Origin of the sequence: Yoonia maritima (genome assembly GCF_003003285.1) — a bacterium.
In the GTDB taxonomy this organism is placed as follows: Bacteria; Pseudomonadota; Alphaproteobacteria; order Rhodobacterales; family Rhodobacteraceae; genus Yoonia; species Yoonia maritima.
Genome location: NZ_PVTP01000009.1, coordinates 112479 through 170149 on the forward strand (window position 1 = coordinate 112479; position 57671 = coordinate 170149).

The window sequence follows — 57671 nt, forward strand, 5'->3', positions numbered from 1 at the left end:
ACAGGCGCAGCTTACGATCAATGAATGGTCTATTGCTAAAGGCGGGCATACGCGAACTGGATTGGAAGACAACGTGCGCCTGGATCGCAACACGTTGGCATCGTCCAATGCAGCCTTGGTGCAGCGGGCCGTGGACCTGTGCGAAAAATACGAACGCCCGGTTGCGACCTGGCAGCAAGCCCGCGACATCCTGGGCCTGCGCAAAGTCGAAACAGCCTGAGGACCGAACAAATGCCATTCGCTAATGTAAACGATGTGACGCTACACTACCGGTATCGGGCGGGTTCCGGCACGGCTGTGGTATTTCTGAACTCACTCGGAACGGATTTCCGCATTTGGGACGAAGTCATCGCCGATATGGACCGTGATACGCCGGTGCTTTGTATGGATAAGCGCGGTCATGGCCTTAGCGACGACGCAGAGATCACCATGGACCTTTTGGTCGCTGATGTTGCCGCGTTGATGGACCAGTTGGAGATTAAGAATGCTCTGATTTGTGGGGATTCAGTTGGCGGAATTATCGCGCAGGGATTGGCCGCAACGCGTGCGGATTTGGTTTCGGGGCTGGTTCTATGCTGCACAGGGGCAAAGATTGGCGATGCCGACGGTTGGAACGCCCGGATCAACGCCGTGCAGTCAGATGGCATCGAGCCAATCGCAGATACGATTATGGAACGCTGGTTTTCGCCGGGCTATATTTCGACGCAGCCAGCGGGGCTAGCTGGGTATCGCAACATGTTGGTGCGCACTTCGGCTGTGGGTTACGCAGGTGTGTGTGCTGCAATCCGCGACACGGATTACCGTGAACAAACCGCCCAGCTTACTGTGCCGACCCATTGTGTTGCGGGGACAGCGGATATGTCGACGCCTGTTCCATTGTTGCAAGAGCTTGCCACGATGATCAAAGGTGCGACGCTGGAAGTGATCGAAGGTGTTGGACATCTGCCGTGTATTGAGGTCCCTAAACGGGTGGCGGCAACTGTCACTAACATGCGAGGCGCGCTCAATGACTGACGTTTTTAACCACCCGTGGCTTAGCGGCCTGTTGAGCGATGCAGAGGCAAGTGCGATCTTTGGCCCTGACCGTCAGTTGGCGCATATGATGGCGTTCGAAGTCGCGTTCACGCGCGCGCTGGGTCGTGCTGGGGTCGTGGCCGAAGACGTTGCTACAACGGTCGCGGATCAGCTGGCCGGCTTTACGCCTGACATTGCTGATTTACAGGTCGGATCGGGCCGAGATGGCTTGCCGGTTCCAGCATTGGTCGCGCAACTGAAAGCACTGGCAGGTGATAACGCCAAGGCGGTGCATAGCGGTGCGACATCGCAAGATGTGATCGATACTGCGCTGGCCCTTTCAGTTCAGGAATTCAACGCACTGTTGCGGAAACGTCTGACCGGTTTGGTCGCTGCGCTGCGCAATCTGATTGCCCAGTTTGGCGAAAACCAAATGATGGGCCGGACGCGTATGCAGGCGGCCGTACCGATCACTGTGGCGGACCGTTTGGAAACATGGGTGCAGCCGCTTGAGGCACATCAGGAACGACTTGCACAGATCCAACCGCGTGTTGAATGCCTGCAGCTTGGCGGTGCCGCAGGGAACCGCGCTGCTTTGGGTGAAAATGCAACTGCGATTGCCGCTGATATGGCGCAGCAGTTAGGTCTCCAAAATCCAGAACGGGCATGGCACGCTATGCGTGATGGCATCGCCGAATACGCGGGACTTTTGTCTCTGATCAGCGGTAGCTTGGGCAAGATGGGCCAGGACGTTTGTCTTATGGCCCAGCAAGGCGTCGGTGAGATTGGGATGGATGGCGGCGGCGGTTCATCTGCCATGCCACATAAACAGAACCCTGTTCTGGCCGAATTGCTTGTCACGCTCGCGCGTTTCAATGCGACCCAAGTTGCTGGAATACACAATGCGATGATTCACGAGCAAGAACGGTCCGGCGCTGCTTGGACACTCGAATGGATGATTCTGCCGCAGATGGCGCTGGCAACTGCCCGCAGTTTGTCCGCCGCAAAGACCCTTAGCGACCAGATCACACGGATCGGTACAGCCGCCTAAGCGGAAACGTGCTGATCGATGTTCCAGGCGAACGCGTGCTTTCGATCCACAATTAGGGATTGCATTCGAAGGCGCGCCGACTGTTTCTGCGCCTGCATAACCTTTGCTGCACTGCAAAATTTATAATATTTTTTGTTGACCTATGCTGAGCGTAAGTTCTTTATAGGAATAGTAAAAATGTGTTTTGCGCTTAGGGGTTGTATCGCTCGCGCTGCCGCGGTCTGAGTATCGAGTTCAATTGTTCATTGACATAACAATTCGGATGATGAAGCTTTCCGGCAGGGAGGACGATAATGACACTAGTGGATACTTGCGTTGTGGTGACCGGTGCGGGCAGTGGCCTAGGCGCTGCGACTGCAAAACGTTTCTCACAACTTGGCGCAAAAGTGGCTTGTCTTGATCTTAGCGGCGACGCTGCGAGCGAAATTGCGTCCCAAATTGACGGTATTGGATATGCCGTTGATGTTTCCGATAGCGCTGCAGTAGAGGCCGTTTTTGAAAAAATCGGCGTTGAGATCGGGGTGCCGCGGGTCGTCGTGTCCTGCGCAGGAATTGGCACTGCCAGCCGTATTTTGCCGCGCGACGGTAGCCTGACAATCGATAGTTTCGAAAAGACTTTGCGCGTTAATTTATTGGGGACCTACGCGGTAATGAATATCGCAGCGCGCGCGATGGCCGCCGCTGACCCGATCAACACGGATGGGCAACGGGGCGTGATTATCAATACCGCGTCAGTTGCTTTCGAAGATGGGCAGATCGGCCAAGCCGCCTACTCTGCATCAAAGGGCGGGATCGTTTCCATGACTTTGCCGGCTGCGCGTGAACTTGCGCGGTTTGGCATCCGCGTTATGGCGATTGCCCCGGGTCTTTTTGAAACCTCTATGAGCGCAGGCCTGCCAGACGACGCCCGTTCAGAAATTCTAAAAGCGGTGCCGTTTCCATCACGGATGGGCGACGCCGATGAATATGCCCGACTGGTGCAAAGCATCGTCGAGAACCCCATGCTCAACGGTACGGTGATCCGTCTTGATGCCGCTGCGCGTATGCCGATTAAGTAAGGAAAAATAGTGTCCAACACGCCTACAGAACCTGTTCTATTGATTGACGTTGATGGCCCGATTGCCACTTTGACGATGAACCGTCCGGCCAAGCGGAACGCGATGTGCGATGAACTGCTTGATGACATCGATGCGTTCTTTGCAAAGCCGCCCGAAGGCGTGCGTGTTGTGATTATGGTCGGCACCGCGGGGCACTATTGTTCTGGGTTGGACCTTTCTGAACATGTTGCGCGCGATGCTGAAGGCACGATGCGCCATTCGCGTAACTGGCACCGGGTCATGGATACGATCCAGTTCTCTGGCTTGCCAGTTGTGTCGGCCATGTTTGGTGCTGTGATTGGTGGCGGGCTTGAGATGGCTGCCTCGACGCATGTGCGTATTGCGGAACCGTCTACCATTTTCCAACTGCCCGAAGGGCGGCGTGGAATTTACGTTGGTGGCGGTGCTTCTGTTCGGATTGGCCGCATTCTGGGTGCTGACCGGATGTGTGAAATGATGCTGACTGGGCGCAAATATGACGCCCAAGAAGGCCTGGCGATGGGTCTGACCCATTATGCCGTAGGTGAGGGCGAGGCGCTGCCTTTGGCCCGTGAACTTGCTGGAAAGATCGCGCGCAATGCGCAGCTTTCCAACTATATGATGATTCAGGCGATTAGCCGGATTTCAGATATGTCTCGTAGTGATGGATTGTTTACCGAAAGTCTTGCCGCAGCGGTCTCTCAGACCAGTGCGGATGCCGAAGAAGGGCTCAAGGCATTCTTAGAAAAAAGAAAACCTGTTTTCCGGTAATCCGGGAAACCAAGAAGCTATCTTTTCCAAAACAGGGGAAACTAAATGACAACAATGACACGCCGTACGGCACTTGCTTCGATGGGGGCCGCGCTTGCGACACCCGCGCTTGTTTCTAATCTGAACGCCGCCGAAGTGACGCTGCGCCTGCACCACTTCTTGCCACCTGTCGCACCAATGCAAAAACAGTTCTTTGAGGTGTGGTCCGCCGAGCTGTCCGAAGCTACAAACGGTGCCGTAGAAGTGCAGATCTTCCCAGCAATGCAATTGGGTGGTAAGCCGCCACAGCTTGCTGATCAGGTTCGTCAAGGTATCTGTGATATCGCATGGACACTGCCAGTTTACACACCTGACCGTTTCCCAATCGCTGAAACAATGTCGAACCCATTCATGGTGACCAACGCTGAAAAGTCTTCAGTTGCGATGCACACATTGATGGATGAATTCGGCCAAGGTGAATACCGCGGCATCAAGCCACTGGCGTTCCACACACACGATGGCGGCAAGCTGCACACACGCAACGCGCCTGTGCTTAGCAAAGCGGACCTGCAAGGTCTGAAACTGCGCGCGCCGAACCAGTCTACCGGTGACATGCTGACTGCACTTGGTGCAGAGGTCGTGTTCTTCCCAGTTACTGACATGGTTGTTGGCCTGTCCAACGGCGTGATCGACGGTTGCTGCCTACCATACGAAGTTGTGCCTGCATTCAAACTACAGGAACTGACATCTTACACTGCTGCCCCGGCACCTGCGTCACGCGGTCTGTATTCGAACACCTTCGCGTTCATCATGAACGAAGCAAAATACGAAGGCATGTCTGACGATATCCGTGCTGCGGTTGATGCTGCATCCGGCATGCAGTTGTCACAGCGTTTGGGCGCACAGTTCGACGTATTCGAAGCAGGCGGTAAAGCTGCTGTCGAAGCACAAGGCAACACAATCGTAGAAATTCCAGCCGAAGAAATCGCGTCTTGGCAGGAAGAAGCAGCGCCGGTCCACGAAGCGTGGATCGAAAAGCTGAACGGCATGGGCCACGACGGTGCTGCTGTGATGGCACGCGCAAACGAACTGCTGGACGCAGGCTGATCTGATCATGTCTGAACCGATTGTTCACCAGACAGGAGAGAGTAACTCTCTCCTGTACCGGCTTTTGCATGCCGTCTGCATCTCTAGCGCTGCGATTGGCGGGCTGGTGATTTTCGGAGCGGCATTTGTTGTTACGTATTCGGTGCTATCCAGCACCCTTGGATTCGGCGCTGTGCGCGGCGAATTCGAACTTGTCGAACTGGCCTGCGCCGCGAGCGCCTCGCTGTTTTTGCCGTTGTGCCAACTGACAAAAGGGCACGTCATGGTCGACGTGTTCACAAGCAAACTACCGGGGGCAATCAACACGACCGTTGATGCCGTCTGGACGCTGTTTTTTGCTTTGGGCTGGGCTTATCTTGCTTGGCGGTTAAGCGTCGGGCTCGAAGAAATCCACGGTTACGGTGACAAGACCATGCTTTTGCGTGCACCTGTCTGGTGGGTTTACGTTCCGGCCGTATTTGGCACCGGACTATCCGCAATCGTTGCCGCACTTATGGGCCTATCGGTGTTCATGCCGCGCCTTATCCCGATGGAGGCCAAATAATGGACCCGTTTACACTTGCCCTTCTTCTTGTTGTTGGGTTGTTCATTCTTATCTTCCTGCGGGTTCCAATTGCGCTCGCTATGGCGCTGGTCGGTGTCTTTGGCTATATACAGCTTAGTTCGCTAGCAGGGCTAAAGGCCTATCTCAGCACGGCTTGGGTCGACAAATTCATGTCATATGATCTGTCGGTTGTGCCGCTGTTCATCTTGATGGGTCACTTGGCGACCAACTCTGGAATTTCCGCATCGATCTTTAACGCCGCACGGGCGTGGATCGGCCATCTTCGCGGTGGTTTGGCCATGGCCGCGGTCGCAGGTTGCGCTTTGTTCGGGTCTATTTCGGGATCGTCGCTTGCCACTGCTTCAACGATGACACGCGTTGCGATGCCAGAAATGCGCAAGCACGGGTTTTCCGGCGCGCTTTCATCTGGTTCGCTGGCTGCGGGTGGTACGCTGGGTATTCTGATCCCGCCATCAGTTGTGCTGATTATCTATGCGCTGTTGACCGAACAAAACATCGTCAAACTGTTCCTTGCGGCGACTGTGCCGGGCATTCTGGCCGTTGTCGGCTTTATCATCGCGATTTCTATTTACGTCCGCCTGTTCCCTGAAGAGGGTCCAACAAGCGAACGGTCAAACATGAAAGAACGCCTGCTGGCGCTTGCCGATATCTGGCACGTCATGGTGATCTTCGTTGTGGTTCTGGGCGGTATCTATGGCGGGTTCTTTACGCCTGCGCAGGGCGCTGCGGTTGGCGTTGTTCTGACGCTGGTGCTGGGCACAATCAAAGGCGGCCTGACACCAAAGACCATCCTGAACAGCCTGATCGACACGGCGGGTTCAACCGCAATGATCTTTGCGATCGTGTTTGGTGCGGACCTGTTCAACGTTGCGCTAGCGCTAAGCCGGATGCCGATGGAAGTCGCGCAATACTTTGCGACCTCGGACATCGCGCCAATGGTGGTCTTGTTGGGTATCGTTGCGTTCTATCTGGTGATGGGTTGCCTGATGGACAGCCTTTCGATGATCTTGCTGACTGTGCCGGTGTTCTTTCCGACCGTCATGGCGCTTGATTTCGGGATGACCTTTGAACAGCAGGCGATGTGGTTCGGAATCATCTCGCTTGTTGTGGTGGAAATGGGGCTGATTACGCCGCCGGTGGGGATGAACCTATTCGTCATTTCCGCGATGGCCAAAGATATCCCAATGACGCAAATTTTTCGCGGTACAATTCCGTTCATCATGGCCGAATTTATCCGCATAGCCATCCTTATCGCCTTTCCAGTGCTTAGTTACTGGCTGGTCGATTTGGTCGCCAATTAGGAGGACGAAATGTCCGATACGCCTAAGGATGACGTTTCCGAAGACACTGCTGCAGATCGGTTTCTGCAGCAGTTTACCGGATACCGGATCAAACGCGCGTTGTTGGTTGTACATGAAGACATGACGGAAACCCTTGTTCCGCTTGGGCTTCGGGTGGGTACATTTGCACCGTTGGCTGTTGTGGCTGCTAACCCCGGTATATCGCAAACGAAGTTATCGGATGTGTTGAAAATCAAACGGTCCGGGGTTGTTGCGGTCGTTGATGAACTGGAACGGATCGGTGCGATTGAGCGTAAGCCAGTTGCGGGTGATCGCCGCACCAATGCGCTGTTTATGACGACAGCAGGTGGTCGGCTTTGGCAGCAGGCCGAGGCCGCAATTCAAGCACACGAAGACCGCCTTTTTACTGATTTAACTGACGAAGATAATGATCAAATTCGTGATCTCCTATCTCGGGTCATACTGCGCGCCGAACGGGCCAAGGAGTAAACACCATGACGGACAAGATAACTGGCCTGAATTTACGCGCTCATGCGGTGGAAATGACGCAGGCGGGTGATAACCTAATCTTAACGTCAAAAATTCCGTTGGATCCAGTCGTGGATCGGACAGCCGATTGGCTGCACAAGTGGGCCCGTGAAACCCCCGACACGGTGTTTTTAGCTGAACGTGCGGGCGACGCGTGGCGCGAAGTAACTTATGCGCAGGCACTTACCGCTGTACGTGCGATTGCCACGTCGCTGGCCGGTCGTGGCATGGGGCAGGAAACGCCGATTGTTATTATGTCCGGCAACTCGATTGATCACGCATTGCTGTCGTTCGGGGCCCAATATGCGGGTGTTCCGACCGTACCGCTGGCCGAACAGTACTCGCTCATCCCGGAGGCGCACGGCCGCTTGATCTATGTTTTGGACAAGGTCAAACCGGCGATGGCATTCGTCGATGATGCAGGACGATATGCTGCTGCATTGGCGTTGTCTCAGCTGGACGAGGTTGAGATTGTTGCGTCGAAAACTGACGGGGCGCCGGGCGCAGTAACCAGCTTTGAAGCACTGCTTGCAGGTGATGACAGTCACGACGCCGACGCGCTGTTGGCGACGACTGGTCCTGATACAGTCGCGAAAATTCTGTTTACGTCGGGGTCATCTTCCGACCCCAAGGGAGTTTTGACCACCCAACGTATGATGTGCGCGAACCAATCGCAGATGGCCTCGGTTCTGCCGTTTATCAAAGAACGAGCACCGCGCATCTGTGACTGGCTGCCGTGGAACCATGTGTTCGGCGGATCGCATAACGTAAACATGATGCTGGCCCATGGTGGAACGCTGACCATTGATGCTGGTAAGCCGACCAAGAAACTGTTCGCCGAGACCGCTCGCAGCATCATCGAACGCCCCGGCACGTTGTCGTTCAATGTCCCTGTTGGCTTTGCGATGTTGGTTGCCGAAATGGAAACCAACCACGCCCTGCGCGAGGTATATTTCAAAGACCTCGACATGATTTTCTATGCAGGCGCATCGCTGCCCCAAGACGTCTGGACCCGGCTCGAGGAAATGGCGTTAGAAGTACGTGGCAAGTTGCCACTGATGATTTCTAGCTGGGGTATGACCGAAACCGCGCCTGCTACGATCATGCTTCACGAACCCATCGGGCGCTCGGGTGTTGTTGGTGTTCCGCTGCCGGGCACCGAAGTAAAACTACTGCCCGATGATGAAATGCGCTGCGAAGTGCGCGTCAAAGGGCAGAACATTATGCCCGGGTATTTTGCCGATAGTGTCAAAACAGCAGAGGCATTTGATGAAGATGGTTTCTTGCTGACTGGCGACGCTATGCGCTTTGTCGACAATGACGATCCTGAACGCGGTCTAAAATTTGACGGTCGCGTGTCCGAGGATTTCAAACTGCTGACAGGTACATGGGTGCAGGCGGGTAAGCTGCGGTTGGATGCACTGGATGGGCTTCGCGGTCTTGTCCAAGATGTTGTCATCTGTGGCCATGATCGCGATGCGATTGGGCTGTTCGTTTTTCCGCGTCCCGATCAAGTGCATGGCGACAATACGTCCGATGGTGCGGTCATTGATCCGATCCTTCAAGCGCAGATCGAGGAACGTTTGCGAGACATGGCAAAGGCCGCAACAGGTTCCGCCAAGCGGATCAGCCGCGCGCTAATCTTGGCCGAGCCACCGTCGCTTAAAGATGCCGAAGTTACTGACAAAGGGTCGCTGAATGTCCGCAAAATCATGACGCGGCGTGCCACCCTGCTTGAGCGCCTGTACGACAACGAAGACCCCGCGCTGATCCGCGTTTAAGGAGCAAACAGATGGTCGATTTTTCCAAAGTCCGCGCGATTGATTTTCATACCCACGCAGAAGAATCCTGCGGCTGTCACGATGATGATGGCTATGACGAGCTGCAATCGACGATGGCGAAATACTTTGGTGCGCCTTGGGCACATCCGCCGACGATTGATGAAACCGCGGCGCACTACCGTGAAAAGAATATCGCCGCCGTGATCTTTCCCGTCGATGCAGAACGCGAGACTGGCTACCGCCGTTACGACAACTACGAAGTTGCCGATGCTTGCGCTAAGAATGACGATATCCTGATCCCGTTCGCTTCGATTGACCCAGCGAAGGGTAAGATCGGCGCACGCGAGGCGCGTGATCTGGTTGAAAACCACGGCATTCAGGGGTTCAAATTTCACCCCACCATGCAGGGTTTTTATCCCAATGATCGCAGCGCCTATGTGCTGTACGAGGCGATCGCGGAATCGGGCAAGCCTGCGTTGTTTCATACCGGGCAAACCGGTGTTGGGTCTGGGATGCGCGGCGGCAACGGGATGCGGCTGAAATACTCCAACCCGATGTATATGGATGATATCGCCGTGGATTTCCCGGACATGCCAATCATCCTCGCGCACCCGTCATTCCCGTGGCAGGAAGAGGCGCTTTCGGTCGCAACACACAAACCCAACGTCTACATCGATCTGTCTGGCTGGTCGCCCAAGTACTTTCCACCAATCCTTGTCCGTTATGCCAATACGCTTTTGAAAAAGAAGATGTTGTTCGGGTCGGATTGGCCAATGATTGCCCCGGAAAAATGGCTTGATGCCTTTGATAAGGCAGAGTTCAAAGACGAAGTGCGTCCGTTGATCTTAAAAGAGAACGCCATGCGATTGCTTGGGGTGTCAAAGTGACCCCATTCACTGCGCCAGTTGATGACATCTTGTTTTCGCTGCGCAGTGTTGCTGGCGCTACCAGCGTTGCTGATTGGGATGATGAACTTGCCAAAGGGATCATCACCCATTTTGCGTCTTTCGCCGCAGGTGTGATCGCGCCGCTTGACGAAAGCGGCGACCGTCAGGGCTGTCGGTTTGATAACGGCTGGGTGACGATGCCCGACGGGTTTGTCGCAGCGTTCGCGGAATTGGCCGAGGGCGGTTGGCAGGGGCTAAGCGCCCCGGAAGAATTCGGCGGAATGGCGCAAAATCATCTGATCGCGGCAGCCGTGTCAGAGGTGTTTTCCGGCGCGAACCACGCCATGCAAATGGTCTGTAATCTGGTGCCCGGCGCAATTGCGACATTGATGCGGTTTGGGACGGACGATCAGAAATCAACTTGGGTTCCAAAGCTTGCAAGTGGCGAGGCACTATCGACGATGTGCCTCACGGAACCGGGGGCGGGGTCTGATCTGTCGCGGATCCGGACCAAGTCGACCCGCAACGGTGAAAGCTGGCGTATTGATGGCGAAAAGATATTCATCTCGGGCGGTGATCAGGACATGTCGAATGACATCCTGCATCTGATCCTTGCCCGGACGGGGGATGCCAATTCGGGCGTGAAGGGTTTGTCGCTATTCATCGCCAACAAAGCTGCTGCAGGCGATACGATCAAAGTTACACGGATTGAAGAAAAGCTGGGGCTGCATGCCTCACCCACCTGTCAGATGGTGTTTGACGCTGCGCCCGCCAAATTGGTCGGGCAAGAAGGTGCCGGGCTGGCCGCGATGTTCACCCTGATGAACCACGCACGGATTGATGTGGCGCTTCAGGGTGTAGCCCACGCGAGCCGCGCCCATGCGATTTCCGCTGCATATGCCGCCGAACGCAAACAGGGGCGTCGCGCTGACAAGTCAGATGCCGTTCTGGCCGATCATGCCGACGTGCGGCGCATGCTGGATGACCAACGCGCCCTGACGATGGGCGCACGCGCGATGGCGCATATTGCATTGGTGGAACTTGAAAAGGGTAATCGCCCCGGCCTCGTCGATTTTCTGACGCCGCTGTGCAAAGTGTTTTGCACCGAAGCGGGGATTACGTCCGCTGATCTAGGGATGCAGGTTTTGGGTGGATACGGCTATCTGACTGAATACCGGGTATCCCAAACATGGCGCGATGCGCGGATCACGTCGATCTACGAAGGAGCGAATGGCATTCATTCACTGGCGACCGCAACACGCGGTTTGCGCGTCGGCGACGGGGCTGATGCGTTTGATGCCCTGATCGGCGAATTAACAGACCATCCTGCCGTCATGACATTGCGCGATACTTGGCGTGCCGCACGTAGACATGCGTTGAATTCCTATGATCCGGCGGTGATTGCCCATGATTATATGCAGCTGACGATGCAGCTATATTACCGTGCAGTTTGGTGCCGGATCGCTGAGTGTGATGCGCAATATAATCGGCTGCGTGATGTGGCGTTATCCCGTCCAATCCCCGTGGCACCTGCCATGATGGCATTGGGCTAAGGGCGCTGCACGTAGTCCAAAAGGCTTTGCCGGAATAGATGCGCAATTGCGCTGGGGACTTCTTCGGACCTTGCCATGACGCCGATGGCACCTGTCGTCGCTGACATGTCGATATCGATTGCCACCAATCGCCCGCTTTCCAGATCATTGGCGACGACACCGTGTGAGATGAACCATATTGCTTGGGCGTTGCCCAAGGCCATTGCACGTCCGAATTCGCCGGACGCGCTTTCGATCCGGTTGTTGAACAGCGGAAGGCCCGAGGCGATCAGTTTGCCTGCAACCAAGGGCCGGATCGCCGCTGCTTGTGGTGGATAGACGATTGGGAATCCATCAAGCTGTTCAAGCTGCGTTGCACCGGCCAACGGATGGTTTGGGGCAACAACAATCACGACTTCTTCGGAATACAGTTGTGTGAATGATAGGCCGACCATGCTTTCGGGCCGTCCCAAACGCCCAACCGCGAGATCAAGCGCACCTGCGCGCAGGCGGTCAGTCATATATTCGTGGGGTCCTTCAAGCAATTGCACGACCGTACCCGGTGATTTTTGCCGAAAATCTTGCACCGCCCACGGAAGCAGTTGGCTTGCCACACTGGGCAGGGCGCCCACAGTCAATGTGGGATTGCCGCCAGCCCCGATGCTGGCCACACTGCTTAATCCAGTCTGCAGGGCCTGCATGCTTTGTTCGGCAAAGGTCAAGAATACTTCGCCCTCGGGCGTGAGCCGCACGCCCGCACGACCACGATCCATCAGCTGCTTGCCGATGATCACCTCAAGGTCCTTGAGCGTTTTTGAAATCGCGGGCTGCGTCAGATGTAGCTGCTCAGCCGCGCGTTTCAGGCTTTTGGCTCGTGCAATGTGGGTGAACGCCTCTAGGTGGCGAAATTTAATTCTGCGGTCCATAGTTGCCCATTTGGAAAGTAAAACGGTCTAAATGTCATTTTACATATCTAAAAATGATAGGCAAATTGCATGGGTAAGAGACTCGGAGATACACATGAAAACGCAAGTCCTCATCATTGGGGGTGGGCCATCGGGCCTGCTTTTGTCGCAGCTATTGTACACACGTGGGATCGACAGTGTCGTTCTGGAACGCAAGACAAAGGACTATGTTCTGGGTCGTATCCGTGCGGGCGTGCTGGAACGTGGGCTGCTTGATTTGATGCGCGAAGCGGGCGTTTCTGAACGGATGGAGAAAGAGGGCTATCTGCACGATGGCACGCTGATTTCCTATGACGACGAAATTTTCCGCGTCGATTTTAGCGAACACACTGGGCACGCGGTGATGGTTTACGGCCAAACCGAGGTTACCCGTGATCTGTACGAGGCCCGTGAAAAGGCCAACGGTAAGATAGAATTTAACGTTGAAAACGTCGTTATCCACGACGCCGATAGTGATGCACCCTATGTGACCTATGATGTCGCGGGCGAGGCTCGTCGCGTTGATTGCGATTTCATTGCGGGCTGTGACGGTTTCCATGGCGTGAGCCGTCAGGCAATTCCGTTGGACGTGCGCAAAGAATACGAAAAGATTTATCCGTTCGGTTGGCTTGGCATTTTGTCAGAAACACCGCCAGTGAACCACGAACTGATCTATGCGAATTCATCACGTGGCTTTGCACTGTGTTCGATGCGGAACGAAAACCTAAGCCGCTATTACATCCAGTGTTCGCTGTCGGACAGTCCCGAAGATTGGACCGATGACGCATTCTGGGAAGAGCTAAAGCGCCGCATCCCTGCGGATCAGGCCGAAAAACTGGTCACGGGGCCGTCGATTGAAAAATCCATTGCGCCGCTGCGGTCATTTGTGACTGAACCTATGCGTTGGGGCCGGTTGTTCCTTTGCGGGGATGCCGCCCATATCGTGCCGCCAACAGGCGCCAAGGGGCTGAATACGGCAGCGTCAGACGTGCATTACCTATATAACGGTTTGCGTGACTATTATGAGAACAACAGTTCCGAAGGTATCGACACCTATTCGCAAAAGGCGCTGGCCCGCGTTTGGAAAGCGGAACGGTTTAGCTGGTGGTTCTCGTCCCTAATGCACCGTTTTCCGGACCAGACGGATTTCGACTATAAAATCCAACTCGCAGAGCTTGAGTTCCTGCGCGAAAACAAAGCCGCGCAGCAAGCGATGGCGGAAAACTATGTGGGCTTGCCCTATTGATTGCTGAAAGGCCAACAAGATGACCAACCGATACGACACAGGCATGAAAACCCGCCGAGAGGTTCTGGGCGACGCGCATGTCGACCGCGCAGAGGCGAACAAATCGACCTTTGACGTGCCGTTCCAGTCGATGATCACCGAAGGCGCATGGGGCACCCTGTGGTCTGACGACACGATCAGCCGCCGCGAACGGTCTATGTTGACGCTTGCCTTGCTGGCCGCGACTGGGAATTTCGAAGAAATCCCGATGCATATTCGCGCCAGCCGCAACACGGGTGCAAGCCCTGAAGATATTCTTCAGGCCTTTATGCATGTCGCCGTTTACGCAGGCGTGCCAAAGGCAAATCATGCAATCAAACTTGCTAAACAAACCTTCGCCGAATTGGGAGTCGAGGTATGACAATCATCAAAAACACAGGGGGCTTTGTTCCTCGTGACCGCAATTGGCAGCCCGCCGCGCTGACGCCGCAATATAAGACTTCGGTCAAGCGCAGCCCGCAAGCCGCCCTGCTTTCATTTCCGACGACCCTTAGCGAAGAAACCAACCCCGTGTTTGGCCACAACATGCTTGGCGATTTGGATAACGACCTGATCCACAACTACGCCGCCTCTGGTGAAAGCGCGATTGGTCCGCGTATCATCGTCCATGGCCGTGTGTTGGATGAAATGGGCCGTCCTGTTCCCGGTGCGCTGCTGGAATTTTGGCAGGCCAACGCGGGTGGCCGTTACCGCCATAAGAAAGAAAGCTATCTTGCGCCGCTTGATCCCAACTTTGGTGGTTGCGGCCGTACGATCACAGGCGAAGACGGATCATATGAATTCCGCACCATTCAGCCCGGTCCTTACCCTTGGCCCAATGGCATGAATGATTGGCGCCCGGCGCACATCCACTTTAGCGTCTTTGGTCATGGCTTTGCCCAGCGTCTGATTACGCAGATGTATTTCGAAGGTGACCCGCATATCTGGCTTTGCCCAATCGTTGATACAATCGATGACAAAGCCGCCGTTGAATCGCTGATCGCGCCTTTGGACATGCACCGCACTGTGCCAATGGATTCACGTGCGTATAAGTTTGACATCGTCCTGCGCGGACGCCGTCAGACGTTCTTTGAAAACCGTGTTGAGGGAATGTGATTATGACTCAGAAACTCGAATATCTCAAAGAAAGCCCAAGCCAAACAGCTGGCCCATATGTCCATATCGGTTGCACACCGAACTTTACCGGAATCGAGATTTATGGCGAAGACCTAGGTGCGTCTATGAAGACCGGCCCGGTCAAAGGCCAAGAAATCACGATCAAAGGGACGGTGTTTGACGGCACTGGAACGCCACTACGCGACGCTATGATCGAAATCTGGCAGCCAGACGGCGAAGGTCTGTTCAATTCTGCCAATGAAACACGCGGACAGGCGGACCCAAACTTTACAGGGTGGGGCCGGTCGCCGGGTGATATGAACACAGGCGAATTTACATTCGAGACTGTGAAACCGGGCGCTGTGCCGTTTCCCGATGGCCGGATGCAGGCCCCGCATGTGACCTTTTGGGTTGTTGCACGCGGGATCAACATTGGTCTGCACACCCGCATGTATTTCGAAGACGAGGCAGAGGCTAACGCGGCCGACCCGATCCTAACCCGGATCGAACACCAAAACCGCGTGCCGACACTGCTGGCCAAGAAAGAGGCTGACGGTGTTTACCGGTTCGACATCCGCCTGCAAGGCGAAGGCGAGACGATCTTTTTCGATATTTGATCTGACATCATACAGACAATTTGAAAGAGGGCGCGGCAACATGCTTGCGCCCCTTTTTGTGACTGGTGCTTGATCTTTGGCGGCGGATGGGCACTGGTGTTGCACAATGACAAGTGTGGAGGCATGTCTCATGAAATCGCTGGTTCTTGAACGTCAAGACGAACTGTCGTTACGTGACTTTTCCGAAATTTCAAAAGCAGAAGAAACACTTGGGCCGCGCGATGTGCGGATAAAACTGCACACTGTGGGGATCTGCGGATCGGATGTGCATTACTATACGCATGGTCGTATTGGCCCATTTGTTGTGAACGCACCGATGGTCCTTGGGCACGAGGCATCCGGGACGGTAATTGAGCTGGGAGCAGAGGTTGTAAACCTGTCAATCGGTGATCGCGTTTGCATGGAACCCGGCATTCCGGACCCTACTTCAAAGGCAGCACGGTTGGGGATGTATAATATCGATCCGGCCGTTCGATTTTGGGCTACCCCACCAGTGCATGGAATTTTACGACCGACCTGCGTGCACCCCGCTGATTTTACATTTCGTTTGCCTGATAACGTTAGCTTTGCGGAGGCAGCGATGGTTGAACCTTTGGCGGTCGGCGTGCATGCGGCGACTAAGGCGCGGATTAAACCTGGCGATGTTGCCGTCGTTATGGGCGCTGGGCCAATCGGGATGGTCACAGCGCTATCGGCACTTGCAGCAGGCTGCGCGCGCGTGTTCGTCAGTGATTTAGCTGAGAAAAAACTGGAAATTGCTGCTGGGCTGTCGCAAGCGATCATACCGGTGAACGTATCTCAGCAAAATCTTGTCGATATCGTTCTTGCTGCGACTGATGGCTGGGGTGCCGATGTTGTGTTCGAGGCAACAGGATCACCCCAAGCCGCCGCGCAGGTTTTCCAACCACTTGCCCCAGGCGGCTGTGTCGTCATGATCGGTGGCCAGTCAGAGCCGATTTCATATGATGCCGGCGCTGCTATGGTTCGCGAAGCGCGTGTTGAAAATATTTTCCGCTATGCGCATGTTTTCCCGCGCTGTGTTGGAATGCTGAGTTCCGGTGCGATTGACGTAAAGCCACTTATCACGCGTACATTTGCGTTCGAAGACAGCGTTCGTGCGTTCGATATTGCTGCGTCTGCTTCGCCAGAGGATGTGAAGCTGCAAATCGAACTGCCACAGTAACATACAAAGGGTCAGCGGTATTTAACCACTGGTCCTTTGGGATTTAGTTGTCGTGAAAGACGAACGACCGCATGGATACAGACCCAAGATCGATCGCATCGGTCATGAAAGTTAACTGGTCTTTTTCTGTCGATGCCCCTGCAATTGTGAGGGCAGGTAGATAGTGATCGACGGACGGGTGTGCCATTTGCAGTAATGCCCCCAATGATCGACGATCCGCTAGCGCGCTAAAATCTCTTTCGGTTAATCGATCTGCCACAAGTTTGTCGAACTCCAATGCGAAATCTTGTGGTTTGCCGCCGTATTGCATCGCACCCAAATTGTGCACCACATTGCCAGAACCAAGGATCAGCACCCCGCGATCGCGCAGTTCTGACAGGGTTTTCCCGATCTCAAGCTGATAGCGAAGATCACGTGTCATATCGATTGAGATTTGAAAGACAGGCACGTCGGCATTTGGATACAGGAATTTGAGCACGGTCCATGCGCCGTGATCTAATCCCCATGTGTCGTCCTCTTCGGCGTGGTGGCTTGCTAGGATCGATACAACTTCGCGTGCAAGTTTGGGTGCGCCGTGGGCCGGGTATTGCTGTGCAAACAGGTCTTCGGGGAACCCGCGAAAATCGTGTATTGTTCGAGGCAGCGCCGATACATCGACCAAGGTGGTTCCTTGGGTCATCCAATGTGCCGACACGACAAGAATCGCATTCGGCCGCGGTAGCGTTTGTCCTAATTTGGTCCATGCTCGGCTGTATTCTGTGTCTTCGATGGCGTTCATTGGGCTTCCGTGACCCAAAAATACCAGCGGCATACGTTCGCTTGGTGCTAGGCTTTCGCGCAAATTGCGCAGGGAATGTGCAGTGTTCATTTTCAGGGTCCTTTCATGGATTGAGGTGAACATAAGTCTTGATTGGTATCCGCGAAATGGAGAAACTATGGATTGAATTACCACAAAATGTTCTTAATCGGATTGTGTTATGGATATGCTTGATCAACTGCGCGCATTTGTTGCGACGGCGCAGACCGGATCGTTCACGGCAGCGGCAGAACAGCTGGGCGTATCAAACCGTCTGACCTCGAAATATGTAGGTGAACTTGAAACGCAGTTGGGGGTGCGCTTGTTTCAGCGCACAACTCGGCGTGTGGGCATGACACCTGCAGGCGAAGACCTGTTGGCAAGGGCGCCAGCATTATTAGATGAGTTGGACGATCTACTTGGGGACGTTTCTGAAGGATCGCGTGGATTTTCTGGCGTTATTCGTGTGTCAGCACCGGTCACCTTTGGAGAAGCCTATATAGCCCCCATGCTTGGGCGCTTTGCCATGCAGCATCCGAATCTGACATTCGATATGCGGCTCAGCGATCATTACGTCGATTTGGCCTCAGAAGGGATTGATGTAGCCTTTCGTTTGGGGGCTACTGATATGCTGTCGATCAAGATACGCAAGCTGGGCATGATCCATAGTGTAATTGCTGCTAGCCCAGCGTATCTTGCGAAATTCGGCCCCCCCGAGTCCATTGCTGCGCTGTCCGACCATGCCTGTATTGTCGACACCAACCGCCGCAATGCGTGACGTTGGACGTTTCAGAACGAAAACAAAGAAACCGCAGTAACGGTGGCCGGACGGTTTCATGTGAACTCTGCTCGGGCAGCGTGTGATTTGGCAGTTGCTGGGCAGGGTATCGTGTATTCGCCGCATTTCGCTGTGGTGGATGCGCTTAAGTCGGGGGCATTGGTCCCGCTGTTTCCGGAATTCACATGCGAAGAAATCCCGCTTAGTGCTGTGTACCTTGAGGGACGTGCTCTCCCACGGAAAATCCGAACGCTGATCGACTTTTCAGTTCAAGATATACGCAGTTCCCAAAACGCCCAAAGTTGATGATTTGCCTGCGGTGAGCACAAACCGAGACATTTGCGCTGACTCAGGCTATTGTACCCGACGGGAGGAAGATCAGTAACCACGGGAGGGGGGAATGGTCATTTCAGAAAAGAAGCAGCATATCGACAAAATCATGGGTGCCGTGAACTCAGGATCCGCTGCTGCGCGTTCCTCGCTTGCGGCGTCTTGGCGGCGGTCTGTCGAACGCCATGGATTAGACCCCGCTGATAATATCACGGTCAACCTTGTCAATGCATCCGAACTTCATGAACGACGCAACAAACATGATCGTTTTATGATGGTCGCCGCCCCTAAGCTGGACCACCTTTTTGGACTGGTTGGGAATTCTGGGTGTGGCGTGTTGCTGACGGACGAAGTTGGGATTGTGTTGGATCAACGCTGTACTGACGCTGATACCGATACCTTTAAGGAATGGGGGCTGTGTCTGGGCGCAGATTGGAGCGAAGCTGCCGAAGGCACCAATGGTATCGGTACCTGTCTGACTGAAAAGCGCCAAGTGACGATCCATCGCAATGACCACTTTCTTGCCCGAAATATCGGAATGAGCTGCATGGACGCCCCAATTTTTGGAACGGATGGCCGTTTGCTTGCAGCATTGGATGTTTCTTCGGCACGTGCTGATCAAACCGAAAGCTATAATCAGTTGATCGGGGCGATGGTTGGGCAAACTGCAAAGTCCATTGAATCCGATTTCTTCCGGGCATCATTCCCCAGGGCGCGGATCGTTGTGGCGGATAGCGGGGATTCCGACATTGCAACATTGCTGGCCATTGATGCCGATGACATCGTGATCGGGGCGACGCGGAATGCGCGCAAAGTATTTGATTTGGAACTGTTGGGCGCAATCAAGCCACGTCCAGCCTCTGATATCTTTGGACGCGAAGATGGCCCGACAGGGTTTGTCAAAGCAGAACGGGCGGCTGTGGTGCGTGCACTGGCGCGAGCGGGTGGAAACGTATCCGAAGCTGCACGCGCATTGGGTGTCGGTCGTGCGACGCTGTATCGGCGAATGAAGCGCCTTGGGCTAGGTGATTAAGTCGTGTTGACGATGTGAAAAAATCTACGTATGCATGATTCTGCAACATATTGCAGGAAATTGCATGGATTTGAATATTCCAGATACGCGGCAACGCATACTCGCTCAGCGACTAGCTGATGGTATGCAGGTCGTTGCCATCGATGTCGCTGCGGAGTTTGATGTGTCGCTGGATACTATTCGGCGCGATATCCTCGCGTTAGAGGCGGACGGAAAAGCGCACCGCGTACGTGGAGGCGCTGTGCCTGTTGCACGCCCTGCAGATCCGCTTCATTCGCGGTTGTTAGGCGGCGCGGTAAAGACCGACCTGATCCGTGCAGCAATTGACCAAATTGGTGATGCGCAGACGCTGCTGCTGGATGGCGGATCGACAACGCTTTCTCTTATCCCGATGCTTCCTGCTTTGCCGGGGCGGTTGGTGATTACACCTTCGCCTTGGATCGCTATCGCTTGCCAAGAGCACAATATCGAAGTCTTTTTGCTGGGCGGCAAGTTAAGCGCGCGGGGCGGGATTGCCGTGGGTGATGTGGCGCTAGGTAAGGTCGCAAAGATCGCCGCTGACATCGCCGTTTTAGGTGCCTGCGGTGTCGATGCGGAATTCGGCCTTAGCGCGGATGATTATGATGAGGCCCAGATGAAACAGGCGATGCATGACGCGGCCGTCCGTACATTCGTTGTCACCAGTTCTGAAAAGATTGGGCGAAGAGCACGGCATCATACCCTGCCAATTCGTGAAATTGATTTGCTGATCACGGATGCTGATCACGGCGAAACAAAGCTACTGGCAAACGCCGGAACCACAATTATCACGGTATAAATCCAACATTCTCAAATCCAACCATACAAGGAAATCCATTGACCGATTTTTCAACGACCGCACCCGCGCGTCTTGCAACGCGGCTTGCGTTTTTCGCGGCTGGTTTTTCGATGGCATGTTGTGCCCCGCTATTTCCGTTCATCAAGGCGAACATCGGCGCAGATGAAGGGCAATTTGGGCTGGTTTTGCTTTGCCTTGGGCTTGGCTCAATTATCGCGATGCCGGTGACTGGGGTTATCGCCGCACGGCGCGGGGCCCGGCCTATGGTGCGACTTGGTGGCTTCGGTTTGGTCGCGTTTCTACCGTTGTTGGCCTTTGCGGGAACGCCAATGTCTCTTGGGGCGGCCTTGTTCTTTTTTGGTGCGTCTCTAGGCACGATTGATGTTGCGATGAACATCCACGGTGCAGAGGTCGAAGGCAAAGAAGGCCGTGCCCTGATGTCGAATTTTCACGCGCAGTTTAGTATTGGTGGATTCTTTGGTGCGGGCCTTATGACCGTGCTTTTGTCACTGGGTGTTACAACCGTGGTCGCAGCACTTATCGGTGCGTTTGTTGCGCTCGTCGCGATCCTGCTTTCTGGCTCGCGTTTGTTGGCCGTGAGCGGCGGAGAGCCTGAACCATATTCAGTCCCGCGCGGTATTGTTCTGCTGCTCGCCATTCTAGCTGGTGTCACGTTCTTGGTCGAAGGGGCGATCCTAGATTGGGGCGCGCTGTTGATTATCGACCGTGAAATAGCGCCGGCGCAAAATGCTGGCATCGGGTATATTTTATTCTCGGTTGCGATGGTGGCCGCGCGCTTAACTGGCGACCGGATTGTTATGGCATTGGGCGAATTCCGTGTTCTGATCATGGGAGGCATTGCCGCGATCCTAGGCATCGGAATTGTCCTTGTTTCGCCTTGGGCATTGGTTGCCTTATCGGGGTTCGTATTAGTTGGCCTTGGCGCCGCAAATTTGGTGCCTATCGTGTTCAGCGCGGCGGGCAGACAAAAGATCATGCCGCCTAGTCTTGCCGTCGCATCTGTGACCACGACGGGTTACGCTGGCGTGCTCATGGGGCCTGCTTTAGTTGGCTTTGTCGCTGACGCGACCAGCCTGCCGTTGGCGTTTGCTGTGTTGGCACTGCTAATGGCCCTTGTGCCGTTGACCGCGCGTAGAGTGGTGCGCGCGTAAAACAGGGACGAAAGTTAAGTTTCCGGGCGTCCTTGTCTCAGTTCTGAGACAGATCGGATGGTGCATCTTTTTACGTCCATTTACCTCTTAATCAAACGGTCGTTAGCCTTCTTCAGCCGGGTGGAGGACTCGGTCAGGAGGAGAAAATTCATGAATGAGATGTCACAAACGGAGCAGCAGTTTAGCTCTCCGTTCAAAAACCGGTATGACAACTATATCGGCGGGAAATTCGTGGCGCCTGTAGGCGGGCGCTATTTTGATAACATCACCCCAATCACCGGCAGCGTGGTTTGCGAGGTCGCCCGTTCTGACGCGGCGGATGTTGAACTGGCGCTGGATGCCGCCCACGCAGCAAAGGAAGCTTGGGGCAAAACATCGGCCACAGAGCGTTCCAACATCCTGCTCAAAATCGCAGATGTGATCGAGGCCAACCTCGAACAGATTGCGGCAGCGGAAACTTGGGATAACGGCAAGCCAATCCGCGAAACTATGGCTGCGGATATTCCGCTTTCGGCTGACCACTTCCGGTATTTCGCGGGGGTTCTACGTGGCCAAGAAGGGTCGATGTCACAAATTGACGAAGACACTGTCGCTTACCACTATCACGAACCACTTGGTGTCGTTGGGCAGATTATCCCTTGGAACTTCTCTGTTCTAATGGCGGCTTGGAAACTGGCACCGGCGCTTGCTGCTGGGAACTGTATTGTTCTGAAACCTGCAGAACAGACGCCAGCTGCGATCATGGTGTTTGCTGAACTGATCTCTGACCTGTTGCCTGACGGTGTGCTGAACATCGTGAATGGTTACGGTGCAGAAGTCGGCGCCGCGCTGGCGACATCTTCACGGATCGCAAAAATCGCATTCACAGGGTCTACTGCGACTGGTCGCAAGATCATGCAAGCCGCGACCGAAAACCTGATCCCAGTTACGCTGGAACTGGGCGGCAAGTCACCGAACATCTTCTTTTCCGATGTGATGGCAAAGGATGACGCGTTCCTAGACAAAGCGGTCGAAGGTTTTGTGCTATTCGCCTTTAACCAAGGCGAGGTCTGCACCTGCCCAAGCCGCGCACTGATCCAAGAGGACATCTATGAAGAGTTCATCGCACGCGCGATTGCACGTGTAAAAGCCATCAAACAGGGTGACCCACGTCTGCCTGACACGATGGTTGGCGCACAAGCAAGCCGTGAACAGCAGGATAAGATCCTGTCATATCTTCAGATCGGTGTGGAAGAAGGCGCACAGGTTCTGGCCGGTGGTGCAGCAGCACAAATGGGTGGCGACCTTGAAAATGGGTTCTACATCCAGCCAACGATCCTGAAAGGCCACAACAAGATGCGGGTCTTCCAAGAGGAAATCTTTGGCCCGGTTGTGTCGGTGACAACCTTCAAGGACGAAGCCGAAGCCCTAGAGCTTGCGAATGACACGATGTACGGCCTTGGCGCCGGCGTTTGGTCGCGCGACATGAACACCTGCTATCGCTTTGGCCGCGGGATCGAGGCAGGCCGTGTGTGGGTGAATAACTATCACGCTTATCCTGCCCATGCTGCATTTGGCGGCTACAAGCAGTCCGGTGTTGGCCGCGAGAACCATAAAATGATGTTGGATCACTACCAGCAGACCAAAAACATGCTGGTCAGCTACAATCCAAACAAGTTGGGTTTCTTCTAAGTCCGTCTTGGGCGGCGGCGACCACTCGGCCGCTGCCACCTTTTCCAAAGTGGCACTTTGCAGCCCGCAATACATGAATATGATGCAAGCAATGAACGTGACTATTGATCTGAATCATTACTCGCGCGCGAATACTCCGGCAATCTAAAGCCATAGTGGCTTGGATGGAGATCGCGACATGCCCGATACCAAAAGCGAAATAGAGGCGAAGCTAGGGGTTGGTCATGCCAAACGGCACCTGCCTAAACTGATGTTGTGGGGCGGTGTGGCTGTCGTTGTTGCGGGGCTTGGTTTTTGGTGGATGCAAGAGGCCGAAGAACGCGCGCAAGTGAGATATATCACCACAGATGCGGCGATCGGGGATTTGACCGTAACGGTCTCTGCGACAGGGACCATTGAGCCAACAAACCTTGTTGAAATATCATCTGAACTGTCGAGCACGATGGCTGACGTTTTGGTGGATTATAATGATACGGTTGCAGCCGGACAGGTATTGGCTCGGCTAGATACGATACAATTGGATGCTCAGCTTGCTGTGCAAATCGCCAGTCACGCCGCTGCCGAGGCGCAACTGACCAGCGCGAAGGCGAGTTTACTTGAGGCCGAGGCTGATTTCGAAATTGTACGACAGCTGGACGAGCGCGTGCGAATGTCGCGAGCGCGCAGGCGAATGTAGAGCTTGCGCAGGCGCAGTTGAACGCCCAGGAGGCGGTGCTAAGCAAGGCGACCATCGTGTCGCCGATTGGTGGCATCGTTCTGGATAGATCGGTGGACGCGGGGCAGATTGTTGCCGCCAGCCTGTCTGCGCCAGAGCTGTTCACAATCGCCGAAGATTTGACGCAAATGGAATTGCAGGTTGATGTCGCGGAATCTGATATCGGTCGCATCGCCATCGGGGATAAAGCCACCTTTACCGTTGATGCATACGATGATCAGCAGTTCCCGGCAGAAATATCGATGGTGCGCTATGCGTCAGACAGCACAGATGGGTTGGTTACATATAAGGCAATCCTGTCAGTGGTGAATGACGACCTGTTACTGCGCCCGGGCATGACCGCCACGGCAGAGGTCACGGTTGCCCACTATACAGACGTTTTGTTGGTGCCGAACGCAGCATTGCGCTTTGCCCCACCACAAGTCGTCGAAGTCGAAGCGTCGGACGATGATACTGGGGGAGGATTGCTAGGTCTGTTGATGCCCTCTGGTGATGGAAATACCCGCGGAGCTGTATCTGATCGGACGCTATGGGTGCTGCACGACGGTGTTGCCGTCGAGATTGAGATTAATAGAGGGGACAGTGACGGCCTACACACGATTATCGGAGGAGGCGATATCGCCGAAGGTGACGGTGTCATCACTGATATGATCGAGGGCGGATAAATGACGGTCGATATTCCGGTGATCGCACTTATCAATGTCACCAAGACCTATGGCAGCGGCGAGGCCGAAGTAAATGCGATGGACGGCGTTGATCTAACCGTCAAGGCGGGAGAGTTCGTCGCACTCATGGGGCCGTCCGGATCAGGTAAATCGACCGCGATGAATATGATCGGCTGTCTCGATAGCCCAACGAGCGGCGACTATTTGTTTAACGGTGTGCATGTCGGGTCATTGGACCCCGACCAGCGCGCGCTTTTGCGGAGAAACTATCTGGGGTTTGTTTTTCAGGGGTTTAACTTACTACCGCGTACCTCTGCGTTGGATAATGTCGAACTACCGTTGATCTACAAAGGGCTGTCCGCTGCTGAACGGCGCGCACAGGCATTGGATGCGCTTGAAAAGGTGGGGCTGAAAGGCCGCGAGCACCACGACCCATCCGAACTGTCTGGGGGACAACAACAAAGGGTCGCAATTGCGCGCGCGCTTGTTGGCAGTCCAGAAGTCATTCTTGCGGACGAGCCCACAGGCAACCTTGATACCAAACGGTCGCTCGAAATCATGGAACTGCTACGCGCATTGAACGAGACGGACGGCATTACCATCATCATGGTAACGCACGAAGACGAAATGGCAGCTTTTGCACACCGCGTCATTTGGATGGTCGACGGTAAGGTAGATCGCAGCGGGACACCGCATAGCGTGCTGACCCCAGAAAGGCAGCAGGCATGATCAAGGAAACGATCAAACTGGCAATTCAGGCGATCTTTCGTAATGCGATGCGGTCGATCCTGACGGTACTGGGCATTGTCATCGGTGTTGCTGCGGTGATTACAATGATGACTGTCGGGCAGGGTAGTTCTGATCAGGTCACGGCGGATGTCGAAAAACTTGGTACGAACGTATTGATCGTCATACCCGGCGGCGGGCAGATGGGTCCGGGGAATACTTCGGTCGCTGCTGCGTTTGAATTGCGCGACGTCGATGCCATTATTGACCAGTTAACAAGCGTCCGGACCGCCGCCCCGTTCAACCAGACTAGCCTAAACGCGGTTTATGGTCAGCAAGACACTCGTACTTCGGTCGTAGGCACAGACGGGCAATATCTTGAGGTCGTGGACTGGCCTATCGTTCTGGGACGCAGTTTCTTAGCGACCGAAGAAAGCGCAGGCCGGGCCGTGTGCATCGTCGGTGAAACGGTGCGGCAAAACCTGTTTGGAAATACGGACCCGATTGGTGAAACGATACGGCTCAAGAATGTCTCATGCGATATCGTTGGCCTGCTAGAGGCAAAAGGCGCATCCAGTTTCGGAACGGATCAGGATGACGTGGTATTAATGCCCGTTAAAGCATTCCAACGGCGCGTTGTTGGGTCTTCAGATGTTTCGATGATCTATGTTGCCGCTTCTGATGGTGTCTCAACCGATCGGACTTTGGTGGATATAGAGGTCCTGATGCGTGAACGTCGCCGGATTGGCGATGGCGAAGAAGATGATTTTCAGGTGCGGGACATGAAGCAGCTCGCCTCTATGCTGACAGGCGTTACGAATGTGCTGACTGGGTTGCTGTCGTCTGTTGCCGCTGTCAGTCTTCTTGTCGGTGGCATCGGGATTATGAACATCATGCTTGTGTCCGTGACTGAACGCACGCGTGAGATCGGAATTCGCCTTGCCGTTGGCGCAACGGCCAATCAGGTGCTTTTGCAGTTTCTGGTGGAGGCGATCGTGTTGTCGATGATCGGCGGGGTCGTTGGCATCTTATTCGGGCTTGCACTGGCGGCGGTTGCTTCAAACCTCATGAGCATCCCGTTCAGCCCGGACCCGGCTATCGTCGTGCTCGCGCTTTTGTTTTCGGCAGCAGTGGGGGTGATATTTGGTTTCTTCCCTGCACGCCGTGCTGCACGTCTAAATCCAATCGACGCGCTACGGCATCAGTGATTTTCAAAGCGGCGACGCGCCTATTGTCGCATTAAGAACCGTATGCAGCGGTATACTGTAGACGACTCTGGACGCATCCGGTATGGAACGGGCAACTCAATTTCAAGAGGTTTCCTATGTCAGATATCATCTATACCAAAGTTGACGAAGCACCCGAGCTGGCGTCTGCGTCTTTCCTTCCGATTATTCAAAAATTCGCTGCCGCTGCTGGCGTGTCAGTCGGGACCAAAGACATCAGCCTTGCAGGTCGTATTCTTTCCGCTTTCCCAGATTACCTGACAGAAGCACAGCGTCAGACCGATGATCTGGCCGAGCTGGGCCAACTGGTTAAAACTCCTGATGCGAACGTGATCAAGCTGCCAAACATCTCGGCCTCTGTCCCGCAGTTGGTTGCTGCCGTAAAAGAACTGCAATCGCAGGGTTACGCATTGCCAGACTACCCAGAAGCCCCAAGCACGGACGAAGAAAAAGCTGTTCGTGCTAAATACGATGGCCTGAAAGGTTCCGCTGTGAACCCTGTGCTACGTGAAGGTAACTCTGATCGTCGTGCCGCCAAAGCTGTGAAAAGCTTTGCGCAAAAGAACCCACACCGCATGGGTGAGTGGACTGCCGACAGTAAAACACGTGTGGCCTCTATGTCTGGTGGCGACTTCTTCTCAAACGAAGTGTCGGCGACACTTGCGAAAGAAGCGACTGCAAAGATCGTTCTGGAAACAGCTGACGGTGAAACTGTCTTAAAGGACGGCGTGACATACCCTGCAGGCACCGTGGTTGACGCGACATACATGAGCGCAGCAGCACTTGATGCGTTCCTTGCCGACGAGATCGAAAAGACCAAAGCCGAAGGCACACTGTTCTCGCTGCATATGAAAGCAACAATGATGAAGGTCTCTGACCCGATCATCTTTGGTCACGCGGTTAAGGCGTGGTTGGCACCTGTGTTCGAAAGGTTCGGCGACAAGTTGGACGCGCTGGGCGTGACTGGCAACGCTGGTCTGGGTACGCTTCTTGAGAAGGTAAAAGGCGAGCCTGAAATCGTAGCCGCGATTGAAGAAATCACTGGGCAGCGTCCGCCGATGTACATGGTCGACAGCGACAAAGGCATCACCAACCTGCACGTGCCATCCGACGTGATCATTGACGCGTCAATGCCTGCACTGATCCGCGCTGGCGGTAAAGGCTGGGGTCCAGACGGCAAAGAAGCTGACGCAAACTGCGTAATCCCAGACAATTCTTATGCGCCCGTTTACGACGAAACGATCAAGTTCTTCAAAGAAAACGGCAAGCTCAACCCAGCGACTGCAGGCACAGTTCAGAACATCGGTCTGATGGCGCAAAAAGCTGAAGAATACGGTTCACACCCCACCACGTTTGAAATCGCGGCGGCCGGTACGGTTAAGATGATCCTTGATGATGGCACCGTTCTGCACAGCCACAACGTAGAAGTTGGCGACATCTGGCGCTCTGCCTCTGCGCGTAAGGCCCCAATCGAAGACTGGGTGAACCTTGCAATTGATCGCCAAAAGGCCGAAGGCACACGCGCGATTTTCTGGCTGGACGCAGACCGCGCCCACGATGCAGAGCTGATCGCCTATGTGAAGCCAATCCTCGAAGCCAAAGGCGTTGCCGATAAGTTTGAGATCATGGCACCACGCGAAGCAACACGTGCATCGCTTGAGACGATCACAAAAGGTGAAGACACGATCGCGATCACCGGCAACGTGCTGCGCGACTATCTGACCGATTTGTTCCCGATCCTTGAACTGGCGACATCTGCAAAGATGCTTTCTATCGTTAAGCTGATGAACGGTGGCGGCCTGTTTGAAACAGGTGCTGGCGGTTCCGCACCAAAGCACGTTCAGCAATTGATCGAAGAAAACCACCTGCGTTGGGACAGCCTTGGCGAGTTCTGCGCGCTTGGCGAAAGCCTGACATTCCTTGCGGATGTCAAAGGCAACGAAAAAGCGCGCGTTTTGGGTGCTGCGGTTGATGCCGCGACCCAAGGTATTTTGGACAATGGCAATTCGCCTTCACGCAAAGTCGGTGAGCCTGACAACCGCGACAGCCACTACTGGTTCGCGCGCTACTGGGCAGAAGCACTTGCCGCGCAGGCAAGCGATGCAGATCTAGCCGCGCATTTTGCGCCAATTGCAGAAGCACTTGTGTCCAATGAAGGTAAAATCACATCCGAGATCGCAGCAGCGCAAGGTGCCGCCGCTGATCTTGGTGGTTACTTCCACACTGACGACGCGAAAACGGCTGCAGTGATGCGCCCATCGGCAACATTGAACGCCATCATCGGTTAAGCAATCACCGACTAGACAACATGGGGCCGTGCAATCGTGTGATTGTGCGGCCCTTTTGGTTAATACAACAGCTAATCAATAGACTTGCGAATCTATCGTTCAGTATATACTGAACGTATTAAATGAAAGAAATGACATGACGCAGACACCGGAAGACAAGTTTATCGAAACGCTCGGCTTGATTTCTCAGGCGGATGGGTCGCCGCGTATTTCAGGGCAAATCACGGCATACCTTATACTCGCGGGTGAGGCCTGTTCTTTGACCCAAATTGCCGAAGAGCTTGATGTATCTAAGGCATCAGTGTCGACGAATGTGCGACTGCTAGAGGCCCGAGGCATTGTTGTCCGCGAAAGCCGTAAGGGGTCGCGCCAAGACTTGTGGCGCGCGTTGCCGCGCCCACATCAGAGCATTCTTTCAACGATGTCAGATCGGTTTAAACGCAACGCTGCGCAGATTGATGCAATCGCGGAGAGCTTTCCAGCCGACAAAGAACATAAACGCAAACCTGTTTCAGAGTTTGCAGATTTTTACCGCCAGTCTGCCGACTTTCTAAAGTCGTGGGCAGATGCATTGGCTCAAAATGATACGATTTCGATGCGGAAAGATGCGTCGGACGAATAGATGGAACGTTGATGTGACTAAACCAACCCACGATGCGCCTAAACCCGAATGGGCGTTAACCAGCCGCGAACAGAAGGTTGCAAAAGCCAAGGCCGAAGGGCGTAAGCCGCCGCGGCGGCGTTGGCCTTGGGTCGTTTTGGCGATACTTGTTGTCGGTGGGTCCGCGTTGACAAGCGGTGCTTTGACTGGGGTCACGGAACCAGCGGAAACAGCCGTTGTCGTGGCGGTCGAAAAACCTCACGAAGTCGTCATGCAAATCTTGCCGAGTGAACTAACAAAGATTGCGCCGCAAACCTTGCGCGAGACGGTACGCATTACCGGGTCGCTTGGCCCCATCCGCGAGCTTAGCATTCCCGCAGAAGTATCAGGCCATATTGATCTTGTGTCGCATCGGGCAGGTGACTGGGTTGAAACTGGCGATATGCTTGTGCGTATCGACATTGAAACACTGCGCAACCAGTTAGAGCAAAGCCGCGCGACTGCAGATGCCACCCGTGCGCAGCTGGATTATGCAAATACGCAGCTTGAACGTACTCAAAGCCTTGTGGATCGGGGCGTTGCGACTTCGTCTAGTTTCGACAGTGTCGCGGCGAACGTGCAGCAGCTTAAAGCGAATTTAGTAGCGTTAGAGCAGCAAGTCGCGACAGCGGAACGTTCATTGACCAAAGCAACGATTTCCGCGCCGTTTTCAGGGATCATTGCAGAGCGTACTGTTGATCCGGGGACATTCGTTAGCGTTGGCGCCCCTCTAATGACGTTGGTGGATATTTCATCGCTTGAGCTAGAGGGCGTTGTTCCTGTGAATTATGCGCCGCGCATCACGATTGGCCAGACGGTTGATGTGACCGCTGACGGGTTCGGCGATCAGCCGTTTTCTGGAACAGTTGAACGGATTGCGCCTGTCGCTGCGTCAGGTACGCGGATGCTGCCGATTTTCGCAACAATTGACAACGCCAGCGGCGCGTTACGTGGTGGCATGTTCGCCTCGGGCGTTCTGGTGCTTGAGGCAAAGCCAGATGCAATTGGCGTCGCCGTCAATGCCTTACGCAACGATGAAGCGGGTGACTTCGTTTTGAAACGCGCAGGTGATCGGGTTGTCCGCCAATCGGTGACTGTCGCGCGGACATGGGACCGCGGGCGGTTAGTTGAAGTGACCCAAGGTCTGTCACCGGGTGACGTTATCGTTTCAGCACCTTTGGAGCGGCTACAGCCGGATATGGCTATTACAGTGGTTGAGGGCTGACCGATGTTCCTGACCCGTATTTCCGTAAACCAGCCCGTCTTTGCGACCATGGTTATGGTCGCTATCTTTGTCATCGGGCTGTTTTCCTATTCACGTCTTCCGGTCGAGGAACTCCCCGAAGTCGATTTCCCAATCGTTGCTATTGTCACTTCGTATCCTGGCGCGACCCCGGAAGCTGTTGAAAGTGACGTGATCAAACCAATTGAGGACGGTGTTTCGACTTTGTCTGGCATTGATGCAATCACCTCAACTGCGCGAACTGGGTCTGCGATGGTTTTGATCCAATTCGAGCTTGAGATCGACAGCTCTGTCGCTGCCCAAGACGTGCGTGACCGAATTGCCCAAATCCAAGGGAGCCTGCCAGATAACGCCGAAGATCCGCAGATTCTGCGGTTCGATCCGTCCGAGATGCCCATCATCTCAATCGGGATCACCTCTGATCGCTATGATACGGGTGTTCTGACGGCGCTGGCCGAGGATGAATTGGCGACGCGTCTTTCTAACATTGCCGGGGTAGGCCGGGCGTCTGTTGTTGGTGGTCTTCCGCGCGAAGTCCATGTGTTGATTGACCCAGATCGCCAGTCGGCGCTTGGAATTGGTGCATCTGAAATTGCGGCTGCTTTGTCCGCGGAAAATTCCGATTTACCGGCAGGTTCAGTGACACAAGGGGTTAGCAAACAGTCGGTTCAGGTCGAAGGACGGCTGAATGATCTTGCGGGCTTTGAGGAAATCATCATTGCCCGCCGTGGTGGATACCCCGTTCGATTAGGTGACGTGGCAACGATTGGAACAAACCTCGCAGAGCAGACAAGCCTCGCAATGCTGGATGGTGAAGGCGCGTTAGCGGTCGATGTCGTAAAAACCCAAGGTGCAAATACCGTCGCCGTAGCCGAGGCCGTGCGTGAAGAAGTCCACGCGATGGCCAATGATCCGCTATACGACGGCATCACGCTTGAGATCATTCGCGATAACGCGATTCCGGTTGAACACAGTTTTGAGTCTGTTCAATCGATGCTTCTGGAAGGTGCGTTGTTGGCGACCGTGATCGTGTTTTTGTTTCTTAACTCGTGGCGGTCTACTGTGATCACCGGGTTGACGTTACCGATTTCAATCATCGGTACGATGGCCGCGATCTATTTTCTTGGGTTCACACTGAACATGATGACGATGATGGCGCTTTCGCTGGCTGTCGGGATCTTGATTGATGACGCGATTGTTGTCCGTGAAAACATTATGCGTCACCTACACATGGGAAAATCCCACGAACAAGCAGCTTTGGATGGCACCAACGAGATTGGACTGGCAGTGTTTGCCACGACACTGTCGATTGTGGCGGTGTTTTTGCCCGTCGCGTTTATGGATGGTATCTTAGGGCGGTTCTTTTTGCAGTTCGGCGTCACTGTTTCCGTTGCGGTTCTTGTGTCGTTGTTCGTATCTTTCACGCTTGATCCGATGATGTCGTCGGTCTGGTACGATCCTGCTGCAGACCCGCACCGTGAACGCGGGCCTATTGGCCGGGCGATACATCAGTTTGAACGATTTTTCGACTGGTTGGGCGTTTGCTATAGTAAGCTGCTTAAGGCGGCACTGCGTTGGCGTAAAACAACGCTGATTACCGCATTGCTGATCTTTGTTGGTGGGCTTGCTTTGTTTCCGTTTGTTGGGGCTGAATTTGTACCGCCCGCTGATAACTCGGAAATGCAGGTCGATCTGGAAACGCCTGTCGGGACGCCACTGGCACGCACCGCGGAAAAGATCGCCCAAGTCGACGCAATCCTGCGAACATTTCCAGAAGTGATCGGAACCTATGCGACCGTCAATTCAGGCTCTAACTCGGGGGAAAACAGTGCTGCTATCGTTGTACGTATGACCCCACCGACAGAGCGTGATTTGACCCCGACAACGATTACTCCACTTGTTCGAGACGCATTATTGGCTGTTCCCGGTGCAAAGTTTCGCGTCGGTCCTCCCGGTTCATTCGGGAGCGGGGTTGCTACACCTGTGGCTATCAAAATCTTTGGGCCGGACTTAGATACATTGACGCGTCTGTCACGTGATCTTGCGGATCGTTTGGCAGCGATTGATGGGTTTGCTGATGTACGGACCAGTTTGGACGACCCGCAGCCAACAATTGGTATTAGGATCGATCGTGATGCTGCGTCAGACGTGGGCGTCTCAATCAGCCAAGTGGGGCAAGCCTTATCACCAATGATCGCGGGCGCGACCGTGTCTGACTGGACCGCACCAAACGGCGATAGCTATGACGTTCTGCTGCGCCTACCGGAAGATGTTCGCAATAACGCAAGCTTGCTTGGGTCGTTGCCTGTGGCTGCCAGTGCAGACGGGACGGGTGTCGTTCGCCTTGACCAAATCGCCGTGGTAGAGTCATCAAGCAGTGCTGGTGAAATCACGCGCGAAGGTCGTGAACGTTCGGTCCAGGTCACTGCTGGCTTAGACGACTTAGATATACGGTCAGCACAACCGTTGATTACAGCTGCGATTGCCGAAATGGATATGCCACCGGGTTACCACGTTGGGTTTGGTGGCGATAGCGAACAGATCGCTGAATCCGGCGCGTCGGCTGCGGCTGCGTTGCTGTTGGCGATCGTGTTCATCTATCTGGTGCTTGCGTCGCAATTTGGCAGCTTTATGCAGCCATTGGCCATTATGTCGTCGCTTCCGCTTGCTTTGATAGGTGTGATGCTGGGGCTGTTGGTCGGTGGATCGACGTTGAATATGTTCTCGATCATCGGGTTCATCATGCTGATGGGACTGGTGGTAAAGAACGCTATTTTGCTGGTCGATAACGCGAACCAACACACAAGGGCAGGGATGAACCTGTTTGATGCGTTGGTCGAAGCAGGCACGACTCGGTTCCGTCCTATCGTGATGACCACTCTTGCAATGATCTTTGGTATGTTGCCGCTTGCGCTGAATATCCACGGCGGGTCAGGGCAAAACGCACCTATGGCGCATGCCGTGATCGGTGGGCTGATTTCATCGTCGCTTTTGACGCTCGTCGTGGTGCCTGTTTTGCTGACTTACATCGACTCGTTTACGCGACTAATTCAACCTTTTCTGCCCGCAGCACCGGATGATGTACATGCATGATATGTAACACGCCGATCAGATGATCCGGCGTGTTACCGATGCAGGTGCGAGTGTCCCGATTTCTGTTTTGACCGCTTCGGCGCAGTGATTGAACCAGAATTCTTCGGTCTCTGTGCGTCGAATGCGGATGCCATTTGGTAGGGTCCGTGTCGTGATGTTTGCTGTTTCGCAAAGTTGTGCGACCAGTCGGTCCATTCCGATGTCGTCTAGCCAGCCGCCGTTGTAGGTCCGGTTTCCGTCTGTCACGACTATTGGCTGCCCGTCTTCGCGTGTGAACATCGGTGTCGCGGTGGTTTCGAATTCTTCGAGATAGCCTTGCACGGCACCCCCGCCTGCCAAGGGGATTGGGCTGTCGGGGCGCAGGCTCTCTAACCTTGCGACCGTGACATCCAGCCCGGCAATCGCGGGCGGTAACGGGACAGGCATTTTGAAATCTGCATCGCGCGCGCCGGTGCGTGGGCCATAGACAACATGGGCTTCGGTCTGTGCCAATGCGGCTCGCAGTTCGTCGGTCAGATGCATTAAGCCGGGTGCGAGTACGATTTTGTACCCGCTGAAATCTTGCGTGTCTGGCGATAGGATATCCACGTTTAACCCCGCACGCCTCAACGCGCGGTAATGGTCGAGCACGAGGCCGAAGTAGCTAAGCTCCGCACCGTGCGGCTGCACCGACCACGCCCAATCTGCGTCATAGTCAAAGATGAGACCCACATCGGCACGCGGGATGCTGACATCGGGCGCGTTTTGGATTTCGCTCGCGACTTGTCGGGCCTCAAGCATTGCTGGGGCCTCTGCGCTGTCAGGCCGCAAAAGGCCAGAATGTAGCTGTTCTTGGGCGAATGGGGCCTGACGCCAGCGGAAATAACAGACAGCTTCGGCGCCGTGGGCCAATGCCTCCCACGTCCAAAGACGGACCATGCCGGGTAGGGGGGCTGGGTTGTGCGGTGCCCAGTTTACGGGGCCGGGTTGCTGTTCCATCACCCACCAACGCCCACGTCCGACGGCGCGGTAAAGGTCGTGGTGAAACGCCTGAAAATCTGGGTCGCCTTGGCGGGCAAAGGCGCGTTGGTGTTCTGGGCTTGCCCCCACGCGGTCTTCGAGAAACCCAAGCGGGTAACTGTCCCATGTCGCGATCTCGAGGTCTTTGCCAACTGCGAAATGATCAAAGTCTGTGACGCGCCCCATGTAGTTGTGGCTGATCGGCGCGGTTGAGTGCGCACGAATTTCATCGACCTGTTCGCGGTTGAATGCGACGACCTGATCCGAACTAAACCGACGGAATGCCTGCGCGTGGGCAGGGTTTGGTTCTGTGACGGTTAGGTTAGGTAGGCCGATTTGGTCGAAACGGTCATAGTCCATTGACCAAAATACGTTTCCCCAAGCAGTGTTCAATGCATCGACCGTGCCATATCGGGCCTGTAGCCAGTCCTGAAATGCAAGGCGGGCTGCGTCTGAATAGCTGATCACCGTGTCGTGGCATCCGTATTCGTTGTCGGTCTGCCATGCTGCAACTTTATGCCCAAACCGTTCGGCGATAATCCGTGTGATCCGTTGCGATTCAGCGCGAAAGCCAGCGTGGCTAAAGCAATAATGCCGCCGTGACCCAAACCCACGCGGTTTGCCGTCAGCATCCAGCGCGATCATGTCGGGGTGCTTATCAAGCATCCAGCGTGGCGGTGTGGCTGTTGGCGTACCCAGCACCACAGAAAGCCCTGCATCATTCAGCACATCAATCGCGCGATCCAGCCAATCTAGCTGCAGATCTCCGGGCGATGGTTCTAGTCGCGACCACGCAAATTCACCGATCCGCACCCATGTCAGTCCAAGCTCGGCCATGCGCCGGGCGTCTTCTGTCCAGATTTCTTCGTCCCAATGTTCGGGGTAGTAGCAGGTGCCAAGGGTGCGTTTCATTGGGTGATCTTTCGTTTCTTAGGCAGGCATCGCCGCGTCATATGCGGCAACGATTTTATCAGCGCGTGTGCGCACGTCTTGGGCGGTTATCCCGGCGCTATAAATGGCCGATCCGATGCCAAACCCGGTGATCCCGACCTTGGCCCAGTCGGCAAAATTGGATGCGTCCGCGCCACCCACAGCATAGCTGCGCGTGCCTTTGGGTAGGACAGCTGAGACGGCCTTGAACCCATCAACGCCGACAAGTGATCCGGGAAAAAATTTGAGCCCATCCGCGCCGTTGCGCAGCGCGGCAAAGCATTCGGTTGGCGTCATGACGCCCGGATAGCTGGCCAATCCGGCGACTTTCGTTGCGCGAATAACATCTGGATTGCAGTCAGGTGACACGATCAGTTTGCCACCAACGCTTGCGACATCCGCCACGTCTTTGGTCGTTAGAACGGTGCCTGCACCAATCAGCGCCACTTCACCAAATGCCTCCGCGAGAATGTGAATGCTTTCCAATGGATCAGGCGAATTCAGCGGGACTTCGATTTGGTCGATACCTGCGTCGATCAAGGTTTGACCGATTTCGTGGACCTCTGGCGGGGTGACGCCACGCAAAATGGCGATGATATTGCGGCTCATGTTTTTACCTGTTGGGTATAAGCGGCAGATAGGCCGGACAGCACCATGTCTTCGCCTGAAACAGCAGGCGCAGTGATCCCCTGCTGCGCAAGTGCGCGTTGGTAAAGCGCGGTTAGTTTGCCAGCACCGATCAGTGCAATGTCACGACCCAGCCAATAGGGGCGCGCACCAGCAAGTTCGGTGCCGATGAGTAACCCAGACAAACGCCCCCGTGCCGCGCTTTCGCTAAGCGTCGCCAATAGCGTGCCCGCACGCAGCGCAAATAGCTCTGCGCCGATTGTTTCAGGGCGGCTAAGGGCATCGCCGACGGCGGTATCAAAGGCATCCAGATCCAGCTCTGCCTGTACCGAGAAACGCAGCACAGATTGTTCGGCCAACAGCGCGAACATTTCGCCAGTCATGAAGGTACGAAAGCTAACGATCTCTTTGGCGCTGATATGGACCCATTTCGAATGGGTGCCGGGCAGGCACAGCACACCGTCGAAATCGGGTTTTTGCGCCAGAAAGCCTGCGATCTGGGTTTCTTCGCCGCGCATCACGTCGGCAGGTTTGGCCTGTTTGACACCCGGTAGAATTGAAACCGAAATACGCGGGTCATTTACCTTTACCTTCACGGCTTCTGCGATGGACGGCGGGTTGCAAGGTGTCGCGATATAGGGGGCCTCTGCCCAGCCTTGACGCGATCCAGCCATGCCGCAGATGACCACAGGGGTCACGCCAGCGCCAAGGTGATCGTTGATCATCGCCAAAAGTGCGGGTTCAAATGCGTCCGGGTTAAGCCCGCTCATGCCTTGGTCAGACGTCAGGCACTGCGTGGTGCCGTCGTCATACATCAGGGCAACGCGTAGGTTTGATGTGCCCCAGTCAACGCCGATCCAGTTTGGGTTTTTGGTGTTGTTGCTCATCCTGTCACCACCACGCCGCCGTCTGCGGCGATCAGTTGGCCGGTGATTGCCCGGCTCATGTTTGACGCCAAGAACAGGACCGGACCAACCATGTCTTCGGGTTCCAGTTCAGTCTTGACGCATTGTCGGTCAAGATGCCCGGCGAGAGCTTCGGGCGTCACCCACATGTCTTTTTGTTTTTGTGTCATCACCCAACCCGGTGCGATAGCGTTTACGCGTACCCCGTCAGGGCCGAATTCGCGGGCCAGTGACCGGGTCATGCCGGTGATCCCAGCATTTGCGGTCGTATAAAGCGGATAGCCCGCGTTCCCCATCATATAGCTGATCGAGGACATATTGATGATTGTTCCGCCGCCAGCCGATTTCATCGCTGGAAGCACCGCCTGACAGGCAAAGAAATAGGCCTTGAGGTTAATCGTCATAGACCATTCCCAGAATGCTTCGTCGACTTCTTCGGTGGCATGGCGTTTGTCGTTGGCGGCGTTGTTGGTCAACGCAGTGATCGGGCCGTGGGCCGCTGCGGCCTTATCAATTGCGGCCTGTAGTGCGCTGGTGTCGGTAATGTCGCATTGGATAAACAACGGGCGGTTATCTGTCGCAGTTTCCATCTGATCGACAAAAGCTGACGCATCAGATTGCCCAACAAAAGCGACCTTAGCGCCTTGGCGCAAAAACCCTTCGGTCAGTGCGGCCCCGATGCCCGACCCACCGCCGGTGATGAACACCGATGCTGATTTGAGGTCAGGGAAAATTGGGTGGCTCATTAGTGGCTCTCCCTTGTGACGGGGCGGGTGTCTTTGCCCACCAAGAAATCTAGATCAGCGCCTTTATCGGCCTGAAGCACGGTATCGACGTATAGCTTGGCATAGCCACGCGTGTAATGCGGTTCGGGCGCGACCCAAGCTGCGCGGCGTTTTTCAAGTTCGGCTTCATCGACCTGAAGATCAAGCACACCGGTGCTTGCCGATACCCGAATGATATCCCCGGTTTGCACAAGCCCAAGCGGGCCGCCAGCATTCGCTTCGGGTGCGACGTGCAAGATCACGGTGCCAAAGGCCGTACCAGACATGCGGGCATCCGAAACGCGGACCATATCGCGCACGCCTTGTTTCACCAACACTGCCGGGATCGGCATATCGCCCACCTCGGGCATACCGGGGTATCCTTTGGGGCCGCAACCTTTGAGCACCAGAATGCTGTCTTTGGTCACAGGCAGATCAGGCCGGTCAATGTTGGCTTTAAGATCTTCGATGGTTTCGAAAACATAGGCGGGGCCAGTGTGTTCAAGCAAATGATCAGACGCCGCAGAAGGCTTTACGATGGCACCATTGGGCGCAAGGTTACCGCGCAACACGCGTAGACCAGCGGCAGGTTTGATTGGGTCGTTAAACGGGCGGATCACATCGGGATTATAGCATTCGGCACCATCGTGATAGGCGCTGATATCACCACCAAGCACCGTTTTCGACGGGCGCAGGATGTCCTTGAGTTCGTTTAAAACAGCAGGCACGCCGCCCGCATAGCAAAAGTCCTCCATCAGGTATTTGCCCGATGGCATGCAGTTGACCAGCAATGGGATTTCACCACCGATTTCGATGTCCTCAAGCGTCAAGTCCACGCCAACACGACCAGCTAAGGCAAGCAGGTGCACCACAGCGTTTGTCGATCCGCCGACTGCGGCATTGGTAAGGATCGCGTTTTCAAACGCCGCTTTGGTCAGGATGTCGGATGGTTTCAGGTCTTCGTCGACCATTTCAACGATCCGCTTACCCGTCATATGGGCCAGTGCCGCGCGGCGGGCGTCAACGGCGGGGAGGGCGGCGTTGGTTGGCAGGGCCATTCCCATTGCCTCGACCAATGACGCCATCGTGGACGCGGTGCCCATGGTCATGCAGACACCCTTGGACCTGCTCATACCGGATTCAGTTGCCATGAAGTCCTGCAATGTCATTTCGCCCGCTTTCACAGCGGTCGCGAATTTGCGGACATCGGTGCCAGAGCCCAGATCGCGGCCTTTCCATTTGCCATTCAGCATCGGACCAGAGGACACAACGATTGATGGCAAATCTACAGATGCGGCACCCATCAACTGGCCGGGGGTGGTTTTGTCACAACCGCCCAACAACACCACACCGTCGATGCCATAGGCGCGAATGGATTCTTCGACGTCCATCGCTAACAGATTACGGAACAACATCGCAGTCGGTTTCATCTGGGTTTCGCCCAGTGACATCACCGGGAATTCGACCGGGAAACCGCCTGCCTCCCAGACGCCGCGCTTTACGGCTTCGGCTAGATCGCGCAGCCCGCTATTGCAGGGCGTCAGTTCCGACCAAGTGTTACAAATCCCGATAACAGGGCGGCCATCAAAGGCGTGATCCGGAAAGCCTTGGTTCTTCATCCAGGACCGACGGATAAACCCGTCTTTGTCCATCATTCCGTACCAATTGCTGCTGCGGCGTGGTTTCTTCATATTTTGTGGCCCTCGATAACCCACATGGTTTCTGGAAAGCTCCACGGGAGGGTGATCCCGTGATGCATCAAATATTGGCCACTGACGTTAATCGCGTTTGTTTTCAAGGGGGACTGTCCGCGTGACAGCGCCTTACGGGTGAGTTCGTCACGGTTCGCCAGATCAACGTGGTATGTGGCGTTGGCATCAAGCCCGGTCAGGCGCAGCGGACGTGGCGCGATTTGCGTGGATGTGTCGGCCTTACCGGCAAAGACGGCGAACTGATCCTGATGTAGATGCTGTTCAGCCAGAACCGCCGGATCCGCCGCATCAAGCCGCAAAATATCGGCGTGGCGCATCCAATCGCGGTTGTCTTTCCACCACCCGGTGACACGGCGCAGCACATCGGCTTCGTCGTCGGTCAGTTCACGCGGGTCCATCTCAAACCCCATGTGGCGTTGGGCAGCGACCCAAGCGCGAAACCGGATATCCAAGATACGCCCAGATGTATGACAAACGCGCGGGCCAACATGGCTACCAGTCACGCATTGCGGCAGGAACAGCGCCGCGTTGTGTTGGATTTTTAGCCGCTCTAGCGCGTCGTTGCTGTCGGACAGCCAGACGCGTTGGGTATGTTCCATGATCCCAAAATCAATACGGCCACCGCCCGAAGCGCAGCTTTCAATCTCGACCTGTGGAAACGCAGTGCGCAACCGATCAAGCAGGGCGTAGGTGCCGCGTGTTTGATCCGCATCAGGGGTCGGCAGAACGCGGTTATGATCCCATTTGATGTAATCGATATCGTAGTCGGTCAGCACTTTGGCGATCCGATGAAATAGGTAATCGCGGACCGCTGGCAGTGCCATGTTCAGCACCTTTTGGTGCCGCCCCAGAATTTGATCTTCATCCCCCAACGCCCAGTCGGGATGGGCGCGGTAGGTGTCGCTATCTGGGTTGATCATCTCTGGCTCGAACCAGATGCCAAAGGTCATGCCTAACCCATGGATGTGGTCGATTAGTGGGGTTAAGCCATCGGGATATTTGCGCTTATCAATGAACCAATCACCAAGCGATGTCGTGTCGTCGTCGCGTTTCCCGAACCAGCCGTCATCCAGCACGAAACGTTCCGCGCCTAGACTGGCCGCATGCGTCGCGATTTCTTGAAGCTCTGGAATGTCGTGATCAAAATAGATGGCTTCCCAGCAGTTATAATGCACCGGGCGCGGGCGGTCAGGATGCGGCCAAGTCACCACGCGGTCGCGCAGGTGGCGTTGGAACGCGGTTGCGCAGCCGTTTAGTCCAATACCTGAATAAGTCGCGAAAAGCGGTGCGGTTTTGAAATGGGTTAGTGGGGTCAGTTCAGTATCTGACGCGTTGCCAAATTGGATTTGGCGTCGGCCATCGGGCAGTTCTTCGGCCACCATTTTATGTCCACCGGACCAACCATAGTGGAAGCCATATGCCGCGCCTTGGGTATTGGTTGCGCTGCGGCAAGGGACGATTAGACCCGGAAAATGTTCGTGTCCCGTGCGGCCGGTACGGTTGTCGCGCGTGCGCATTCCGGCAGACCAAGGGGTGCGGTTCATCTGGAATTCACCACACCAACGCCCGGCAAAGTCTATCATCTCATCAGATAGCTGCGGCGCAGGTAACACGGGTGCGGCAAGCCATTGCAAGTTGATGGGTTGCTCTGATTCCAGTTCTGCGGACATGGAGATCAGATGGGTTTCGGGATCAATCGCGAAATGGGCGCGATAGGTTAGGCCAATGGATTGGTCTGTGTAGGTTAGCGTCAGCGCGTCTGTCTTCGCCTCAACGCTTTCGAACGCCAGCTTTGGTAACAGCGGTTTGCCTGCCGTGTCACGCAACGCCATGCCGGGTTGCCCCTGAAAAGTGCGCGTTGCGGCGGGGCAAATTGACAGCTCGGGATGTTGATCCAACATCCCGCCCGCGACGTCGATGCCGTGCACCGCATAGAGCGTTTCCAGATTTTCACTATCTGGCAGGCGCGGTCCCCAATAGATCGCTTCGGCCAATTGTTTGTCGCGGACGCCCAAGACCAAGGTTTGTCGGGCATCGTCTAGTCGCCAGCATTGGATCATTTGACAGCCCCAAGTGTCAGACCTGCGATAAAGTGGCGTTGCATCAAGAAGAACATCAACACAGGTGGCAGGGCCGCAACGATCGAGCCCGCCGACAGCATGTGATAGGCCACGCCAAACTGTGCGTTAAAGCTGGTGATGCCTGCGGTCACGGGCTGTGCTTGTGGACCTTGGGTCAGGACGACCGCCCAGAAATAGTCGTTCCAGATGAAGGTAAAGATCAGCACAGACAGCGCTGCAATCGCGGGCTTCATCAAGGGCAGGACGATGTGCCAGAAAATTTGGAATTCGGTGATACCTTCGACGCGGGCCGCCTCGATCAATTCAAAGGGCAAGGCGCGGATAAAGTTACGCATGAACAGCGTGCAGAACCCTGTTTGAAACGCGATGTGGAACAGGACCAACCCCAGCTTGGTATTATAAAGCCCCGCATCAATCGTCAGATCACGTACTGGGATCATCAGAATCTGAAACGGTACAAAGTTCCCCGCGATGAACAGGAAGAACACCAGCAGGTTAAAGCGGAACCGATACACGCCGAGCGCGAAGCCTGTCATGCAGGACAGTGCAACCGCGCCGATTACCGTTGGAATGGTGATCATGAACGAATTCAGGATGTAGCGCGGCATTGGGCTGTCGGTGAAAACACGCCCATAGTTTTCGAAACCCGCAAAGCGTGACGGCCACGACCAATAGTCACCACCTGTGAAATCAGAGCTTGGCTTGACCGAGAACATCGCGACAGCAAGTAGCGGCAGCAACCATGCGATAACGGCAACGGGAAGCAGGGACTGATAGCCAATCTGCCACGACCGGGATGTTCGCTCGAGTGGGGTAGGGAACATCTTAGCGACCTTTCTCGTCTTGGTACATCGACCATAGGAAATAGGCGATGAAGAACAGCATGATAAAGAACAGGACAACCGCGATGGCAGCGCCGTATCCCATGCGGAACCCGTATTCGGACAGCGCCTTTTCGAACATGTAGAATGACAGCACGCGGGTTGATCCGAACGGACCACCGTTGGTCATGATCGAGATCAGATCGAACGACCGCAGCGCACCGATAATCGTGACCACAAAGGCGATAAAGGTCGCGGGCTTTAGCTGTGGAATGATGATGTGCCACAGCATCCGCCACCCCTTTGCACCATCAAGACGGGCGGCTTCGATTTGTTCGGGATCAACGGCATTTAGGCCCGTCAGATACAGGATCATGCAATATGCAGTTTGCGGCCAAAGACCCGCAGCGATGATGCCATAGGTGGCTAGCGCAGGGTCACCCAGCACGTTGATTGGACCAAGCCCGACAGCACCTAAGATACCATTCAAAAGGCCAAAGTTTGGATCGTAGAACCAAGTGAATACTAGGCCCACGACGACTTGGGAAATCACAAAGGGAAAGAAGAACAGCGATTTATAGATGCGAATGCCGCGCACGGTTTGGTTTAGAAATAGCGCGATAAATAGGCCTGCTGGGATGGCCAGTAGATATAGCAGCAGCCACTTCATGTTATTGAACAACGACACGGTGAATGCTCGGTCGCTTGCCAAACGTTCATAGTTGGCAGTGCCGACATATTCGGCCTCGCCCAGCCCGTCCCATTTATAGAAGGACAGGTTGATGCTTTGGATGATCGGGTAGATCACATAGACCGAGAAAAACAGGATACCCGGCAGCAAAAACAGCCAAGGCGTGATCGTTTTCCGATTGCGATGGAACCAACTGTGGTGCGGCGCAGCAGCCGTCGTGTCAGTCATTTTCTACTCCTCAAGTCCCAAGTGCAAAAACCCGCAGCGCAGATGCTTGCAGCTAGAACGAAAAGCGGGGCAGCATAAGCCACCCCGCAATTGTTGTAATTATTCAGCAGTATCCTGACGAACGAATTCAAGACGCTCTAGGATGTCGTCCAGGTTATCAGGGTAAACCATGAATTCCTGTAGACCTTCCATGCCAGCCTTTGCCATCTCTGCCGAGAAATCCCGGTCAAAGAACTGTGCCACGCCGCCCGGTGCGTCGTTGGACAGCATGTTGAAGCCAGCTTCGAGGAACTTGTCGTCATCAACCGAAGACTCTGCGTTCACAGGCAGCTGACCCAGTGCATCACCTGCGTTGATCAGTGTCTGGTTATCCGCAGAAACGATGAAGCGCAGGAATTCACGTGCGGCTTCTTTGTTTTGCGCGTTCGCAGGAATGTGGAACGTGTCTGTTGGCGCGTCTTCTGCCATCGGCACATCTGGGTTGATCACTGGGAACTGATAGAAACCAAGCTGGTCATCAGTCAGGCCACCGTCACGGAAGTGCGGCACCGCAAAGTTACCCATCAGATAAGCAGTCGCATCGCCATTGATCATGAATGGCAGGGCTTCTTGCCAGCTGTAGGTCTGGTGGTCTTCGATGAAGCCGCCCATGTCGATCAGCTTGCGCCAGTTTGCGAATGTCTCGCGAACGCGGTCATCTGTCCATTCGATTTCGCCACGTGCAAGCTGCATGTGGAAATCATAACCGTTTGTACGCATGTTCAGGTAGTCGAACCAGCCGCCAGCAGTCCAAAGGAATTTTGAACCGATGGTGTAGCAAGCACGGCCAGACGCCACGATCTTTTCGCAGTTCGCCAGCTCTTCTTCAAAGGTCGCAGGTGCTGTTAGGCCCAACTCTTCAAAGATGTCCTGACGGTAGTAAACACCCCATTGGTAGTAAGTATAGGGAACGCCCCATTGTTTATCATCAATGGTCATCGCGCCTTTGGTGGATGCAAGCGCTGCGAACTCTGGCTCTGCCCATAGGTCAGAGATGTCTTCGAAAAGACCGGCGTTCACATATGGACCCATGCGGTTCGCCGCGTACCAGTTCGCAACGTCAGGTGCGTCAGCAGTCAAAAAGTTACGGATCTGTGTTTTGTAGGCTTCGCGGTCGATGACCGTCAGTTCGATGTCCAGATCAGGGTGCATCGCACCAAAGCGTTCAACCATACCTTCCATTACGGCACGGGGCGCCGGGTTCGACATGTCGGAAAATACGCGCAGCTCGCCTGATAGGCCTTCTGCAAACGCAGAACTGCTTAGCATTGTAGTCGCGGCCAAACCGGCCAGCATCAGCTTCTTCATGGAACGCATAGTGTCCTCCCTATTTATGCTCCCAACGATCCCGCCAAAACATTTTAGTTTCATATAGTGGAACCGCATTTCTAATATTGAAACCTTAACGCGGATCGGTATAGGCTTGTCAATAGGTTCCTCGGATAACCCGGGGTAGGGAGGCCACATGCAATCGAAGGCAGACGGAACGGTAGGCAAGGCGCTCGCGGTGTTGGAATTGGTCGCGGGCTTTGAGCGGCCAGTACGCTTTAGCGAGTTGCAAGGCAGCAGCGATTACCCCAAGGCAACGCTGTACCGGCTGCTGCAAACGCTGACCAAACAACGGATGCTGTCGTATGATCCTGACAGTGGGACATATACATTGGGCGTACGTCTCGTGTGTTTGGCGCACGCCGCCTGGAAAACCAGTTCACTGGCACCTATCGCACGGCCATATATGGATAAACTGTCTGAAAAGACGGGCGAAACTGTGCACCTTGCGCAGCTAGATCATGCGCAGGTGATCTATGTGGATAAACGCAACGCATCCCAACCGCTGCCTATGTATTCTGAGGCTGGCAAAGTCGGCCCGGCCTATTGCACAGGTGTCGGCAAAGCAATGATGGCCTACTTACCCGAAGACCAGTTGACGGATGTCCTGGTCCAGCAATCATGGCACCGTTTTACCGATGGCACATTGACCAACGAGGCCGCTTTGCGTGCTGAACTTGTTGCAATTCGTGAACGCGGGCACGCCTACGATCGCGAAGAACACGAGCCGGGGATCATCTGTGTGGCTGTACCGATTCGGAATGACTCTGGCCGGGTGCTGGGGGCGTTGTCGATCACGTCGTCAACATTGCGCTCGTCCTTGGACAAGCTGGACAGTTTTGTCCCACTGATCCGAGATACCACAAATCAAATCGCGCGCGAGACCCAGAATTGGCGTTTCCCCGAAACCAAATCCATCGCCTAGGGAGAGACCAATGACCGGTGTTACGCTAAATAATGTGATCAAGAAATACGGTGATGTACAGGTGATCCACGGGGTCGATCTGGAAATCGAAGACGGCGAGTTCTGCGTGTTTGTCGGCCCATCAGGTTGCGGTAAGTCTACCCTGCTGCGGATGGTCGCCGGGTTAGAAGAAACCACAAGCGGTAAGATTGAAATCGGCGATCGTGACGTGACCCGGATGGAGCCCGCCGACCGTGGTGTCGCGATGGTGTTCCAGACCTACGCGCTTTATCCGCATATGACGGTCAAGCAAAACATGGGGTTCGGCCTGAAAATGAACGGCTACCCCAAGGCTGAAATCGAAGCCAAAGTCGCCGAAGCGAGCCGGATTCTAAAACTGGATGACTACCTAAAACGCAAACCGGCCGCGCTTTCGGGTGGTCAGCGGCAGCGGGTATCAATTGGCCGTGCGATTGTGCGCGGCCCCGAAGTATTCTTGTTCGACGAACCACTGTCGAACCTCGACGCCGAACTACGTGTTGAAATGCGCGTCGAAATTGCCCGTCTCCATAAAGAAATCGGCGCGACGATGATCTACGTGACACACGATCAAGTCGAGGCCATGACATTGGCTGACAAAATCGTCGTACTGCGTGCCGGCAAAATCGAACAGGTCGGCGCACCGCTGGACCTGTACCGTGACCCAGATAACAAATTCGTTGCTGGCTTTATCGGGTCACCATCAATGAACTTCCTCTCTGGCACCGTGACAAATGGCCAGGTGCAGATTCCATCGCTCGACCGGACAATCGAAGTGCCAATGAACCTTCCGGCTGAAGGCACCAACATCTGGGTCGGCATCCGCCCCGAACACTGCCGGGCAGTCAAAGGTGGCGCACAAAAAGTCGAACTCTCCGAAGCATTAGGTGGCGTCAGCTACACCCACATCCTCACGAACAACGGCGAAAAAATCGTCATCGAAGAACGCGGTCTAGAGCGCATGAAAGAAGGCGAAACCGTCACGCTGGAATTCGAAGCAAACGATGTCATGCTGTTTGATGCGCAAACGGAATTACGTTTGAGGTAAAAGGTACCGATACTCATGCAATTCGCATGAGTATCGGTTGTTTGCTGCGTCAACCAATCGCCCGGACGACGCTGACACCCACCCATGCCGATATTCCAGTCAACAGACCACCCCACATGGTATCAATGACAAGCTGTTGAACAGACCAATCGCGAAGCGTCGCGTAGTTCGTGAACTCATAGGTTCCATAGGCTAACAGCCCTAGCAGCACACCATTGATGAGCGCAGCCATTGGATCGCCTGCGCGCAATGCAGGCACGGACACGAACCAAAGAACCCCTGCCACGTAACCAAGATAGAAAAGTGCCGCGGGAACGATGCGAAATGGATCTGCAAAAAGGTGATCGATATGCCGTTCAAAGACAGGTTTTATGAGAACACGTAGGCCAACGGCGTCAGCAGCAAAGAACATGCATGCTGTTGAAAGATAAAGAATAATTGTCTGCATGATTTTTGTTCTTTCTGGTTGGGATGCGCAGCATCGTGGCAATGATTAACGGGTCAGGCGCCGCAACAGCGGCAGTGATGCCCAGTAGGGCAGGATACTGATAAGCTTTAGGCTGTAGGTCAGGCGGCGGGGGAAATGGATTTCGAACCGTCTTGATTGAAGCCCTGCAATAATCGCGTTCGCAGCACTTTGTGGTGTGACCATGGCCGGCATCGTGAAATCGTTACGCTGTGTCAGGCGTGTATCCACAAAGCCGGGATTGATCAGGCGTACATCGACCACGCCTGATAATTCACTGCGCAGAGTTTGGGCTAGATTGATCACACCCGCTTTGGACGCTGAATAGATTTGTCCTTGCGGTAGCCCGATATATCCAGCGACGGATCCACATAACGCGAGCTGACCACCGTCTTTCAGCAAAGGTTGTGCCAGTTGCGCAATGTGGAAACTGCCTGTCAGATTGACGCTGACAATTTGCGCAGCCTTTTCAGCGTCAATTTCTAACACTTTTCCCGGATCATAAAGCGCTGCAAGGTGGACTACGCGATCCAAGGGGCCGATTTTTGATATCTGATCCACTGCTGCCACGATTGTCGATCTGTCACCAACGTCTAACGGCAAAGCAATGTGCTGCGCGCCAAGTTCCGACACGAGTTGATCCAGTTTTTGGGTGGACCGCGCCGAAAGAATTAGTCGCGCACCACGCGCAGACCACGCGCGCGCGAGTGCCTCGCCGATCCCTTCAGTTGCGCCGATGATCCAAATGAGCTCAGGCATGGGTGAGCTCAACCTGAACAACATCAGTTTGCCCCGTTTTGAACGAAGCAGCACAGATATTTAGGTAAAACCGCCAATTCCTTAGGAAACTTTCATCATAGCCAAGGCGTTTGATGCGATCAGATACTTGGTCAAGACGATCGTACCATGCTGTACAGGTTGCGGCATAATCTGCGCCAAATGCGTGATTGTCACGCACGATTAATCCTGCCTTCGTTGCCTGATCTGCGATCACGGCATCTGAAAGTAACATCCCACCTGGGAACGTGTATTGCCGGATATAATCTGAGCTCCGCCGGTATGTGTCAAAGTAACTGTCGGGGACGGTAATCGCTTGAACCATGGCGCTACCGTGTTCGGCCAGCCGTGCCTTGATTGTTGCAAAATATGTCGGCCAGTAGTTTTCTCCGACGGCTTCGATCATTTCGATTGAGACGATACTATCGTATTTTCCGCTGCTCTTGCGGTAGTCTTGCAATCGGATGTCGGCACGCCCATCAAGGCGCGCGTCAGCATAGCCCTTTTGACTGGGGGAAATTGTCAGCGCTGTAACATGCCGCCCTGTATCGGTCGCACGCTCTGCAAACCCGCCCCAACCGCAGCCGATTTCAAGCACACGTTCGGCGTTGTTCAGTCGGTTTAGGATACGGTCGTATTTACGGTTTTGCGCACGAACAAGGTCTTTGTCATCAGCAGTAAACATGGCTGAAGAATATGTCATGCCTTCGTCCAGCCATAGCTGGTAGAATTCGTTCCCGACATCATAGTGCGCGCGAATGTTGCGTGCTGAGCCCTTTAACGAATTTGATCGCATCAAGCGGTTTACGACCCGAAATTTAAGAGTTTGCCAAAAGCCTGCGTAAGCGTATCCGCTAAATTGATCGAGGTTCTTAAGCGCGACTTCGGCCAAATCCGCGATTGATGGGGTGTCCCACAGGCCAGCAACATAGGTTTCGCCAAGCCCGATATCGCCGCGTGCCGCAATCGCCGTTACAACCGACCAGTCTGAAATCTGCATCTCGGCTGCTGGGTTTCCTTGGCCGAAATCGAATACTTCTCCTTCGGGGGTGCGCAGGCGCAAGCTACCAGTTTCAATCTGCGCGCAGGTATCAAGAAAATCGTGTTTTATGCGTTTTGTCAGAACTAACATTATGTAACCTCGGTGTTGGGTGGTGTTGGGCGGTTCCGGTATTTCGCGCCTTTCAGGCGGAGCCGGAGCGCTTGCCAATAGATGAGAGCCTTTGTGCGCAAACCGCCAAATGGACGGCGGAGTGCGGCACGCGCCAATCTTGTGTTTGTCATTGGCAGACGTGCGCCGGACAGCGTTGCGACGACCCCTTCGTCGCCATTTTTATGGATAATGCGGATCGCAATCTGATCATGGCGCAGATCAAACCCAAACTCGTACCCGCCAGCAATCTGTTGAAACGGCGAAACATGAAGTGATTTAGGTTTTGTTATGCGCGTCTCACCAGTGATTGGCGCAAAGTCGGGTTTGTGGCACAGATACGAATGGCGGTCGCCGAATGGGGTTGAAACCTCGGCTATGACCGCGACCAGTGCATCGTTTTGCAGCGCGAGCCAGAAGCTGACCGGGTTGAACACATGTCCTAAGAACCGCGGCTGTGTCAGCAGCAGTAATTGTGTTTTCCACGCTGTGAGGCCTTGAGACGCAAGTACATCACGCGCCCAGCGTGGGCCGCGTCCTTTATGTAATGCACCGCCATGATCGCAGTCGTGTACAGACGCTAGGTTAAACCGATTACGCGAAAATAGCGGTGGCCCGGTGAAAGACGACTCTGGGTCGATCAGCACAAAATCCACGCCGTGTCGAAACCCATGCCGGATTGCCCCGCGTCGCGTGTGGGTTGTCACGCCCGCGATATGTTCAGGGGTAAATGTCATGCGATTTGCCTGTCTAGAACACGGGCAATGCGCGCCGCGCTTGCAAAGCCGTCTTCGTGAAATCCGTGGCGCGTATAGGCGCCGGCGAACCACGTGTTGTTTTCTCCCTGCATCGTTTTTAACTGCGCCTGAGCAGCAAGTGCAGACGCATCAAACACAGGATGGCGGAAGGTCTTTTGATCATAGATCATCTGTTCGCTGATCGGCTCTGAGGGGTTGAGTGAAACAAACAGCGGGTCATCGTTGGATATGTTTTGCAGCTTGTTCATCCAGTAGGTCACACCGATTGTGGGCTCTGGCTTTGTGGTGTCGGCTTTGTAGACCCAGCTTGACCAGACGGCCTTGCGCTTTGGCATTTGGGCGGTGTCACGGTGCAAGAACATTTGATTGTCCTGAAACCTGATGGAAGATAGTGCAGATTGTTCCTGGGGGGTTGGTTGGGCAATGAGCCGCAATGCTTGATCCGAGTGGCAAGCAAAAATGACCTGATCGAAACGTTGTTCTGGATGCGCTTTGGTATGAACTGTGACGCCTTCGCTGTCGCGCCTTACGCTTTCAACAGCAGTATTCGTTTGAATTGCAACGCCATGTCCTCGCAAATGATGTTCAAGCCTACGGACGTATTCGATACTGCCGCCATCCACAGTCCACCATTGGTGCTGACCTGACGTGCTTAGCAGAGCGTGATTGCGGAAAAATTGTACCAATGCGCGTGCGGGGAACGAACGTATCTCGGCAGGGGGCGTAGACCAAATCGCCCCACACAGTGGCATTAAGTAAAACCTTTGAAACCAATCACCCAACTGCAAGTCATTCATCAACTCTCCGATTGTTGCGTTTGAATCCTCGGACATTGCCTCTGCTTGTTTGTTGAAGCGGAGTATGTCGCGGACCATGCGATAAAATCCGGGGCGCAGTAGATTGCGCGGTTGGGCGGTCAGTGACGCCAAGCCACGAAGCCCGTATTCGATCTGTCCGTCATTGATTGAAGCGCCAAAGCTCATGTCGCTTTTCACAACGGGGACATCAAGATCTTGGAACATACGGGTGAGGTGCGGATAGTTTGCGTAGTTGAAGACGATGAACCCGGTATCAACAGGCTGGTCACCGTTGCATCCCGCGACGACAGTCCGTGCATGCCCGCCAAGCTGTGGTGCAGCTTCAAACACTGTCACCGAATGGTTCGGCGCCAACAGATACGCAGCAGATAGGCCAGAAATACCGCCGCCAATGACGGCAATGCGTTGTTCGCGATTTGGTAGTGCGTCGAGTGACATTCTGGGTCCCTGCTTCAATGATTTAAAAATAATACGTCACCGAAGAAATTTTGGATCAAAAATGATCCAACTTTCACATAGCCCCGTAATGAGGTTATGTTGCACGTGAGCCTCGAAATAGAACCAGCCGACCGAAGCTCTTTTTTAGGGCTTCAGAAGGATGTGCCAAAGGTGACGCCACCGTCCCCCAAGATTTCCCCTCAGACATCATGGATGCTGGCTGTACGCGATCAGCGTGACAAAGCTGCGTTCGCATCGTTGTTTGACCATTTTGCACCCCGGTTAAAAGGGTTCATCATGCGTTCAGGTACAGGGTCGGGGCAGGCCGAAGAGATCGTTCAAGACGTTATGTTGACGGTCTGGCGCAAAGCAAGCCAATTCGATCCCGCCCGCGCACAGGTTTCGGCATGGGTATATCAAATTGCCCGTAACCGTCAGATTGACATGATCCGAAAAGAAGGGCGTCCGCTGCCCGACGAATTGAACGAAAACCCAGAATCAGAACCGGATGCGAGCCAGATCGTCGCGTTAGAGCAAGAAGCAGGGCATCTAAAAAGTGCGCTTACGAAGCTCGCGCGTGATCAGCGTGAGGTTATCGAAAAAGCTTATCTGGGTGAACTTACACATCAGGAAATCAGCTCTCAGACGGGCTTACCACTGGGTACTATTAAATCTCGAATCCGGCTTGGTTTGCAGCGATTGCGGCACGAGCTGAAGGACATGCGCTAAGATGAACGATATCTCATACCACACACCTGACGCACTGTTGGCTGCGTATGCTGCTGGTAATTTGCCGCATCCGTATGCGTTAGTTGTCGCTGCACATATCTCGCTATGCGTTGAATGCCGGGCATCATTTGAAGCACACCAAGCCGCAGGCGGCGTCGTACTGGAAACGACCGAGGCAGTAGGTGTGTCTGATACACTGAAAACGGATATCATGGCGTTGCTTGACGCACCCGTGATATCCAAGCCTGTTCACAAGCGGTCAGGTATCTATCCGGGGCCGGTGATGGAAGCCTTGAACGGAAAGCCGCCTCGATGGAAGTCACTAGGGTTAGGTGTCCGGCAAAGCATTATCGCCGGTGGTGCAGACGGGAATGTACGTCTTCTATATATCCCGCCAGGGCAGGCCGTACCTGATCATAGCCATAATGGGCTAGAATTGACCCTTGTACTGCAGGGCAGTTTTAGCGACGAAACGGGGCGTTATGGTGCTGGCGACCTTGAGGTGGCTGATCAAGACTTGCAACATACGCCGATTGCGGACGCGGGTTTGCCATGTATCTGTCTTGCTGCGACTGATGCGCCATTGCGATTTACATCGCTTGTCCCGCGTATATTGCAGCCGTTGTTTCGGATTTAACCCCGACGCATGTGGACACGAGAGCGGAGGTTCTGTTCCGCTCTCGTTTAGATGCTTAGAAAGGTGAATCCGGGAAATAGAATGCTTCGGCATTTTCTGGCGTGATTAGCGTCGCACCTAGAATATACCGTCCTGCGACTGGCCCATTCGATTTGAACGCGGCAACAGTGACATCCATTGCAGTCGCGATCATTGATGGTGGGTACAGCACGTCGACTGGTACCAGTTCGTTGCCGTCCATGATGCCGCGAATGGTTTCCTTCATGCCTGCTCCGCCCACGACGAACATGCCGTCACCGGTACGCCCCGCCTGTTCAAGTGCCGCAACAACGCCAATGGCGATGTCATCATCTTGGGCCCAAACAGCGTCGATATCAGGAAAGCGGCTCAGAAAATCTTGCATCACTTCGAACCCATCATCGCGGTTCCAGTTCGCATGTTTGTGATCCAGAACGTTGATCCCAGTACCTTCGATTTCGGCCATAAAGCCATCAAAGCGTTCGTTATCGATTACCGTAGGGATGCCGCGCAGGATGACGATATTATCGCCGGATTCTAAGCGAGTTTTCATGTATTGTGCAGACACACGGCCCAGTTCAGGATTGTTGCCCGCGACATAAATGTCTTCGATGCCCGGCTGGCTTAGGCCGCGATCAACAACGGTAATCAACGCGCCGCTTTCTTTTACGTTTAGGACTGGATCGGTCAGAGGTTCTGATTCAAACGGCAACACGACAAGTGCATCAATCGCGTGAATTGACACCAGATCTTCCAATGCGCTGGCTTGGGATGCTGGATCAGGTGAGTTGATAAGGATTAGGTCGATATCTGGATATAGCGCCTCGAGCCTGGCTTCGGCTTGTTCTGCGTGCCAGTTCATACCAGCCGCCCATGCATGTGTTGGCGTTGGATATGAGACGCCGATCTTGATCGTGTCCTGCGCCGAAGCAGCGCTGGCAACCGCCATGACGCCACCGACCAAACCTGCGAAAATTGTTTTTCCGAAATGCATTTTATCCCTCCCATGAGATTTCTGCTGATGAAGCCCACACCAAATTGCTGAAGGCTGTATTGCGCATCGGGCTCCTCTCCCGGTGCGCGCGACGATTTACGTTTTAGATTTGCCGCCCCAGTCGGCCCGCTGCAGCCAGACCGCGACGATGATGATCAGGCCCTGCATTGTGCCGTTCAGGTAGTTGGAAACGAGATCGGTGAAATTTAGAATATTCCCGATGGTTGTTAGGATAAGCGCACCTAAGATCGTGCCGCCGATACGCCCATACCCACCCTTAAGAACGGTGCCGCCGATAATGACCGCAGCGATTGCTTCTAGCTCCCATAGGACGCCGGTGGATGACGACGCAGAGCCCAGTCTTGGAACATATATAACGGTTGCGAGAGCCACACACAGGCCTTGGATCACATAGGTCCATGTCTTTATTTTATTGACGTTTATGGCTGAATATTGAGCGACATGTTCGTTTGATCCAATGGCTGTGCAATAGCGTCCGAATGTGGTGCGGTTCATAAGGAACCAACCTGATATCGCGACCATGATGAACACCCAAACCGGGATCGGTACACCCAGAATGCTTTCGTAGTAAACAGGTCGATAAGTGCCGCGAATTTCAAAGCTAAGCGATAGCGTGCCGCCGTCTGCGAAATAGGTCACAAGCGATCTGAAGATACCCATTGTGCCAAGCGTGACGATAAACGCCTCGATCTTACCTTTGGTCGTCAGTAGGCCATTCGCAAGCCCGGCTAGCGCACCAAGGATGATCGCACTTGTCGCCCCGATCACCACTGTCAGCGTACCAGTGCCTAGCACATCTATCAGTGAATTCATCAGAATGATCATGACGCCTGCGATTGCGGCGGCCATGGAGCCGACCGACAAATCAATGCCTCCTGCGGTGATCACGAACGTCGCACCAACGGCGATAATCCCGATAAATGCAGAACGTGTCAGAAGGTTCGTTATGTTTCCTTCGCTTAGAAACGCGGTGTTTAATGAAAATCCGAGGATGCATAGCAATGCCAAGGCAATGGCGGGGCCATACATTTTAAGGTCTATCTTTGGTTTATTGGACGCTGGTTGTGTCTGGGCGGTGTCAGGCATGCATCTTTTCCTCGTTCAGCCCTGCGGCGTATCGTACAATTTGTGTTTCATTGATTGCGTCACCGGTAAGGGTGCCTGCAATTTGACCATCGCGCATGACGATCACACGGTGACTGATCCCAATGACTTCGGGCATTTCGGATGAAATCACGACAATCGACACGCCCTCGGCAGCCAACGCGGCGATGAAGTGATAGATTTGCTGTTTGGTACCCACGTCAATCCCGCGGGTCGGTTCATCAATGATGACGATCTTTGGGTTAGCTTCCATCACCTTGGCAAGCAGTAGCTTTTGTTGATTGCCACCCGACATGTCCTTGGCCAACACATTCGGATCACGCGCCCTGATATCGAAGCGACGCACAGCACGGGCAAGTGCTGCCTCTTCTTGTTTTTTGTTAAGCATCAGGCGTTTTGCAAACTGGGGCAGGGCAAGAAGCGTCAGGTTCGTCTGCATCCCCTCTTGAAGTAGCAGCCCTTTACCTTTGCGGTCTTTTGTCAGGTAAACAATCCCGGCATTACGGGCCTGTGCAACCGTCGCAAAGCGGCCAGACTGACCAAAGGTGGTGATGGACCCATTCCGCATTGGCACCAGTCCGCATATGGCCTCGAACACTTCGGTGCGGCCTGATCCAACCAGCCCTGAAAACCCTAAAATTTCACCGGACCGCAGTTCAAACGACACGTTATGTATGTTCTGTGTGCTTAACCCGTCGACCCTTAGCGCCACATCGGCATCAATGTCGGTTTCGGCAATTGGTGGGTAAAGATCGGAAAGTTCGCGCCCAACCATCATCCGCGCCATTTCATCTAGCGCGAGGCCCTTGGTCGGGCGGGTTGCGATCCACTGACCATCGCGCAAGATAGTCACGCGGTCGGAAATTTCACTAACTTCATGCAACTTGTGGCTGACAAACATGATCGCGACGCCTTGCTTGCGCAGCCGATCAACCTGAGTAAACAATATACGGGTTTCTGCTTCGGTCAGCACTGCGGTTGGTTCGTCCATGATCAGAACGCGGGCGTTGCGGCTCATCGCTTTGGCGATTTCGACCATCTGTTTTTCGGCAATGGATAACTGTGAAATTCGCGTATCTGGCGAAATGTCTAAACCGACGCTGTCCAAAATCTGAACCACACGTTTATGCATAGCCGATTTGTCTAAAATACCATTCTTGGCGATCTCTCGACCAAGAAAGATATTCTCGGTCACGGTCATCTGTTCGGCCAAATTCAGTTCTTGGTGGATGAGTACGATTCCCAGCGCCTCGGCCTGACCGTTTGGTGGCAAGGTAACAGCTTCGCCGTTGTAAAATATGCGGCCTGATGTTGGGCTATGAAAACCTGACATGATTTTCATCAACGTCGACTTTCCGGCTCCGTTCTCGCCGATAAGCGCGTGAACTTCTCCGGCTTTTAAATCAAAGCTAACACTGAATAGAACGGGCACCGTTCCGAACGATTTGCTAAGCGACTCCGCACGAAGCAACACATCCGACGCTATCGGATTTTCGACCAACATAGACCCTCCCCGATCCATTGCTGCCTCCCGCAGCGAATCTCATGTAAACCTTTACATCGGTTTATGTAAAGGTTTTCATTCGGCGGTTACTTCGCTATTCTGTTGATAATTGGACGGGGAATGTGAAGTGGCAGAGCCGCAGGCAAACCCCTGCATGAGGCAAACGGTAACAATCACACGTGCACAATCACCCCAAAAAACCTGCAACAATCGAAGACGTCGCACGTTTGGCCGAAGTGTCAATCGCGACCGTTAGTAGGGCGATTTCAAAACCTGAAAAGGTCGCGGAAAGTACCCGAAAAAAGGTGAATGCTGCGATCGCTCGGACGGGATACACCGCCAATGCTATGGCGCAAAATCTACGCCGCCAGCGATCCCATATGGTTCTTGTTTTGGCGGAATCCATATCAGACCCCAATTTCCCAGGGATCCTGACAGGATTGGAAAAGGTGGCTAATGCGCGCGGCTATGGCGTGCTTATTGGGAACACCGACGGTGATGTTGCATTAGAAGAAAAATATCTACGTTTTCTATCCGCCGGAACCGCAGATGGGCTGATTTTGTTAACCGGTCACTTGCCAGTTGCAGGTTGGCCCGAACAATCAAAGTCGCTCATCCCGCCAGCGGTCGCGGCAGCTACGCCTGTCCAGCACGACAACATTAGCTATGTCTGCACCGATGACCGGGCAGCTGCACGGATTGCGACCGAATATTTGATGTCGTTGGGCCATAAAAGGATCGTTTATGTCGCTGGCCCTAAGGGTAACGTACTGTCTGAGCGTCGCCTCCAAGGGTACTGTGACGCGCTTAGCCAATCATCAGAACCAATGTCGATTTGGAAGATTGATGGTGATGGAACCAGTTTGGGTGGCCGTGCGGCCGTTGAACGGCTGTTCATTAGGGATACCCTGCCAACTGCGTTCTTTTGCTTTAATGACAACACTGCAATTGGTGTGATCGGTGCGCTTCAGGATCGCGGGTATGATGTGCCTGGCGATATGTCGGTCGTCGGATTTGATGACATTCCTTTTGCAAGCAACATCACACCTGCACTTACGACCATCCGGCAACCGCGCAGCCAAATCGGTGAACATGCGATGACCGCGCTGCTGGATCGGCTTGCACAACCTAACGCTCCGACGGAAGGCAAAGAACTACATGGCGATCTTATTGTAAGAAGTTCGTGCTCGGCGCCGAAAACGTAAAACAAGCTGGAAGTCTTTGCGGATGA

At 54.4% G+C, this 57671-nt stretch carries 53 protein-coding genes and 1 pseudogene (1 of these 54 only partly in view); 35 read left to right on the forward strand and 19 right to left on the reverse strand.

The window, feature by feature from the left end:
- The 12 genes from CLV80_RS13365 to CLV80_RS13420 form a co-directional block, all read left to right on the forward strand.
- On the forward strand, window positions 1-220 hold the final stretch of the coding sequence (locus CLV80_RS13365; RefSeq protein WP_106358433.1) for a 3-oxoadipate:acetyl-CoA acetyltransferase. Its footprint begins 620 nt before the window's first position; the window shows 220 of its 840 coding nt (coding positions 621-840); its start codon lies beyond the left edge, outside the window; it ends in the stop codon at window positions 218-220.
- 11 nt (window positions 221-231) lie between these two features.
- Window positions 232-1014 (forward strand): 3-oxoadipate enol-lactonase, encoded by a 783-nt coding sequence (pcaD, locus tag CLV80_RS13370; protein WP_106358434.1) that lies wholly within the window; start codon window positions 232-234, stop codon window positions 1012-1014.
- Window positions 1007-2065, forward strand: coding sequence for a 3-carboxy-cis,cis-muconate cycloisomerase (locus tag CLV80_RS13375; protein ID WP_106358435.1), 1059 nt, complete (start codon window positions 1007-1009; stop codon window positions 2063-2065). Before pcaD ends, CLV80_RS13375 begins: the two co-directional genes overlap by 8 nt.
- Window positions 2066-2358: 293 nt before the next feature.
- Window positions 2359-3123 carry an SDR family NAD(P)-dependent oxidoreductase gene (locus CLV80_RS13380; RefSeq protein WP_106358436.1) on the forward strand — a complete coding sequence of 255 codons (765 nt, stop codon included), beginning with the start codon at window positions 2359-2361 and terminating at the stop codon, window positions 3121-3123.
- Window positions 3124-3132: 9 nt separating this feature from the next.
- The gene (locus tag CLV80_RS13385; RefSeq protein ID WP_279338302.1) at window positions 3133-3912 is read left to right on the forward strand and encodes a crotonase/enoyl-CoA hydratase family protein; all 780 of its coding nucleotides are present in this window, start codon (window positions 3133-3135) and stop codon (window positions 3910-3912) included.
- Between the two features lie 45 nt (window positions 3913-3957).
- The gene (locus tag CLV80_RS13390; RefSeq protein WP_165793382.1) at window positions 3958-4998 is read left to right on the forward strand and encodes a TRAP transporter substrate-binding protein; all 1041 of its coding nucleotides are present in this window, start codon (window positions 3958-3960) and stop codon (window positions 4996-4998) included.
- Between the two features lie 7 nt (window positions 4999-5005).
- Window positions 5006-5542 (forward strand): TRAP transporter small permease, encoded by a 537-nt coding sequence (locus tag CLV80_RS13395; RefSeq protein ID WP_106358437.1) that lies wholly within the window; start codon window positions 5006-5008, stop codon window positions 5540-5542.
- Window positions 5542-6864, forward strand: a complete 1323-nt coding sequence (locus CLV80_RS13400) for a TRAP transporter large permease (protein WP_106358438.1) — start codon at window positions 5542-5544, stop codon at window positions 6862-6864. Before CLV80_RS13395 ends, CLV80_RS13400 begins: the two co-directional genes overlap by 1 nt.
- A 9-nt stretch (window positions 6865-6873) precedes the next feature.
- Window positions 6874-7353 (forward strand): MarR family winged helix-turn-helix transcriptional regulator, encoded by a 480-nt coding sequence (locus CLV80_RS13405; RefSeq protein WP_106358439.1) that lies wholly within the window; start codon window positions 6874-6876, stop codon window positions 7351-7353.
- Window positions 7354-7358: 5 nt separating this feature from the next.
- On the forward strand, window positions 7359-9173 hold the full coding sequence (locus CLV80_RS13410) for a feruloyl-CoA synthase (RefSeq protein ID WP_106358440.1): 1815 nt from the start codon (window positions 7359-7361) through the stop codon (window positions 9171-9173).
- 11 nt (window positions 9174-9184) lie between these two features.
- A complete protein-coding gene (locus CLV80_RS13415) occupies window positions 9185-10060 on the forward strand; it encodes an amidohydrolase family protein (RefSeq protein WP_106358441.1) in 876 nt (291 codons plus the stop codon).
- Window positions 10057-11613: an acyl-CoA dehydrogenase family protein gene (locus CLV80_RS13420; protein WP_106358442.1), complete on the forward strand. Its 1557-nt coding sequence runs from the start codon at window positions 10057-10059 to the stop codon at window positions 11611-11613. The genes CLV80_RS13415 and CLV80_RS13420 overlap by 4 nt, the downstream gene beginning before the upstream one ends.
- Here the strand turns inward: CLV80_RS13420 and pcaQ are convergent.
- On the reverse strand, window positions 11610-12518 hold the full coding sequence (pcaQ, locus tag CLV80_RS13425; RefSeq protein WP_106358443.1) for a pca operon transcription factor PcaQ: 909 nt from the start codon (window positions 12516-12518) through the stop codon (window positions 11610-11612). The two genes, CLV80_RS13420 and pcaQ, sit on opposite strands and share 4 nt — an antisense overlap.
- A gap of 94 nt (window positions 12519-12612) precedes the next feature.
- Here pcaQ and pobA point away from each other — a divergent pair, with 94 nt between their 5' ends.
- The 5 genes from pobA (at window position 12613) to CLV80_RS13450 (ending at window position 16716) form a co-directional block, all read left to right on the forward strand.
- On the forward strand, window positions 12613-13782 hold the full coding sequence (gene pobA, locus CLV80_RS13430; protein WP_106358444.1) for a 4-hydroxybenzoate 3-monooxygenase: 1170 nt from the start codon (window positions 12613-12615) through the stop codon (window positions 13780-13782).
- A 19-nt stretch (window positions 13783-13801) separates the two neighbouring features.
- Window positions 13802-14182 carry a 4-carboxymuconolactone decarboxylase gene (pcaC, locus tag CLV80_RS13435; RefSeq protein WP_106358445.1) on the forward strand — a complete coding sequence of 127 codons (381 nt, stop codon included), beginning with the start codon at window positions 13802-13804 and terminating at the stop codon, window positions 14180-14182.
- Window positions 14179-14916: a protocatechuate 3,4-dioxygenase subunit beta gene (gene pcaH, locus CLV80_RS13440; RefSeq protein ID WP_106358446.1), complete on the forward strand. Its 738-nt coding sequence runs from the start codon at window positions 14179-14181 to the stop codon at window positions 14914-14916. Before pcaC ends, pcaH begins: the two co-directional genes overlap by 4 nt.
- Before the next feature lie 2 nt (window positions 14917-14918).
- A complete protein-coding gene (gene pcaG, locus CLV80_RS13445) occupies window positions 14919-15533 on the forward strand; it encodes a protocatechuate 3,4-dioxygenase subunit alpha (protein ID WP_106358447.1) in 615 nt (204 codons plus the stop codon).
- A 130-nt stretch (window positions 15534-15663) separates the two neighbouring features.
- The gene (locus CLV80_RS13450) at window positions 15664-16716 is read left to right on the forward strand and encodes an NAD(P)-dependent alcohol dehydrogenase (RefSeq protein WP_106358448.1); all 1053 of its coding nucleotides are present in this window, start codon (window positions 15664-15666) and stop codon (window positions 16714-16716) included.
- A 43-nt stretch (window positions 16717-16759) separates the two neighbouring features.
- On the opposite strand, the gene ygiD is transcribed toward CLV80_RS13450, so the two are convergent.
- Window positions 16760-17584 carry a 4,5-DOPA-extradiol-dioxygenase gene (gene ygiD / locus CLV80_RS13455; protein ID WP_106358449.1) on the reverse strand — a complete coding sequence of 275 codons (825 nt, stop codon included), beginning with the start codon at window positions 17582-17584 and terminating at the stop codon, window positions 16760-16762.
- Between the two features lie 109 nt (window positions 17585-17693).
- Between ygiD and CLV80_RS13460 the strand changes: the two are divergent.
- From CLV80_RS13460 to CLV80_RS13520, 13 genes and pseudogenes are all read left to right on the forward strand, one after another.
- A pseudogene (locus CLV80_RS13460) lies at window positions 17694-18596 on the forward strand (LysR family transcriptional regulator).
- Window positions 18597-18690: 94 nt separating this feature from the next.
- Window positions 18691-19653, forward strand: a complete 963-nt coding sequence (locus CLV80_RS13465) for a helix-turn-helix domain-containing protein (RefSeq protein WP_207766585.1) — start codon at window positions 18691-18693, stop codon at window positions 19651-19653.
- 64 nt (window positions 19654-19717) lie between these two features.
- Window positions 19718-20470 carry a DeoR/GlpR family DNA-binding transcription regulator gene (locus CLV80_RS13470; RefSeq protein ID WP_165793383.1) on the forward strand — a complete coding sequence of 251 codons (753 nt, stop codon included), beginning with the start codon at window positions 19718-19720 and terminating at the stop codon, window positions 20468-20470.
- A gap of 38 nt (window positions 20471-20508) precedes the next feature.
- Window positions 20509-21642 carry an MFS transporter gene (locus tag CLV80_RS13475; RefSeq protein WP_243394568.1) on the forward strand — a complete coding sequence of 378 codons (1134 nt, stop codon included), beginning with the start codon at window positions 20509-20511 and terminating at the stop codon, window positions 21640-21642.
- Between the two features lie 150 nt (window positions 21643-21792).
- A complete protein-coding gene (gene adh, locus CLV80_RS13480; RefSeq protein ID WP_106358451.1) occupies window positions 21793-23313 on the forward strand; it encodes an aldehyde dehydrogenase in 1521 nt (506 codons plus the stop codon).
- 178 nt (window positions 23314-23491) lie between these two features.
- Window positions 23492-23989 (forward strand): efflux RND transporter periplasmic adaptor subunit, encoded by a 498-nt coding sequence (locus tag CLV80_RS13485; RefSeq protein ID WP_106358452.1) that lies wholly within the window; start codon window positions 23492-23494, stop codon window positions 23987-23989.
- Between the two features lie 17 nt (window positions 23990-24006).
- Entirely contained in the window at window positions 24007-24693 is a 687-nt protein-coding gene (locus CLV80_RS13490; protein ID WP_106358453.1) for an efflux RND transporter periplasmic adaptor subunit, read from the forward strand.
- The gene (locus CLV80_RS13495; RefSeq protein ID WP_106358454.1) at window positions 24694-25422 is read left to right on the forward strand and encodes an ABC transporter ATP-binding protein; all 729 of its coding nucleotides are present in this window, start codon (window positions 24694-24696) and stop codon (window positions 25420-25422) included.
- Window positions 25419-26627, forward strand: coding sequence for an ABC transporter permease (locus CLV80_RS13500; protein ID WP_106358455.1), 1209 nt, complete (start codon window positions 25419-25421; stop codon window positions 26625-26627). The genes CLV80_RS13495 and CLV80_RS13500 overlap by 4 nt, the downstream gene beginning before the upstream one ends.
- A 116-nt stretch (window positions 26628-26743) precedes the next feature.
- Window positions 26744-28933 (forward strand): NADP-dependent isocitrate dehydrogenase, encoded by a 2190-nt coding sequence (locus tag CLV80_RS13505; protein ID WP_106358456.1) that lies wholly within the window; start codon window positions 26744-26746, stop codon window positions 28931-28933.
- Between the two features lie 136 nt (window positions 28934-29069).
- Window positions 29070-29555, forward strand: a complete 486-nt coding sequence (locus CLV80_RS13510; protein ID WP_106358457.1) for a GbsR/MarR family transcriptional regulator — start codon at window positions 29070-29072, stop codon at window positions 29553-29555.
- Window positions 29556-29568: 13 nt separating this feature from the next.
- Window positions 29569-30798, forward strand: a complete 1230-nt coding sequence (locus CLV80_RS13515; protein ID WP_106358458.1) for an efflux RND transporter periplasmic adaptor subunit — start codon at window positions 29569-29571, stop codon at window positions 30796-30798.
- 3 nt (window positions 30799-30801) lie between these two features.
- Window positions 30802-33909: an efflux RND transporter permease subunit gene (locus CLV80_RS13520; protein WP_106358459.1), complete on the forward strand. Its 3108-nt coding sequence runs from the start codon at window positions 30802-30804 to the stop codon at window positions 33907-33909.
- 15 nt (window positions 33910-33924) lie between these two features.
- Here the strand turns inward: CLV80_RS13520 and CLV80_RS13525 are convergent, their stop codons facing one another.
- The 9 genes from CLV80_RS13525 to CLV80_RS13565 all read right to left on the reverse strand — a co-directional run bounded on the left by CLV80_RS13525 (window position 33925) and on the right by CLV80_RS13565 (window position 45023).
- On the reverse strand, window positions 33925-35820 hold the full coding sequence (locus CLV80_RS13525) for a beta-galactosidase (RefSeq protein ID WP_106358460.1): 1896 nt from the start codon (window positions 35818-35820) through the stop codon (window positions 33925-33927).
- Window positions 35821-35838: 18 nt separating this feature from the next.
- On the reverse strand, window positions 35839-36447 hold the full coding sequence (locus CLV80_RS13530) for a 2-dehydro-3-deoxy-6-phosphogalactonate aldolase (RefSeq protein WP_106358461.1): 609 nt from the start codon (window positions 36445-36447) through the stop codon (window positions 35839-35841).
- Window positions 36444-37352: a 2-dehydro-3-deoxygalactonokinase gene (locus tag CLV80_RS13535; RefSeq protein ID WP_106358462.1), complete on the reverse strand. Its 909-nt coding sequence runs from the start codon at window positions 37350-37352 to the stop codon at window positions 36444-36446. The genes CLV80_RS13530 and CLV80_RS13535 overlap by 4 nt, the downstream gene beginning before the upstream one ends.
- On the reverse strand, window positions 37349-38116 hold the full coding sequence (locus tag CLV80_RS13540) for an SDR family NAD(P)-dependent oxidoreductase (protein ID WP_106358463.1): 768 nt from the start codon (window positions 38114-38116) through the stop codon (window positions 37349-37351). The genes CLV80_RS13535 and CLV80_RS13540 overlap by 4 nt, the downstream gene beginning before the upstream one ends.
- Complete coding sequence (locus CLV80_RS13545) at window positions 38116-39825, reverse strand: IlvD/Edd family dehydratase (protein ID WP_106358464.1); 1710 nt, start codon at window positions 39823-39825, stop codon at window positions 38116-38118. Before CLV80_RS13545 ends, CLV80_RS13540 begins: the two co-directional genes overlap by 1 nt.
- Window positions 39822-41906, reverse strand: a complete 2085-nt coding sequence (locus tag CLV80_RS13550) for an alpha-galactosidase (protein ID WP_106358465.1) — start codon at window positions 41904-41906, stop codon at window positions 39822-39824. The genes CLV80_RS13545 and CLV80_RS13550 overlap by 4 nt, the downstream gene beginning before the upstream one ends.
- Window positions 41903-42751: a carbohydrate ABC transporter permease gene (locus CLV80_RS13555; protein ID WP_106358466.1), complete on the reverse strand. Its 849-nt coding sequence runs from the start codon at window positions 42749-42751 to the stop codon at window positions 41903-41905. The genes CLV80_RS13550 and CLV80_RS13555 overlap by 4 nt, the downstream gene beginning before the upstream one ends.
- 1 nt (window position 42752) lies before the next feature.
- Window positions 42753-43667, reverse strand: coding sequence for a carbohydrate ABC transporter permease (locus tag CLV80_RS13560; RefSeq protein WP_106358467.1), 915 nt, complete (start codon window positions 43665-43667; stop codon window positions 42753-42755).
- 99 nt (window positions 43668-43766) lie between these two features.
- Window positions 43767-45023: an ABC transporter substrate-binding protein gene (locus CLV80_RS13565; RefSeq protein ID WP_106358468.1), complete on the reverse strand. Its 1257-nt coding sequence runs from the start codon at window positions 45021-45023 to the stop codon at window positions 43767-43769.
- Between the two features lie 148 nt (window positions 45024-45171).
- Between CLV80_RS13565 and CLV80_RS13570 the strand changes: the two genes are divergently transcribed.
- Window positions 45172-45960, forward strand: coding sequence for an IclR family transcriptional regulator (locus CLV80_RS13570; protein WP_106358469.1), 789 nt, complete (start codon window positions 45172-45174; stop codon window positions 45958-45960).
- A gap of 10 nt (window positions 45961-45970) precedes the next feature.
- Window positions 45971-47026, forward strand: coding sequence for an ABC transporter ATP-binding protein (locus CLV80_RS13575; RefSeq protein ID WP_106358470.1), 1056 nt, complete (start codon window positions 45971-45973; stop codon window positions 47024-47026).
- Between the two features lie 49 nt (window positions 47027-47075).
- Here the strand turns inward: CLV80_RS13575 and CLV80_RS13580 are convergent, their stop codons facing one another.
- Genes CLV80_RS13580 through CLV80_RS13600 form a run of 5 tightly spaced genes read right to left on the reverse strand, consistent with a single transcriptional unit; the run spans window position 47076 to window position 51433 of the window.
- Window positions 47076-47474 (reverse strand): DUF2177 family protein, encoded by a 399-nt coding sequence (locus CLV80_RS13580; protein WP_106358471.1) that lies wholly within the window; start codon window positions 47472-47474, stop codon window positions 47076-47078.
- 45 nt (window positions 47475-47519) lie between these two features.
- Entirely contained in the window at window positions 47520-48251 is a 732-nt protein-coding gene (locus CLV80_RS13585; protein WP_106358472.1) for an SDR family NAD(P)-dependent oxidoreductase, read from the reverse strand.
- Window positions 48244-49401 (reverse strand): SAM-dependent methyltransferase, encoded by a 1158-nt coding sequence (locus tag CLV80_RS13590; protein WP_106358473.1) that lies wholly within the window; start codon window positions 49399-49401, stop codon window positions 48244-48246. The genes CLV80_RS13585 and CLV80_RS13590 overlap by 8 nt, the downstream gene beginning before the upstream one ends.
- Window positions 49401-50156 carry a DUF1365 domain-containing protein gene (locus CLV80_RS13595; protein WP_106358474.1) on the reverse strand — a complete coding sequence of 252 codons (756 nt, stop codon included), beginning with the start codon at window positions 50154-50156 and terminating at the stop codon, window positions 49401-49403. The genes CLV80_RS13590 and CLV80_RS13595 overlap by 1 nt, the downstream gene beginning before the upstream one ends.
- Complete coding sequence (locus CLV80_RS13600; protein WP_106358475.1) at window positions 50153-51433, reverse strand: NAD(P)/FAD-dependent oxidoreductase; 1281 nt, start codon at window positions 51431-51433, stop codon at window positions 50153-50155. Before CLV80_RS13600 ends, CLV80_RS13595 begins: the two co-directional genes overlap by 4 nt.
- Window positions 51434-51646: 213 nt before the next feature.
- Between CLV80_RS13600 and CLV80_RS13605 the strand changes: the two genes are divergently transcribed.
- Together CLV80_RS13605 and CLV80_RS13610 are read left to right on the forward strand one after the other, a co-directional pair.
- On the forward strand, window positions 51647-52162 hold the full coding sequence (locus CLV80_RS13605) for a sigma-70 family RNA polymerase sigma factor (RefSeq protein WP_243394570.1): 516 nt from the start codon (window positions 51647-51649) through the stop codon (window positions 52160-52162).
- A 1-nt stretch (window position 52163) separates the two neighbouring features.
- Window positions 52164-52799 carry a ChrR family anti-sigma-E factor gene (locus CLV80_RS13610; protein ID WP_106358477.1) on the forward strand — a complete coding sequence of 212 codons (636 nt, stop codon included), beginning with the start codon at window positions 52164-52166 and terminating at the stop codon, window positions 52797-52799.
- 55 nt (window positions 52800-52854) lie between these two features.
- Here CLV80_RS13610 and CLV80_RS13615 read toward each other — a convergent pair whose 3' ends face one another.
- The 3 genes from CLV80_RS13615 to CLV80_RS13625 form a co-directional block, all read right to left on the reverse strand.
- The gene (locus CLV80_RS13615) at window positions 52855-53811 is read right to left on the reverse strand and encodes a substrate-binding domain-containing protein (protein WP_106358478.1); all 957 of its coding nucleotides are present in this window, start codon (window positions 53809-53811) and stop codon (window positions 52855-52857) included.
- A 96-nt stretch (window positions 53812-53907) separates the two neighbouring features.
- Window positions 53908-54918, reverse strand: coding sequence for an ABC transporter permease (locus CLV80_RS13620; RefSeq protein ID WP_106358479.1), 1011 nt, complete (start codon window positions 54916-54918; stop codon window positions 53908-53910).
- A complete protein-coding gene (locus CLV80_RS13625) occupies window positions 54911-56440 on the reverse strand; it encodes a sugar ABC transporter ATP-binding protein (RefSeq protein WP_106358480.1) in 1530 nt (509 codons plus the stop codon). The genes CLV80_RS13620 and CLV80_RS13625 overlap by 8 nt, the downstream gene beginning before the upstream one ends.
- A gap of 179 nt (window positions 56441-56619) precedes the next feature.
- Here CLV80_RS13625 and CLV80_RS13630 point away from each other — a divergent pair, with 179 nt between their 5' ends.
- Entirely contained in the window at window positions 56620-57645 is a 1026-nt protein-coding gene (locus tag CLV80_RS13630) for a LacI family DNA-binding transcriptional regulator (protein ID WP_106358481.1), read from the forward strand.
- Window positions 57646-57671: the final 26 nt, after the last annotated feature.

Excerpts from the sequence above, each read along its gene's own strand:
- CLV80_RS13605 (WP_243394570.1), top strand. The coding sequence starts at position 51,647 with ATGCTGGCTGTACGCGATCAGCGTGACAAAGCTGCGTTCGCATCGTTG.
- CLV80_RS13565 (WP_106358468.1), bottom strand. The coding sequence starts at position 45,023 with ATGCGTTCCATGAAGAAGCTGATGCTGGCCGGTTTGGCCGCGACTACA.
- CLV80_RS13585 (WP_106358472.1), bottom strand. The coding sequence starts at position 48,251 with ATGCCTGAGCTCATTTGGATCATCGGCGCAACTGAAGGGATCGGCGAG.
- CLV80_RS13600 (WP_106358475.1), bottom strand. The coding sequence starts at position 51,433 with ATGTCACTCGACGCACTACCAAATCGCGAACAACGCATTGCCGTCATT.
- CLV80_RS13535 (WP_106358462.1), bottom strand. The coding sequence starts at position 37,352 with ATGAGCAACAACACCAAAAACCCAAACTGGATCGGCGTTGACTGGGGC.
- CLV80_RS13620 (WP_106358479.1), bottom strand. The coding sequence starts at position 54,918 with ATGCCTGACACCGCCCAGACACAACCAGCGTCCAATAAACCAAAGATA.
- CLV80_RS13410 (WP_106358440.1), top strand. The coding sequence starts at position 7,359 with ATGACGGACAAGATAACTGGCCTGAATTTACGCGCTCATGCGGTGGAA.
- CLV80_RS13550 (WP_106358465.1), bottom strand. The coding sequence starts at position 41,906 with ATGATCCAATGCTGGCGACTAGACGATGCCCGACAAACCTTGGTCTTG.
- CLV80_RS13375 (WP_106358435.1), top strand. The coding sequence starts at position 1,007 with ATGACTGACGTTTTTAACCACCCGTGGCTTAGCGGCCTGTTGAGCGAT.
- CLV80_RS13590 (WP_106358473.1), bottom strand. The coding sequence starts at position 49,401 with ATGTTAGTTCTGACAAAACGCATAAAACACGATTTTCTTGATACCTGC.
- CLV80_RS13560 (WP_106358467.1), bottom strand. The coding sequence starts at position 43,667 with ATGACTGACACGACGGCTGCTGCGCCGCACCACAGTTGGTTCCATCGC.
- CLV80_RS13615 (WP_106358478.1), bottom strand. The coding sequence starts at position 53,811 with ATGCATTTCGGAAAAACAATTTTCGCAGGTTTGGTCGGTGGCGTCATG.
- CLV80_RS13405 (WP_106358439.1), top strand. The coding sequence starts at position 6,874 with ATGTCCGATACGCCTAAGGATGACGTTTCCGAAGACACTGCTGCAGAT.
- pobA (WP_106358444.1), top strand. The coding sequence starts at position 12,613 with ATGAAAACGCAAGTCCTCATCATTGGGGGTGGGCCATCGGGCCTGCTT.
- CLV80_RS13505 (WP_106358456.1), top strand. The coding sequence starts at position 26,744 with ATGTCAGATATCATCTATACCAAAGTTGACGAAGCACCCGAGCTGGCG.
- pcaC (WP_106358445.1), top strand. The coding sequence starts at position 13,802 with ATGACCAACCGATACGACACAGGCATGAAAACCCGCCGAGAGGTTCTG.
- CLV80_RS13575 (WP_106358470.1), top strand. The coding sequence starts at position 45,971 with ATGACCGGTGTTACGCTAAATAATGTGATCAAGAAATACGGTGATGTA.
- pcaH (WP_106358446.1), top strand. The coding sequence starts at position 14,179 with ATGACAATCATCAAAAACACAGGGGGCTTTGTTCCTCGTGACCGCAAT.
- ygiD (WP_106358449.1), bottom strand. The coding sequence starts at position 17,584 with ATGAACACTGCACATTCCCTGCGCAATTTGCGCGAAAGCCTAGCACCA.
- CLV80_RS13510 (WP_106358457.1), top strand. The coding sequence starts at position 29,070 with ATGACGCAGACACCGGAAGACAAGTTTATCGAAACGCTCGGCTTGATT.
- CLV80_RS13610 (WP_106358477.1), top strand. The coding sequence starts at position 52,164 with ATGAACGATATCTCATACCACACACCTGACGCACTGTTGGCTGCGTAT.
- CLV80_RS13555 (WP_106358466.1), bottom strand. The coding sequence starts at position 42,751 with ATGTTCCCTACCCCACTCGAGCGAACATCCCGGTCGTGGCAGATTGGC.
- CLV80_RS13390 (WP_165793382.1), top strand. The coding sequence starts at position 3,958 with ATGACAACAATGACACGCCGTACGGCACTTGCTTCGATGGGGGCCGCG.
- CLV80_RS13625 (WP_106358480.1), bottom strand. The coding sequence starts at position 56,440 with ATGTTGGTCGAAAATCCGATAGCGTCGGATGTGTTGCTTCGTGCGGAG.
- CLV80_RS13540 (WP_106358463.1), bottom strand. The coding sequence starts at position 38,116 with ATGAGCCACCCAATTTTCCCTGACCTCAAATCAGCATCGGTGTTCATC.
- CLV80_RS13500 (WP_106358455.1), top strand. The coding sequence starts at position 25,419 with ATGATCAAGGAAACGATCAAACTGGCAATTCAGGCGATCTTTCGTAAT.
- adh (WP_106358451.1), top strand. The coding sequence starts at position 21,793 with ATGAATGAGATGTCACAAACGGAGCAGCAGTTTAGCTCTCCGTTCAAA.
- CLV80_RS13545 (WP_106358464.1), bottom strand. The coding sequence starts at position 39,825 with ATGAAGAAACCACGCCGCAGCAGCAATTGGTACGGAATGATGGACAAA.
- CLV80_RS13380 (WP_106358436.1), top strand. The coding sequence starts at position 2,359 with ATGACACTAGTGGATACTTGCGTTGTGGTGACCGGTGCGGGCAGTGGC.
- CLV80_RS13470 (WP_165793383.1), top strand. The coding sequence starts at position 19,718 with ATGGATTTGAATATTCCAGATACGCGGCAACGCATACTCGCTCAGCGA.
- CLV80_RS13400 (WP_106358438.1), top strand. The coding sequence starts at position 5,542 with ATGGACCCGTTTACACTTGCCCTTCTTCTTGTTGTTGGGTTGTTCATT.
- CLV80_RS13495 (WP_106358454.1), top strand. The coding sequence starts at position 24,694 with ATGACGGTCGATATTCCGGTGATCGCACTTATCAATGTCACCAAGACC.
- pcaQ (WP_106358443.1), bottom strand. The coding sequence starts at position 12,518 with ATGGACCGCAGAATTAAATTTCGCCACCTAGAGGCGTTCACCCACATT.
- CLV80_RS13595 (WP_106358474.1), bottom strand. The coding sequence starts at position 50,156 with ATGACATTTACCCCTGAACATATCGCGGGCGTGACAACCCACACGCGA.
- CLV80_RS13520 (WP_106358459.1), top strand. The coding sequence starts at position 30,802 with ATGTTCCTGACCCGTATTTCCGTAAACCAGCCCGTCTTTGCGACCATG.
- CLV80_RS13395 (WP_106358437.1), top strand. The coding sequence starts at position 5,006 with ATGTCTGAACCGATTGTTCACCAGACAGGAGAGAGTAACTCTCTCCTG.
- CLV80_RS13465 (WP_207766585.1), top strand. The coding sequence starts at position 18,691 with ATGGTCATTTCAGAAAAGAAGCAGCATATCGACAAAATCATGGGTGCC.
- CLV80_RS13525 (WP_106358460.1), bottom strand. The coding sequence starts at position 35,820 with ATGAAACGCACCCTTGGCACCTGCTACTACCCCGAACATTGGGACGAA.
- CLV80_RS13570 (WP_106358469.1), top strand. The coding sequence starts at position 45,172 with ATGCAATCGAAGGCAGACGGAACGGTAGGCAAGGCGCTCGCGGTGTTG.
- CLV80_RS13485 (WP_106358452.1), top strand. The coding sequence starts at position 23,492 with ATGCCCGATACCAAAAGCGAAATAGAGGCGAAGCTAGGGGTTGGTCAT.
- CLV80_RS13530 (WP_106358461.1), bottom strand. The coding sequence starts at position 36,447 with ATGAGCCGCAATATCATCGCCATTTTGCGTGGCGTCACCCCGCCAGAG.
- CLV80_RS13580 (WP_106358471.1), bottom strand. The coding sequence starts at position 47,474 with ATGCAGACAATTATTCTTTATCTTTCAACAGCATGCATGTTCTTTGCT.
- pcaG (WP_106358447.1), top strand. The coding sequence starts at position 14,919 with ATGACTCAGAAACTCGAATATCTCAAAGAAAGCCCAAGCCAAACAGCT.
- CLV80_RS13415 (WP_106358441.1), top strand. The coding sequence starts at position 9,185 with ATGGTCGATTTTTCCAAAGTCCGCGCGATTGATTTTCATACCCACGCA.
- CLV80_RS13450 (WP_106358448.1), top strand. The coding sequence starts at position 15,664 with ATGAAATCGCTGGTTCTTGAACGTCAAGACGAACTGTCGTTACGTGAC.
- pcaD (WP_106358434.1), top strand. The coding sequence starts at position 232 with ATGCCATTCGCTAATGTAAACGATGTGACGCTACACTACCGGTATCGG.